The organism is Polaromonas sp., from assembly GCF_039930745.1.
Taxonomy (GTDB): domain Bacteria; phylum Pseudomonadota; class Gammaproteobacteria; order Burkholderiales; family Burkholderiaceae_C; genus Polaromonas.
The window spans coordinates 1-55,856 of record NZ_JBDTTH010000015.1 but is presented as its reverse complement, the minus strand read 5'-3'; the positions used below and the strand labels follow the sequence as shown (position 1 = coordinate 55,856).

The 55,856-nt window shown below is 60.9% G+C and carries 54 protein-coding genes and 1 pseudogene (1 of these 55 running past the window's edge); 22 read left to right on the top strand and 33 right to left on the bottom strand.

What is annotated here, in order from left to right:
• The 4 genes from ABI660_RS07710 to ABI660_RS07695 form a co-directional block, all read right to left on the bottom strand.
• On the bottom strand, positions 1-69 hold the start of the coding sequence (locus tag ABI660_RS07710; RefSeq protein WP_348066553.1) for a VWA domain-containing protein. 1,683 nt of this gene lie to the left of the window's left edge; only the first 69 of its 1,752 coding nucleotides appear in the window; the start codon lies at positions 67-69; its stop codon lies beyond the left edge, outside the window.
• Between the two features lie 29 nt (positions 70-98).
• A complete protein-coding gene (locus ABI660_RS07705; RefSeq protein ID WP_348066551.1) occupies positions 99-1,091 on the bottom strand; it encodes a hypothetical protein in 993 nt (330 codons plus the stop codon).
• 5 nt (positions 1,092-1,096) lie between these two features.
• Complete coding sequence (locus ABI660_RS07700; protein WP_348066549.1) at positions 1,097-2,677, bottom strand: AAA family ATPase; 1,581 nt, start codon at positions 2,675-2,677, stop codon at positions 1,097-1,099.
• A gap of 513 nt (positions 2,678-3,190) precedes the next feature.
• On the bottom strand, positions 3,191-3,829 hold the full coding sequence (locus tag ABI660_RS07695) for a hypothetical protein (RefSeq protein WP_348066547.1): 639 nt from the start codon (positions 3,827-3,829) through the stop codon (positions 3,191-3,193).
• Between the two features lie 691 nt (positions 3,830-4,520).
• Here ABI660_RS07695 and ABI660_RS07690 point away from each other — a divergent pair.
• Positions 4,521-5,336 (top strand): annotated as a pseudogene (locus ABI660_RS07690) (IS3 family transposase); the annotation flags it as partial.
• A 100-nt stretch (positions 5,337-5,436) separates the two neighbouring features.
• Here the strand turns inward: ABI660_RS07690 and ABI660_RS07685 are convergent.
• Complete coding sequence (locus tag ABI660_RS07685; protein ID WP_348066545.1) at positions 5,437-6,225, bottom strand: reductive dehalogenase domain-containing protein; 789 nt, start codon at positions 6,223-6,225, stop codon at positions 5,437-5,439.
• A gap of 453 nt (positions 6,226-6,678) precedes the next feature.
• On the opposite strand from ABI660_RS07685, the gene ABI660_RS07680 reads away from it, so the two are divergent.
• Genes ABI660_RS07680 through ABI660_RS07670 form a run of 3 tightly spaced genes read left to right on the top strand, consistent with a single transcriptional unit; the run spans position 6,679 to position 10,171 of the window.
• A complete protein-coding gene (locus tag ABI660_RS07680) occupies positions 6,679-7,890 on the top strand; it encodes a cytochrome P450 (RefSeq protein ID WP_348066543.1) in 1,212 nt (403 codons plus the stop codon).
• Positions 7,890-9,530: a radical SAM protein gene (locus ABI660_RS07675; protein WP_348066542.1), complete on the top strand. Its 1,641-nt coding sequence runs from the start codon at positions 7,890-7,892 to the stop codon at positions 9,528-9,530. Before ABI660_RS07680 ends, ABI660_RS07675 begins: the two co-directional genes overlap by 1 nt.
• Complete coding sequence (locus ABI660_RS07670) at positions 9,527-10,171, top strand: phosphatase PAP2 family protein (RefSeq protein WP_348066540.1); 645 nt, start codon at positions 9,527-9,529, stop codon at positions 10,169-10,171. The genes ABI660_RS07675 and ABI660_RS07670 overlap by 4 nt, the downstream gene beginning before the upstream one ends.
• On the opposite strand, the gene ABI660_RS07665 is transcribed toward ABI660_RS07670, so the two are convergent.
• From ABI660_RS07665 to ABI660_RS07615, 11 genes are read right to left on the bottom strand one after another with little or no spacing between them, the layout of a single operon-like run.
• Positions 10,141-10,743, bottom strand: coding sequence for a nuclear transport factor 2 family protein (locus ABI660_RS07665; RefSeq protein WP_348066538.1), 603 nt, complete (start codon positions 10,741-10,743; stop codon positions 10,141-10,143). The genes ABI660_RS07670 and ABI660_RS07665 overlap by 31 nt on opposite strands.
• On the bottom strand, positions 10,743-11,690 hold the full coding sequence (locus tag ABI660_RS07660; protein WP_348066536.1) for a fatty acid desaturase: 948 nt from the start codon (positions 11,688-11,690) through the stop codon (positions 10,743-10,745). The genes ABI660_RS07665 and ABI660_RS07660 overlap by 1 nt, the downstream gene beginning before the upstream one ends.
• Positions 11,691-11,710: 20 nt before the next feature.
• A complete protein-coding gene (locus ABI660_RS07655) occupies positions 11,711-12,337 on the bottom strand; it encodes a nuclear transport factor 2 family protein (RefSeq protein WP_348066534.1) in 627 nt (208 codons plus the stop codon).
• A 40-nt stretch (positions 12,338-12,377) separates the two neighbouring features.
• On the bottom strand, positions 12,378-13,322 hold the full coding sequence (locus ABI660_RS07650) for a hypothetical protein (protein ID WP_348066532.1): 945 nt from the start codon (positions 13,320-13,322) through the stop codon (positions 12,378-12,380).
• A 3-nt stretch (positions 13,323-13,325) separates the two neighbouring features.
• Positions 13,326-14,150, bottom strand: a complete 825-nt coding sequence (locus tag ABI660_RS07645) for a fatty acid desaturase (protein WP_348066530.1) — start codon at positions 14,148-14,150, stop codon at positions 13,326-13,328.
• Positions 14,151-14,152: 2 nt separating this feature from the next.
• A complete protein-coding gene (locus tag ABI660_RS07640; RefSeq protein WP_348066528.1) occupies positions 14,153-16,909 on the bottom strand; it encodes an FG-GAP-like repeat-containing protein in 2,757 nt (918 codons plus the stop codon).
• Between the two features lie 12 nt (positions 16,910-16,921).
• A complete protein-coding gene (locus ABI660_RS07635) occupies positions 16,922-18,031 on the bottom strand; it encodes a hypothetical protein (RefSeq protein WP_348066526.1) in 1,110 nt (369 codons plus the stop codon).
• Entirely contained in the window at positions 18,028-19,467 is a 1,440-nt protein-coding gene (locus ABI660_RS07630; protein WP_348066524.1) for a GH3 auxin-responsive promoter family protein, read from the bottom strand. The genes ABI660_RS07635 and ABI660_RS07630 overlap by 4 nt, the downstream gene beginning before the upstream one ends.
• Positions 19,457-20,200 (bottom strand): hypothetical protein, encoded by a 744-nt coding sequence (locus ABI660_RS07625; protein ID WP_348066522.1) that lies wholly within the window; start codon positions 20,198-20,200, stop codon positions 19,457-19,459. The genes ABI660_RS07630 and ABI660_RS07625 overlap by 11 nt, the downstream gene beginning before the upstream one ends.
• Positions 20,163-20,825 carry a hypothetical protein gene (locus ABI660_RS07620; protein WP_348066520.1) on the bottom strand — a complete coding sequence of 221 codons (663 nt, stop codon included), beginning with the start codon at positions 20,823-20,825 and terminating at the stop codon, positions 20,163-20,165. The genes ABI660_RS07625 and ABI660_RS07620 overlap by 38 nt, the downstream gene beginning before the upstream one ends.
• On the bottom strand, positions 20,806-21,882 hold the full coding sequence (locus ABI660_RS07615; RefSeq protein ID WP_348066518.1) for a Rieske 2Fe-2S domain-containing protein: 1,077 nt from the start codon (positions 21,880-21,882) through the stop codon (positions 20,806-20,808). The genes ABI660_RS07620 and ABI660_RS07615 overlap by 20 nt, the downstream gene beginning before the upstream one ends.
• Before the next feature lie 263 nt (positions 21,883-22,145).
• Here ABI660_RS07615 and ABI660_RS07610 point away from each other — a divergent pair, with 263 nt between their 5' ends.
• A complete protein-coding gene (locus ABI660_RS07610; RefSeq protein WP_348066516.1) occupies positions 22,146-23,237 on the top strand; it encodes a 3'-5' exonuclease in 1,092 nt (363 codons plus the stop codon).
• Here ABI660_RS07610 and ABI660_RS07605 read toward each other — a convergent pair.
• A complete protein-coding gene (locus tag ABI660_RS07605; protein ID WP_348066514.1) occupies positions 23,234-23,839 on the bottom strand; it encodes a DUF938 domain-containing protein in 606 nt (201 codons plus the stop codon). The two genes, ABI660_RS07610 and ABI660_RS07605, sit on opposite strands and share 4 nt — an antisense overlap.
• Before the next feature lie 122 nt (positions 23,840-23,961).
• Between ABI660_RS07605 and ABI660_RS07600 the strand changes: the two genes are divergently transcribed.
• On the top strand, positions 23,962-24,453 hold the full coding sequence (locus ABI660_RS07600; protein WP_348066512.1) for a hypothetical protein: 492 nt from the start codon (positions 23,962-23,964) through the stop codon (positions 24,451-24,453).
• 11 nt (positions 24,454-24,464) lie between these two features.
• Here the strand turns inward: ABI660_RS07600 and rsmI are convergent, their stop codons facing one another.
• Positions 24,465-25,304 (bottom strand): 16S rRNA (cytidine(1402)-2'-O)-methyltransferase, encoded by an 840-nt coding sequence (gene rsmI / locus ABI660_RS07595; RefSeq protein WP_348066563.1) that lies wholly within the window; start codon positions 25,302-25,304, stop codon positions 24,465-24,467.
• 289 nt (positions 25,305-25,593) lie between these two features.
• On the opposite strand from rsmI, the gene ABI660_RS07590 reads away from it, so the two are divergent.
• The 3 genes from ABI660_RS07590 to ABI660_RS07580 all read left to right on the top strand — a co-directional run bounded on the left by ABI660_RS07590 (position 25,594) and on the right by ABI660_RS07580 (position 27,426).
• Positions 25,594-26,043 (top strand): YraN family protein, encoded by a 450-nt coding sequence (locus ABI660_RS07590; protein WP_348066510.1) that lies wholly within the window; start codon positions 25,594-25,596, stop codon positions 26,041-26,043.
• A 111-nt stretch (positions 26,044-26,154) separates the two neighbouring features.
• On the top strand, positions 26,155-26,751 hold the full coding sequence (locus ABI660_RS07585) for a phosphoheptose isomerase (RefSeq protein WP_348066508.1): 597 nt from the start codon (positions 26,155-26,157) through the stop codon (positions 26,749-26,751).
• A complete protein-coding gene (locus ABI660_RS07580; RefSeq protein WP_348066506.1) occupies positions 26,752-27,426 on the top strand; it encodes a BON domain-containing protein in 675 nt (224 codons plus the stop codon). It abuts the gene before it with no gap.
• Positions 27,427-27,720: 294 nt separating this feature from the next.
• Here the strand turns inward: ABI660_RS07580 and ABI660_RS07575 are convergent, their stop codons facing one another.
• Both ABI660_RS07575 and ABI660_RS07570 read right to left on the bottom strand, forming a co-directional pair.
• The gene (locus ABI660_RS07575) at positions 27,721-28,635 is read right to left on the bottom strand and encodes an NAD(P)-dependent oxidoreductase (protein ID WP_348066504.1); all 915 of its coding nucleotides are present in this window, start codon (positions 28,633-28,635) and stop codon (positions 27,721-27,723) included.
• 79 nt (positions 28,636-28,714) lie between these two features.
• On the bottom strand, positions 28,715-29,128 hold the full coding sequence (locus ABI660_RS07570) for a tautomerase family protein (protein WP_348066502.1): 414 nt from the start codon (positions 29,126-29,128) through the stop codon (positions 28,715-28,717).
• A gap of 92 nt (positions 29,129-29,220) precedes the next feature.
• On the opposite strand from ABI660_RS07570, the gene ABI660_RS07565 reads away from it, so the two are divergent.
• A complete protein-coding gene (locus ABI660_RS07565; protein ID WP_348066500.1) occupies positions 29,221-30,168 on the top strand; it encodes a LysR family transcriptional regulator in 948 nt (315 codons plus the stop codon).
• 15 nt (positions 30,169-30,183) lie between these two features.
• Here the strand turns inward: ABI660_RS07565 and ABI660_RS07560 are convergent, their stop codons facing one another.
• Positions 30,184-31,320: a PilT/PilU family type 4a pilus ATPase gene (locus tag ABI660_RS07560; protein WP_348066499.1), complete on the bottom strand. Its 1,137-nt coding sequence runs from the start codon at positions 31,318-31,320 to the stop codon at positions 30,184-30,186.
• Positions 31,321-31,470: 150 nt separating this feature from the next.
• Entirely contained in the window at positions 31,471-32,514 is a 1,044-nt protein-coding gene (locus tag ABI660_RS07555) for a type IV pilus twitching motility protein PilT (protein WP_077592542.1), read from the bottom strand.
• A gap of 33 nt (positions 32,515-32,547) precedes the next feature.
• Between ABI660_RS07555 and ABI660_RS07550 the strand changes: the two genes are divergently transcribed.
• Positions 32,548-33,264, top strand: coding sequence for a YggS family pyridoxal phosphate-dependent enzyme (locus ABI660_RS07550; RefSeq protein ID WP_348066497.1), 717 nt, complete (start codon positions 32,548-32,550; stop codon positions 33,262-33,264).
• A gap of 132 nt (positions 33,265-33,396) precedes the next feature.
• Here the strand turns inward: ABI660_RS07550 and ABI660_RS07545 are convergent, their stop codons facing one another.
• From ABI660_RS07545 to ABI660_RS07535, 3 genes are all read right to left on the bottom strand, one after another.
• Positions 33,397-33,969, bottom strand: a complete 573-nt coding sequence (locus tag ABI660_RS07545; protein ID WP_348066495.1) for a DUF3617 domain-containing protein — start codon at positions 33,967-33,969, stop codon at positions 33,397-33,399.
• Between the two features lie 45 nt (positions 33,970-34,014).
• Entirely contained in the window at positions 34,015-35,154 is a 1,140-nt protein-coding gene (locus ABI660_RS07540) for an ABC transporter substrate-binding protein (protein WP_348066493.1), read from the bottom strand.
• A 164-nt stretch (positions 35,155-35,318) separates the two neighbouring features.
• Positions 35,319-35,798 carry an Lrp/AsnC ligand binding domain-containing protein gene (locus ABI660_RS07535; RefSeq protein ID WP_348066491.1) on the bottom strand — a complete coding sequence of 160 codons (480 nt, stop codon included), beginning with the start codon at positions 35,796-35,798 and terminating at the stop codon, positions 35,319-35,321.
• A gap of 94 nt (positions 35,799-35,892) precedes the next feature.
• Between ABI660_RS07535 and ABI660_RS07530 the strand changes: the two genes are divergently transcribed.
• Complete coding sequence (locus ABI660_RS07530) at positions 35,893-38,982, top strand: L-glutamate gamma-semialdehyde dehydrogenase (protein WP_348066489.1); 3,090 nt, start codon at positions 35,893-35,895, stop codon at positions 38,980-38,982.
• Between the two features lie 282 nt (positions 38,983-39,264).
• Here ABI660_RS07530 and ABI660_RS07525 read toward each other — a convergent pair whose 3' ends face one another.
• From ABI660_RS07525 to ABI660_RS07505, 5 genes are all read right to left on the bottom strand, one after another.
• Positions 39,265-41,733 (bottom strand): EAL domain-containing protein, encoded by a 2,469-nt coding sequence (locus tag ABI660_RS07525; protein ID WP_348066487.1) that lies wholly within the window; start codon positions 41,731-41,733, stop codon positions 39,265-39,267.
• 49 nt (positions 41,734-41,782) lie between these two features.
• On the bottom strand, positions 41,783-42,169 hold the full coding sequence (locus ABI660_RS07520) for a hypothetical protein (RefSeq protein WP_348066485.1): 387 nt from the start codon (positions 42,167-42,169) through the stop codon (positions 41,783-41,785).
• 169 nt (positions 42,170-42,338) lie between these two features.
• A complete protein-coding gene (locus tag ABI660_RS07515) occupies positions 42,339-43,031 on the bottom strand; it encodes a Crp/Fnr family transcriptional regulator (RefSeq protein WP_348066483.1) in 693 nt (230 codons plus the stop codon).
• Between the two features lie 144 nt (positions 43,032-43,175).
• On the bottom strand, positions 43,176-43,892 hold the full coding sequence (locus ABI660_RS07510) for a Crp/Fnr family transcriptional regulator (RefSeq protein WP_348066481.1): 717 nt from the start codon (positions 43,890-43,892) through the stop codon (positions 43,176-43,178).
• A gap of 151 nt (positions 43,893-44,043) precedes the next feature.
• Complete coding sequence (locus tag ABI660_RS07505) at positions 44,044-44,487, bottom strand: response regulator (protein ID WP_348066480.1); 444 nt, start codon at positions 44,485-44,487, stop codon at positions 44,044-44,046.
• Between the two features lie 175 nt (positions 44,488-44,662).
• Between ABI660_RS07505 and ABI660_RS07500 the strand changes: the two genes are divergently transcribed.
• The 7 genes from ABI660_RS07500 to ABI660_RS07470 all read left to right on the top strand — a co-directional run bounded on the left by ABI660_RS07500 (position 44,663) and on the right by ABI660_RS07470 (position 51,485).
• Positions 44,663-45,106, top strand: coding sequence for a hypothetical protein (locus tag ABI660_RS07500; protein ID WP_348066478.1), 444 nt, complete (start codon positions 44,663-44,665; stop codon positions 45,104-45,106).
• Positions 45,107-45,191: 85 nt separating this feature from the next.
• Complete coding sequence (gene wecB / locus ABI660_RS07495) at positions 45,192-46,307, top strand: UDP-N-acetylglucosamine 2-epimerase (non-hydrolyzing) (protein WP_348066476.1); 1,116 nt, start codon at positions 45,192-45,194, stop codon at positions 46,305-46,307.
• An 80-nt stretch (positions 46,308-46,387) separates the two neighbouring features.
• Positions 46,388-47,719, top strand: a complete 1,332-nt coding sequence (locus tag ABI660_RS07490) for a glycosyltransferase family 2 protein (protein WP_348066475.1) — start codon at positions 46,388-46,390, stop codon at positions 47,717-47,719.
• Positions 47,719-48,768: a polymer-forming cytoskeletal protein gene (locus ABI660_RS07485; protein WP_348066473.1), complete on the top strand. Its 1,050-nt coding sequence runs from the start codon at positions 47,719-47,721 to the stop codon at positions 48,766-48,768. Before ABI660_RS07490 ends, ABI660_RS07485 begins: the two co-directional genes overlap by 1 nt.
• Positions 48,765-49,742, top strand: coding sequence for a hypothetical protein (locus ABI660_RS07480; protein WP_348066471.1), 978 nt, complete (start codon positions 48,765-48,767; stop codon positions 49,740-49,742). The genes ABI660_RS07485 and ABI660_RS07480 overlap by 4 nt, the downstream gene beginning before the upstream one ends.
• A 63-nt stretch (positions 49,743-49,805) precedes the next feature.
• Positions 49,806-50,636: a YaiO family outer membrane beta-barrel protein gene (locus tag ABI660_RS07475; protein ID WP_348066469.1), complete on the top strand. Its 831-nt coding sequence runs from the start codon at positions 49,806-49,808 to the stop codon at positions 50,634-50,636.
• A 9-nt stretch (positions 50,637-50,645) separates the two neighbouring features.
• The gene (locus ABI660_RS07470) at positions 50,646-51,485 is read left to right on the top strand and encodes a hypothetical protein (RefSeq protein WP_348066467.1); all 840 of its coding nucleotides are present in this window, start codon (positions 50,646-50,648) and stop codon (positions 51,483-51,485) included.
• A 33-nt stretch (positions 51,486-51,518) separates the two neighbouring features.
• Here ABI660_RS07470 and ABI660_RS07465 read toward each other — a convergent pair whose 3' ends face one another.
• The gene (locus tag ABI660_RS07465; RefSeq protein ID WP_348066465.1) at positions 51,519-51,980 is read right to left on the bottom strand and encodes a hypothetical protein; all 462 of its coding nucleotides are present in this window, start codon (positions 51,978-51,980) and stop codon (positions 51,519-51,521) included.
• A 96-nt stretch (positions 51,981-52,076) separates the two neighbouring features.
• Entirely contained in the window at positions 52,077-52,391 is a 315-nt protein-coding gene (locus ABI660_RS07460) for a hypothetical protein (RefSeq protein ID WP_348066463.1), read from the bottom strand.
• Here ABI660_RS07460 and ABI660_RS07455 point away from each other — a divergent pair.
• The 3 genes from ABI660_RS07455 (at position 52,390) to ABI660_RS07445 (ending at position 55,022) form a co-directional block, all read left to right on the top strand.
• Positions 52,390-52,560 (top strand): hypothetical protein, encoded by a 171-nt coding sequence (locus tag ABI660_RS07455; protein ID WP_348066461.1) that lies wholly within the window; start codon positions 52,390-52,392, stop codon positions 52,558-52,560. The genes ABI660_RS07460 and ABI660_RS07455 overlap by 2 nt on opposite strands.
• A gap of 11 nt (positions 52,561-52,571) precedes the next feature.
• On the top strand, positions 52,572-53,120 hold the full coding sequence (locus ABI660_RS07450; protein WP_348066460.1) for a polymer-forming cytoskeletal protein: 549 nt from the start codon (positions 52,572-52,574) through the stop codon (positions 53,118-53,120).
• Positions 53,121-53,189: 69 nt separating this feature from the next.
• Entirely contained in the window at positions 53,190-55,022 is a 1,833-nt protein-coding gene (locus ABI660_RS07445) for a carboxyl transferase domain-containing protein (protein WP_348066458.1), read from the top strand.
• Positions 55,023-55,046: 24 nt separating this feature from the next.
• Here the strand turns inward: ABI660_RS07445 and ABI660_RS07440 are convergent.
• On the bottom strand, positions 55,047-55,856 hold an 810-nt coding region (locus ABI660_RS07440), incomplete at its 5' end, for an FAD-linked oxidase C-terminal domain-containing protein (protein WP_348066456.1).

Sequence of the window (55,856 nt, the reverse complement as noted above, 5' to 3'; positions counted from 1 at the left end):
GCTTAGCCGTGTGTACTTGCTCCACACTTCCAGCGCCTGCGGCCATGCGTCCTGCCAGCGTTGCAGCAAGGTCGTGGATTCCTGGACGGGAGCTTGCATCATTGCAGCGGGTACACGCTGATCGCGTGCGAGTACAACGAGGCAACAGCAGCCGTGTCCTCGTTGCAGACGACCGCCAACCCCTCGGAAGGCAAATCAAGATTCACCGTGCGGCTAGCGAAGATCAGCTGGCTTCCTTTCAAGACCACGGATGACGCGTTGCCGCGGGCTGGACCGGCATCGAACTCCTGCGCCGTGGCCGGCAGCAGCAACGCACCCCAAGCGTCGGCCACCAGCAGGCTGAACCGCATGCCGCTCTTCACCCAGAACCCCTGCGCCGCTGCGCGCAACTGCGGCGGCTCGCTGAAGGTACCGCCAAATCCGATGAACGCGCCGACACGCCACGATTGCTTCGGGTCAGGCCCGGGAGACCACCACCAATTGCGATGAAACTGGTCGCGGACCGTGTTCCATCCGGTTTCGACGGATGCGTCCACTGCCGCGAGGGCCAGCGCTTCGGGCAGGGCATCGGCGGCGGCCAAGGCGCCGCCCCGGAAGTGCGCCGCGCCGCAACGCCAGGCCAGCAGGGTGCCGAGGTTTCGCAGCTCTTCGGGCGAGCCCGCACGCGGCCCGAGCGAACGCATGCGCTCCAGCCATTCCCCCGCGCGTACCCCGGGGGTGCGGGCAAGGTAGACCGCCGCATTGCTCAACGCGCCCAACACCGCCACGGGCGATTCGGCGACCAGGGGCGCCAGCAGCGGAAACAGTTCGCTCCAGACCCGGTTGACCAGAACGCAGCGGGAGCCCGGGCCCGCCAGGCCCTGCGCGCAAAGGGCGAGCGCGATGTCGTAGGCCGCCAGCACCACGGTCGACGTCCGCGCGGGCACCGCTTGCTCCACTGCGACAACGACCGCATCCACGCCGGTCTGGAGAAACGCCGCAAAATCGTCATCCTTGAAACCAGGGGTGCGACGCCGGGCTTCTGCCGCGCGCGCATTGAACTGGGAGCGATCCGCCGCGAAAACTCGTCCAAGGGAAGCAGAGACGGCCATGGTTGCTATTGCGTTCGCAGCCAGTGCAGGTAGTTGGTGTAGCGTTGATGCAGGTACTTCAAGTTCTGCAGATCGTCGTGCTGGGGGCCGTAGAGCTTCTTGCCTTTGGTGAGCTCACCGACCAGTCGCTCGATGGCCACCAGCCGCGTGCGCGTTTCCCGCTCCGTGACCCCGTCCAATCCGCGCGCGAACTCCTTGGCCAGCTTTCCCACCGGGTCAGTCCGGTCCAGGTCGAGCCGGTTGAATTCCTCGCACGACAGATCGAACAGTCGGCGTAGCCAGCTGAGACGATCGGTGCGGTATCCGGCATTCCCGGGTGCGTTGAAAAATGGCGCCTCCAGGTCCGGCTGCAGCTTGTCGTGCAGGACAAAGGGAAGGACCTGGCGGAGGTCGTCCAATTCCACGCTCTGGTTGCCACGGAAATACGCGAGGGCCTTGCCATAGACCAGCAAGGTCATGAGGTTGCGCACGGAGACACCGTTGCGCGTCTGGCACCCCAGGTCCTTGAGCCGGTCGCGGCCGTTGTCCGCGGCCACGATCTGGGCCCAGTCCAGGCCCGACAGGCGGGCCGTGTCCTTCGTCATGTACTCGAACTGGACACCGGCAGTTTCCAGAAGCTCGAACTGGCTGCAGAAGAACTCGAGCCTGCGCCTGACCTCGTCAGGAACGAGAATTGCCCGAATCTCTTCGCCGGCGCGATCGACCTCTTTTTCGGTGAAAACAATCTCCGGAGGCACCAGTTCCTCGGGCCGCACGTTCTCCTCGATCCTCAGCAGCAACTGGTCGAGGAATCGCGGATTGAAGGCGAACGCCTGCACGATCACGTCGATGCGGTCGCGCAGCGCTTCGATCACCTGGTAGGTGCCCCCACCCTGGTCGTCGTTGGCCGTCAGGTACCAGGCCGACTCCGGGCACTCGAATATGTGGTTGAGCACTTCGGCATAGTTGTCGCCCATTACGGTGAGCAAGGCGCTTTGCGTGCGCGTGGGGATGCGGTTGTACTCATCCACGATCTTGACACGCATTCCAAGCCACGACCGCCACGCAATGCGGATGCTGTCCATGCTTTGTGCGCTGACGAGGTCGGCCGGAAGCGGGTTGCCGAGCAGGTCGGCTATGGTCATCTGCGGGTGCCCATGCTGCATGGCCCGGCGCACTTCGCGCACCGGGTAACCCGCGATCACGCCCATCAGAATGGCGCTGGCGGTCTTGCCACGGCCCGGCCCACCGACGAAGAGACACTTCTTGCGTGTGGCAAACGTCAGCAGCGGCAGCAGGATGAAGCTGGAGTAGCTCTGTGCGGACGGAAGCGAAAGTGTTCGCCGACTATCGCCGACGGCATAGGTTTGCGCGGGGCCGTCGTTGTATTCGATGTCGTAGTGAGGGCTGATGATGGCGTGGTTGACGATCCAGAAGTAGGCCTGTCGCAGCTTCTCATCTAGCGCAACTTCCTGCTCCAGTGCGCCCGCGGCGGCGGCGATGGGGCCCTGATAAAGATCGGCTACATCGAACTGGCGCGGCCAAGCGGCAACGCCAGGGTTTGTGGGAGCGCGCGAGACGCGTTTAAAAAGGTCAAATGCGGACATGGATCGCATTCTGAACGATCTTTGCCCAGGTATGCCGCTTTGTTGAGATATTTGGATGTTGCCCAAAGAGGGCGCCGCAAAACGGTATGTCCCAAGCCCCCCACAGACTTTCCGGAGGCGGCACGCTTATGCTTCAAAAAGCGGCACAGTTATGCTTCGCGCGACATGAAGGAGAGGGCCTCGAATTTCTGGGCGAGGCAGTATTGTGTGTTCAGCGAGACGAAAGATGAGCATCGTGCCTTGGTAGTGCGCGCAATGAGGTGACATCGGCGGCGTATAAACCCCATATCTGCCTGGACTCGAACCAGGATCTCGGCACGATGAGCTGATCTCCGCGGTCGGCATGTATGCCGAAGCTCTTTCCGTTGAGCTACAAATGGGGAACGACGCCCGGATTTGAACCGAGACCTCTGGTGCTGTACGATCAAAGTACCACCTGTGATCGTTAGCCCGCTTCCGCAGCGAGCATGCGCACCAACGCTGCTTCCGTTGAGCTTCGTCGTTAAAACTGTCTTATTTCAGTGTTGTTCGCTTTCGTTTTACCGGAGGCGGCGGCCTGTTCTTATCCGCCTCTGCTGCCTTCTTTGCCTCTTCTGCGTTAAGTGCTTTCTGTGCCTCCCAGTACTCACGTAGTGCTGCAACGTCTCGTTGGGCGCCGATTTCGTTCACCCGGTCTATAAATCGCGCATATAGCGCTTGCTGAATCTTGCCGATGGCGCGAAGCTGCTCCACGGCGGTGTTGGGGTTGAGCAGCAGTACGTAGTGGAAGTCCCCGGATGGGCCCGGGACGCACCGTATGAAGTTCAGCTCGACAAGCTGTTTCATGCGCTTGCGCCAGGTGTCAACCGCCCGCTCTCCGGAAAATCCTGCTTCGCTCGCATACGTCGCCGGATTCTCGATTACAAGCATCGGGTGGTCTGGCGACCGCGCCCAAAGACAAAACAAAGTGTGGCCCGCAGGGCGTCCCTTCGTCTCGTCGTCAATGGCCTGCATGGCGATAGGGAGCGTCCTCGGTAGTGTGGTGTAGCCGTCATTTACCTTGCGCTGCCAGATCCAGACTGCGGGGAAGCCCTTGAAATGCAATTCCATTTGTTGCTGTGCCCGCTCGGCCATGTTCAGCCGTTTTACCTTTGCTTGCTTTGCCGTAGCCATCATTCGGTCCTCTCAATGTTTCGCTTGATTGAAGTGTCCTACAGCTGAATCAAAAGGTACACGAGTGATTGAGCCCGTCTGTCTACACCCAACTCACTGGGGTTTGCCGTCAATGGGGGCTTATGAATAATGTCAATATACCTCAACTCAGAGTATTGAGTTGAGATTTAATATGCATCATTTTGGACGCGAATGGCGTAAACAGGGGTTTTGCGAGAGGCGCGCGGTGCTCCATGAATTCTCTTGTGCTCCCCTGTGCTCCTCTGTGCTCCCATGTGCTCCAGGGGGTGATTGCAAAGAAGGGGTCTGAAACCCCAAGATTAGGCCGGTGCCTTCGGGGAGTGCTTAAGCGTCAAACCGATAGTCATTCGGTAATGAATTTAAGGCTTTCGAAACAGCTTGCTGTGAAATGCCGCATCGTTGGCTGATCTCGTTCTGCGTAAATCCAGCTGTTCGCAGGGTGACGATGAATTTCTTTACATCGCTCACCTTGTGCCGTGAGAGTTGGTAGGCATGATTTCTCAACTGTGCTTGTTCATCTGGGTAAAGCAACCTTTGCTTGATGACCGCCAGATAAAAGTCGTCTACCGCAGCATTGCCCGATGAGGCAAGTCGCTTGGAAATGCTCGTGCTTTGGTACGTGAGGCGACGGGCTTCGAGTTGAAATTTCCCCTCAGATCGCTTCGCACGTCTGTACTCTGCATTCCAGCTGGCGCGCAGTTCGTACTTCTACCATCGAGCCCGTGTAAAGGTGGCAGACAAGTACCTTGCGGTGCGGCAAACCCTCACCGACATCTTCGAGCTGAACCACCGCTGTTACGGCTACCGCAGGCTGCAGGCTTCGCTGACCAGGCAGTGCGTCACCCTCTCCGAGAAGGTCGTGCAGCGGTTGATGAAACAAGAAAGCCTGGTCGTTGCCAAGCCTAAGCGGCGTCGGTACGGCTCCTACCTGGGCGAAATCAGCCCGGCGCCTGAGAACCTCATCAATCGCGACTTCCACGCAGCGGCCCCGAACGAGAAGTGGCTCACCGACATCACAGAGTTCCAGATCCCGGCCGGCAAGGTGTACCTATCGCCCATCATCGACTGCTTCGATGGCCTGGTCATCAGCTGGACCATTGGGACGCATCCCGACGCTGAGCTCGTCAACACGATGCTGGATGCAGCCATCCAGACGGTGGCCGGCGGCAATGACCGACCCGTCGTCCATTCTGATCGTGGAGCACACTATCGCTGGCCCGGTTGGCTAGCGCGGATCGATCAGGCCAAGTTGATTCGCTCGATGTCGCGCAAGGGGTGTTCGCCTGACAACGCTGCATGCGAAGGCTTCCTCGGACGGCTGAAAACAGAACTGTTCTATCCTCGGGACTGGAAGACCACAACCATTGAGCAGTTCATTCAGGTCTTAGACTCCTACATCCGCTGGTACAACGAGAAGCGGATCAAGATCTCTCTTGGTTCTCTCAGCCCCATCGAATACCGAAAGAGCCTTGGACTTACGGCATAAACCAGTCCAAGTTTATATCCGCACCCCCTTATGAGGTTCTTTTGAATGGTGCGGGCTCGCAGCCGTCGGACGCAGCCAGCATTTTCGTTATCACGGACTGCTACTTTCTACAAGAGGCTTCGATGGACGGCGTGCCGCCATCTTTTCGACCAGATTCAATGCGACGCCAGGCCTGCTCCATGGACACGTGACAACACCAAATGCCGCAACCCATGGCTTCATTGAAATAGGGAAGGCACTTGTCAAAGTCGACATACCACTTTTGCGCGCCGCGGACCAGCTGTTTTGACGCGAAGATGGCATCTGGCGGGCAGGCGTCCACGCAGACACGGCAATTCACACAAAAGTCATCGGCGCCAAAGGTGTCCGATCGATCCGCCACCAGCGGAATATCGGTCAATACGCAGGCCAGCCGAAAGCTGGAACCAAATTGCCGGTTGATGATGGAGCCATGTTTACCAAGTTCGCCAAAGCCGCATGCCAACGCGGGTGGAATTAGAACCATGGGACCGGCCATGGGACCACCGTGCGGTTGAGCCTCGTGACCATGTTCGCGAATGAGAGAAGCAATGCCCTTGGCGATGCGACTTCCGCGACCGTACTGGCGCACCACCTCTGCCGCGGCATATGAAGCAGGAGCCGTCTTCATCGCATCAAATGAATGGGCTACGCCGATCATGATGATCCAACGCTGCGTGACCGTATGGCCCTCGAAAATCCACTCCTCCCGCATCGGCGTGATGCCAAACAGGTCAGCGCCTAGTTCTGTGGCGGCTTGCTGCAGCTTGGCGACCCATTCCCAATCCTGTAACGCCACGGTCTGCTGCGCCAGAGGCGCCAATGGGGTATCCAGAATCGCCTGGCGTTGCGCTCTGGCGCTGGCCAGCACGGGGTTGTCTGCGCTGCGCGCATAGAACCACCGTTGCAGGGGGCCGTGCGGCGTGCTGTTCGGGTCGTGCCAATAGATGGGGCGGGGGCGCTCGGCAGTTGCCTCACCCAGACCATTGATGGTATTGCCAGACACCGTGGGCCACAACGCCATTTGCGCAGGATCAGGGGTGAATGTGTGTTTCGCTTTCGACATGCTCTTGATTCTCCCTCCTTGAAGCAAATATCTCCCGTGCTCAGGGCTGCTTCACCATGGGACAAACCCATGGATACAGAATCAAGCTGCCCGTAGAATGCGCAAACCTTGGTTCTTCACGATAACACTTATTTTGCGGGTTCGCGACATGCATAAGGACACTATCTGAACGCCGACCTGTTCGGCCCGCTTGGAAACGCGCTGGCGTGGTTGCGCTCACCCTACGCGCTGCTGGATCGTTCGCTGGAGCGCGGAGAATTGACACTGCGTCTGCGCCTCCCCGTGATGGGCGATTGTCTGGTCACTGGCGATCCAACACTGGTTGCCGAGATCACGAAGAATCGCGATCTCATAGGTGGTCGCGGGACCGAGGCCTTGCGACCGGTCGTCGGCCAACACAGCCTGATAGCCATTGAAGGCGAGCGCCACCAGGCGCACCGCAAGGCCCTATTGCCGCATTTCTTCTACGGAGACCTGTCGCGCTACGACACACTCACGCGCAAATGGGCTTGCCAGGCATTGCAAGAGATATCGCAAGGCCAGACATTCGAGGGCAGTCGCTTGGTCAGCACCATCACGCTCAATGCCATGGTGGAAATCCTCTTTGGTGCATTGAACACCGAACAACACCAGGCAATGGTGTCGCACATCCAAACCTGGCTGGCATCGTTTCGCAATCCGGCCGTTCTGTTTTTGAAGCCCTTGCATGTGAATCTGGGCGCCTGGTCGGGCTGGGGCCGTTTTTTGATCAACCGAGAAAAGGTGCACACCTTTATCCGAGAGCAAATGACCCGCAAGGCAGCCCACGCCGTCGACGGTGGTGTATTGGGCGCGCTATTGCGTGCCCGCATGGCAGGCGACCATGCACTGACGGATGACGAAATCATCTCCGAGACCGTGACTTTTCTGCTATTCGGCCACGACACCAGCGCTGAGGCCATGGGCTGGGTCTTTCACCATCTGTGGAACCATGCCGACGCCCTGGCCGCGGTGCAGAACGAGGTCAGCACCCTGACCAACGCCCATGCAGAAGTACTGCCGGAAAACTTGCCGTTGCTGCAGTCGGCGATTCAGGAAAGTTTGCGGCTGTGTCCGGTCGTGGTTCACTTGACCAGGCACGCTACAGCCAACACGGCGGTCGGCGAGCACGTCGTGCACGCTGGCACCAGGGTCTTGCCATGCCAGTATTTGGCGCATCGCAATCCGGCAGTCTTTGAGCAAGCTACGCAATACCAACCGACACGGTTTCTCAACCCCAAGCCAGAATGGCGCCATGCCTATTTTCCGTTCGGTCTGGGTCAAAGGTTGTGCGCGGGCATGCCCATGGCCCAACGGCAAATGACTTTGATTGCGGCCACGCTGTTGACACATAGCCAAATGGAGACGGTAGAGCCGGAAAAAGTCAGACCGGTGCGAAAAATGGTTCTCATCGTGCCCTCGGGTGGGCCCACGCTGCGCAGGGTGCGATGATGCAAAAAGTATTGGTTGTGACTGGTGGCCTGCTCAATGAGAAGGAAACTTCTGTGCTGCGCGCCTTGCGCAAGCAGTCGCTGCAATGGCGCGCCGCACAGGCCGCTTGGCTGGATTTGAAAATCAAGCTGGTGATGGCCGAGCCCATGATCGCTGGTCAAGTCGAGCGCCTGCTCAGCAGGCGACGTCTGTCGCCTTTGGTTCGCGAATATTTCGCCAACACAGAAAATCTGTCAGCGCCGGAACTGACCGAGGTGGTGTTGCTGACCCTGTTGGCGCAAGAAGGCATGGCCTATGGCGCCGTCACTGTTGATGAGATATTTGCCAATACAGAACAGGCAAGATCCTTGTTGGCAGAATGCTGTTGTGTCTTTCTATCGGCGACGCTATTGCGCGATTTGAGCGAGGTAGAGCCACTGGTCAAACGCCTCAAGCGTGCGCACAATCGGGTGGTCATCGGCGGCGCTCTGGGTGGCACCTTGGTGCACGATTGGGCTGGCATGCCGGAAGTCGACATTTTGGCGGTAGGCTATGGCGAAATGCTGGTACCGACCTTGGTACGCTATATCCGCTCAGGCTTTGCGACACTGGTGGCACCGGTATCGGGTAGTGTGGAGACGCGCGCAAGCACCCATATCTTGCGCAGCGGCGTACCCAATGGCAGCGACCTGGACTTTCTACCCACCCCAGACTGGGCACAAGCCGAACGAGACCACGGTAGAAAATTCCCCATGGTCTATTACGAAAGCGTACGCGGCTGCCCGTACCGCTGCAACTTTTGCAATTATCCCTATTTGTTCGATGACACACGGTTTCGCTACAAAAGTGCAAAAAAAATCGCTGATGACTGGCAACGCTATCGCGAGGAAACTGGTGCGCAATATGTGACCTGCCTGGACTCGCTGTTCACCATGCCCAGGCGTCGGCTGGTTGAACTCTGCGGTGAACTGGTGAAACGCCAGCTTGGACTCAAATGGATCTGCTATGCCCGCGCCGACGATCTGGCCCACCCGGAGATTGCCGCCATGATGAAAGAGGCCGGCGCGCACCAAGTGCAGATTGGTGTGGAATCGGGCGACCAAGGGTTGCTCGACAACATGGACAAGCAGTGCACGGTGGAGGCCAATCACCAAGCATTGGTCAATTGTCGCGCTGTGGGATTAACCAGTGTGGTTTCACTGATTGTCGGCTTCCCGGGCGAAACGCGAAAGACCATGGACACCACCTTGGCGTTTCTGGCCGCCACGCCGCCCGATTTCTATTTTTTGGCCACCTTTAGCACACGTGTTGCCGGTGTTCCGATTCTCAGCAGTTTCAACCGTGACCGCTTCCATTTACGCACGGATAGCAACCCCCACACCGTAGCGCCCTATTGGGAGCATGCGACGATGTCGGCCGCAGACGTGGGCAACCATGTACGCCATCTGCATCAACGCATCATGGCCGAGAAAATTTCACTGAATGCGCCACTCTTCTACGCCGGTCTTTTGGGGTATAGACCAGAGCAGCGTAGCGACCTGCTGGATTTTCAGCACCGCGTCGCAACGCGGCACCCTGTGGTTACACAATCGATGAACCTCGCCAATGCCTGGCTGGACCGGCATTTGCGCCGCGACATGGCACGTTGGCGCGCGCAATGACGAAGAGCGCCCTTGCCACACCAGACAGGGCGAGCGCCCTGTTGTATGTGCGCCTGCTGGTGCAATTGAGCGTATTGTTTGTACTGGTCTATGGCGGCTGCAATTGGCTATCGGCACAACGTGAATCGACGTGGGGAATGTACACGCAGTGGGAACTGGCCATCCCATTTGTTCCGTCCATGGTCTTCGTTTACTTCTCCATTTCGGCGCTGTTCTGGCTTCCGATGTTCTGCCTGAGCCCAGCACAAATGCGCGCCTTAGCCCGAGTATTTGCGCTGGCCACCGTCATCGGCGGCATCTGTTTCTTGCTGATGCCGGGCCACTTGGGCCACACCCGCCCTACGACCGTTCCCGACTTTGCAGCAGTCTATGCAGCGATGTACCAATTGGACCTTAGCCACAACCTGGTGCCGTCCTTGCACATTGCGTACAGCAGCCTGATTGTGTGGGTTATCGCCAGTGCCTTGGCCGGCTGCGCACAGGGTCGACTTTGGACCCTGCTACTGCAGGTTTGGTTGGCGTTGATTGTGGCCTCCGTGTTGCTGGTGCATCAACATCATCTTCTGGACGTGCTGGCAGGCCTGGCGCTGGGCCGCTACTGCTACAACCGCTATCTGAATCTAACCCGCCAGCGCATGTAAAGAACACCGGTCAACAGTCCGCACACCAAGCCTATGCCAGAGGCAACGATGACACTAAAGCGCGCAGCGTTGAGCAAGGGGTTGTCAAACAGATTGAAGGAGAAATGCAGGCTGGCTATTCTCCACTCCCCATCCTGGCGCACCAGGGTAGCCGACCAAGGTGTCACGATGGCTAGCCGCATGCCGCCCTGGAACTCGTACGCATCGTCAGACGTTCCGTGGGCCATGGCCACGGCTCCATGGATGATGGGCGCCCCGTCCTGTATCACCCGAGTGTGCATGCCCGTCAGAGCTGGCCCGGCTGCACCCAGCATCCTGTTCACATAGGCATCCACTGCGGCCTTGCCGACCAGCGTCTCGCCGTTCTTGGACAGCATGACGACACCGTCGGTGGCGTGGCGCAATAGGCGCTGGATATCCCGGGTATTGGTGGCTTCTTCGATTTCACGCAACAAGGCATGGATACGCGCAACGTCGGGCGCCTGGTCTTCTGGCACGGCCGATGCGCCGGTACTGCCCAGGAAGGCTAGCAGTACCATGCAAACCCACGAACGGGCGAACGCCATGCCCATCAAACTGGTGTCTGGTACATGCTGTGGGGAACAGCCGTAGTATTCGGCAGACGCTCGGGCGAGGGCTCACGCGTCGGCACGGGCCCTCCCCACATGCGCGCATACTGCCGCCAAAAACCAACGGGCGCCACGCTGCGCCGGCCTTCTTCTGCCAAAGCTGTCCACGGCAACCACGGTTTTTGGTGGTGCACCAGGTCCCAATTGCCTTTGAGCAACAGCCACGACATCGGCGCGCTGACACGCAGATTCAAGGCCCCGTTGACGACGTCGCGCGGTGTGAAGGCATGGGTCACATACTGTCTTGTTGACCAGTTGAAAGCGAAACAGGCGTACATCAACAAGACGCTCTGCCATTTCAAACCCAACAACCCGAACATCGCAACCCAGAATCCTATCAGCAGCAACACTTCGACGCGAATACGACCCACTCCCTTTTTCTGAAAATCGTCGAACAGCACGGCCGTGGTCCGCGCCTTGCGAAAGGGTGCGGTCTTGAGCAGCGCCGGCCAAGTGGCCAGGATGACCATGCCCACCGGAATGATGGGCCAAAAAAAACCCGTGAGCAGTCCGTACCATTGGCCTAGTTTAAGGAACATGTTGTCGCCCGGGTAATACAGGTCAAACATCTCATGGTCTGTGCGGTTGCAGCAGTGGTGCACAGTGTGGGTCACCTTGATCATGGAAAAGGGTATTGGAAACAGAAAGGCAGTGACAACGCCCAGCCATTGGTTGCAACGGGCATTGGGATGCAAGTTGTCGTGCGTGGCTTCGTGAATCAGCGCGTAATTGGTGAGCAACACAAACGAAAAGGCGATGCCCAGCAGTAGCGTTACTTCCAGGTTTGCCCGTGATCCCAGCCATAGCAACGACAACGCCGCGGCATAGACGGTGACGATGATCGCCAGGTTCATCCATGGCCGGATCGCCACTTTGTCAGCGTTGTTCACGCGGAACTGCGGCACCGCATTCATTTCTTGCGTGTCAGCCGCAGCCCAAGCCAAGCCAGCAGCAGACCGGCCGCAAATGCCGCAGCGCCAGCAATCCAGATCAATCGCTCGGCACTGTTGAGCAGCGCGTTGTCAAACAGGTTGGTTGAAAAATGCAGTGCCGCCACTTTCCACTGCCCATCGGTCTTGGTGACCGTCGTACTCCAGGCCGCCTTCAACTGAAAACTTAATCCATCCGACAGCTCATAGGTATCGATGGTGGTTCCATACGCCACCGCACTGTCGGCGTAAAACACGGCGGGCCCACCCAAGGTCGCCTTGGTGCTGAATTTCTTCACGATAGGGGCTCCGCCCTTTAGCATTCGGTTGTAGTACGCGCGAATTTGCTCGGGGCCACGTGACACTTCGGCGTTTTGCCAGGTCACCACCGCGTCCGGCTGCATCTGTTTGATGGCAGCCTCCACGTCCAGATTGCTGATGGCTTTTTCCATCTGGTCCAGCAGCGTTCGCAATTGCAGCCGGTCTTCGACCCTGCCCACACTGGGATCGAGCACTGGCGCCGTCGCAGCCCAGGTCCACCCACAGGACACCAGCAGCGCACCCAGCAAAAAGTTGCGGGTCAGTTTCCCAATGCCAATTTGCCGCATAGTGCTCTCCTGTTGGAAGATGGTGAACTATAGCGAACGATCACTGCCGTCGCAAAAAACCGAAAAAGCGATACAACAACGGGGCTACCAATGGGCTGCGAAAGAAATGGTCACATCCCCACACAGGATAGCAGGGACCGTGCTCCAACATGGAATTGCGGCACAGCACCATGCCATCGTTGGGACCCAACTGGCTGATCGCCTGATAGCGGCTAATCAAGGAAGTCTGTATGTGGGCACCCAAGGGTACAGCGGAAAAATTGAACACTTGCATGCTCTTGGGCAGTTGAATGGGCACTTGCCAATACGGGTGGTCGGTGCGCATTTCTCGCAGCAACTCCGGGCCATTGCCAAACAGGCGGCAAATAGACCAGTATTTGAGGCGACGCCATGCTGTTGCGGTGTCGTAGTCGGCGATTTCACAGCCGCCGGCAATGCCACAGGCGTTCACCCAGCCACTCAACCGGTCAATGACCGGATGGTCCGGATGACGTTGCAGGAAGAGTCGAAAATCCGCGGTGCCCTTGCTGACCGTAAAAATCCATAGGTTGCGAGCCGTTTCGCGACTGAGCGCCTCGGCAATGATCTGCGCATTCACCGTGCTGGATGCAACACTGCGAATGGGCAGCGTTTCAACGGCAAAGCCACAGTGGCGCGCAATATCGGCCACCAACTTGGCGTCGGCACCGGTTTCCGGAAAGTGGCCATGGAACAAAGCGGGAATGATCAGGACCTTGGCATCCAATGGCGGATGTGATGTGTGAATCGGCTCGGCGTTCACGGCATCAATAAATGGGCGGTGCCCTGCCGATGCATGCAGCGCCTGGTACAACACCATGGTCGCGTAATCAAGGCCCTGCGCACGCGCCAAGTGGCACAGCTCTTGTTCGGTGGGCAAACGGCCAGCCAGTTCGGCAACGGTTGGCGCGACGTGAGTGGCCAATTGAATGTCATCAACCGGAGCGGATATGTACAGCTTGCCCATGAATCAACGCACGCCGGCGCGTGACCAACCAAAATGCAACAGGTAGACAACAATCGAGGCATGCGTCAGGTCATTGCCAGGCAGTCGCTGCGCAAGCGTGGCATGCAAGGCCGGCAGTTGGCTCCAATGCAGTGCGGGCTTGTAGTGGTGTGCACTGTGAAAACCATTGTTGAAAAACATCCAGTTCCCCCATTTTCCGGTGAAGTTTCGGGACTCTCCCAGTACGGAGCTTGGATCGCAACCATCGTGTTGCAACAAATTTACGCCCACCAACAGCGCCAGGCCCAGCAGCCAGGGCACAACGTTGTAGGCCAAAAATATCTGCCAGTCATGCAGGCACGCCAACGCCACGACGATGGCCAAAACAAGCTTTTCCAGTATCAGGCTGGCACGCATGGACTTCGGTAAACGCGGGGCATCTGCGCGTTGGCGCTGAATCATCATGTTGCCACTTGCCACGACGACGTAGCGCAACAAACGCCACCATCCCAGCCCCTGGCCTGCGAGTCGTGGACTGATCCAATCGTCTTCGGCACCTGCTTGCACATGGTGGTTCAGGTTATGCGGAACGATGACGCCGCTGGCACTGTGTCCACGCGCAAGACTCAAGGCCAGGTTGAAGCAAATATTCCACCTGCGATCCGTGAACACGGGCTGGTGCATGTGGTTGTGGTTGATGATGCTGGCAATGAAACAGGCCAGACTGGCGCACGCAATCCACGGCACAGCCAGGCCCGGTGTTGGCAGCCACGCGTGCGGCAACCCCAACAGCAGCAACGCCACCGTGACAAAAGCCAGGCTACGAACATCGGCACGGTGCTTGAGCATGCTCACTTCTTCTGTCCGACCGCGGCAAGCGTGTCTTGCGCGGCAATTTTCAGAGCATGGTATCGCCCAGGCTCCAGCGTCAGTTTTTGTGGCGTGGGGGCACCGCACCAATGAATCGAAAGGTTGACGACGCCACGGTAATCACTCAGGCCAAACAACAGGCGTCTATCACCTTGTGCCGAAAAACCGTTGGCAGCCAATACTTCACGCCATTGCTTATGCAGCGTCCCCTGGGCGGTGTATTCAATATCCACACGGGTGCCAATGGCGTCGCGGTTGCAGCTCTGGCCATCACCTGCCAGTGACAGGCCAATCCAGGATTTTGGCGCCGCGCCTGCAATGGACTGGTTGCGGTAAATGGATACCGGCGCGAACTGGTGGGTCACCAGCACGTCCAGTCTGCCACGGTTGTCGAGATCGACCAGCGCAATGCCACGCGAATTTCCCAGCTTGTCCCAGCCCACGCGTTGGGCGACGTCGACAAAGTAGCGCCCACGGTTCAGCTCCACCCGGTTGCGCTCAAACGGAAAAATACAGCGGCCGCGTAGGTCGGCCCAGCGGTCCGCATAGCCATGTACGTCGGGCCGCGTCAAGGCAATTTTGTCGTTCCAGTACCAGTAGTCAGGGCAGTCGGGGTAGATCTTGTCGTAGGCGTTGTCGACCATGCCATTGGCTTGCAAGATATCGACCCGACCATCCAGGTCCAGATCGCCGGCAGCCGCGCCCCAGCCAAAACGCTTTTCGTTGAGCACGTTTTTTTGCATGGCTTGGTCGACCCAACTGGACGCTGTGTCACCTTTGCCGTTGTTCATCCACAGCAGGCTGCCTTCGGCCTGCAATTTTTCATGAACATTGGACACGTAAATACCGGGTCGACCGCTGCCATCAAAATCGGCTACCGACACGTTCATGCCTTTGTAGGTGTCTCGGCCAATCTCTCCGGCGACGTTACCCTTGACCATGGCAAACGTGCCGTCGCGTTGGTTGATCAACAATTGGTCTGGTCCAAAGTCGTTGGCCGCATACAGGTCCGGCCAGCCATCCCCATTGAGGTCAGCCGCGCCTATGGCCGTGGTCCAGCGCTTTTCACCGCCCAGCCCCAAGGCCTGTGCATCGGCCTTTTCGAATCGCCCACCTTGGTTGCGAAACAGGACCATGCCGCCGCCGTTGTTGGCGCTGTGCCAATTGCGGTGCATGAAATTGAACATCCGTCGGTCCCCGGGGTACTCGGGCTGCGGCAGTTTGAAAATATTGAACGGTGTTGGCTTGGCATAGTCCGGCAACAGGGGGTTCAATGCATTGCCAATCACCACATCGAGTTTGCCCGATTGCCCAAAGTCCGCCACATTTGCGGCAACGCTGATGCCGTAGTCACCAAGCCCCATCGCATCGCTGACATCGACAAAGGATAAACGCCCATCTTCGACCAGGCGGTTTCGCAGCAGGCGTACCTTGCCATAGCCCACCAGTATCAGCAAGTCCTGATCGCCGTCATTGTCGTAGTCAAAGAAGATGGCCCCCGACGGCAGGCCGTGAATCTCAGGGTGGTCAAAGATGCCATCCAATGCAGGTATGGCGACGCGCTCAAACTGGTAGCTGCCAAGGTTGCGGTGCAGCGCCGCCCGGTCGCGCCCGTCCTTGAGCGGATAGGTCAGAAAAATATCCTGTAAGCCATCGTTGTCGACGTCCGCCACCGCCACCGCATCGCCCACCGACAGCACCCATTTCGCAATATGGGCAATGCGCGGGTCTACCGAATGCAGCACCTGCCCCGGCCGGGAGCTGATGCCAGCCTGCTCGGCAATGATTTCCTTGAATTCAAAATCCGGCAAAAAATCGCTGTCTTTGGCCAATAGGCCGTGAACGCCCAGCCAGGTAGCAGCCCCCATGCAGCCGACCATCGCCCAGCGTCTGTAGCTGAATGCCAACCGAACGCGCAAGGCGCCGACCCCATCGCGAATGGCCTGGCCGTGCGTCCACAGCAATCGCAGGCTTGCGCACAAAAACGCCGCATAGAAAAGTGTCGACAAGGTCTCGCGCAAATGCAGGAGAAAATCGACTGCAACAATGCAAAACGCCAGCAGCACCTGGCCGCGCCGCGTGGCAGGTGAAGTCTGTGGGTCCGTCACCATGAAAAAGGTGAATAGATAAAAAGGTGGTGAGGTCAGAGTTCCCAGAAACCAGGTTTCCATCGGCATATGCCAACGCGTGAACCAAGCACGCACGCACAGGCTGATGGCGTAGAACAGCAGGAACGAGCCAATCAGGGCAAAGCGTTGGATCCGAAACACGAAAAATAGTGCCAGCGTGACGATGAAGGCCGCAATGGCGTAGGAGCCACCCCATTGGTAGGCGGGTGAGTCGCTGATCAAGCCGTCGGTCAGCAACAAGCTGGCGACCACACCAAACAAGGCTGGGTTGTACAGATGGCGACCACGCCAGGTGAACACATACTTGGACGAGATCGCAAAAAATGCCGGCATTGCTGCCAGCCATAGACCGTGCGCATAGTTGACCAGAATACTCAGCCCCAACCCAGTGATCAGCGCACTGAACGGGAACAACGGTGGTTCTTGAGGGCGAAAAATGCGGTGGAAAACCATGTCAAGTAGAACCGCCGCAGCAACCGTGGTGCAAACTTGCAGTGGACTGCGGTTAAAGCCCAGCACCGTCATGCCCAACAGCACATAGGTCAACAAAATGGCAGCCACCGGAAGCCGTGGGTCGCGCCAATCAGGTACACGCAGCCAAGTTTTCATTGCAGCTTCCGTTCAGGCAAGCGCCATGTCCACATACGGAACCCTGGCGTCCAAAGCCATGATTTCCGTTGCGGCCTGAGGATAGCGCACGACGTAGAGGCGACCCGCGGCTGCAATAGCGCGGTAGCCATCGAGAACCTCAAGCAACGGATCACGTTCATGCAGTCCTATGATCGCATAGTGCCAGGGTCCGGTGCGCAATGCACGATACGCATGGCGCAACAGGCCAGCAAACAATGCGCAGTCATCTTCTGCCACTGCAACGCAGGAGAAGTACAAATAGGGCACTCTGTCGCCGGGTGCTGGCAAAGGTTTCAACGGCGTGAGCGCACTCAACACGTTGTACAGCGGGCGCAGCGCACGCAGACCGGGCGAGTAGCGCTCAATATGCGTTTGACGAATGCCCACTTGGTCCCAGGCGGCCAATGCGGCCACGATCTTCGGGCCACGGCGGGCGATGAAGAAATTGGAAAACGACAGATTCCGAAGACGACCCCCGGCTAGAAAGTCGGCCACCGCATAGCACGGTGCCAATTGTCTGCGCGCCATCTGCTGATTCAAAAAGGTCACAATGTCGTCGCCTTGCGCGTCGCTGCCGCGGCTGAATTCAACGCCAGGGACCTGTAAGACCCGTTTTGGCAGATCGAGGTGGAGTGCTGGCGTCAAAATTGCGCCGCTGTCGGTGTAGTCCGGCAATCCTGCGCGCGCACCTACTAGATTGCGTGTGGCTGCGTCATTGCCGGCAAAGATGATCGAATAGTAGAAAGGCAACGGATCGACTTCATGCAAAGCTTGCAAAAAATGGTAGCCACGCGCCAGCAGCGTCCCGCGCCTGTACTCTGGCGCACCCCGCAGGTCACTCAGATAGCCGATCTGGCACGCCGCGCCATTGACGAAGGCCATGGTCTTCAGTCGTGCGCCCATCCCGATGATGCGTCCGCTGGACTGCTCGGTGCATTTGATCACCTGCGCAAGGCTGCCCTGCAAGCTGCAACCCGCGAAGTAGGACGGTTCGCGGCGAAAGCTCACGGCAATGTCACCTTCCATCCAGTCTGCAGCCATGCGCGCACGCAGTTGTGCGTCGTCATCGGGCGTTGCCAGCGCGAAGGCAAAGCGGCTCATGGCCGGTACCAATCATCGTCGGGGCCTAGCGCGGGCAGCTTGATATCGCCGAGACGCTGGCCACGTGCCAACCCGCGTGCAAACCAGCGCGCAAGTGGTTGGCGGATACCAACCGGTGTCAGAGCCACCAACTGCCCCAGATTGCGCGCGTAGGCATATTGGGGATTGGCACACAGCGCTTGCTCAATCTGGTGCGTCAATGCCACGGCCGTCTGCTCCGGCACCTCATCGACATCGAGCAACAATGCGTATCCTGGCGTATTGCCCGGTGCGCAAACCGGGCGCAGCATCGCGAAGCGCAAGGCCAGCGGCGCCAATGCCCGGGCCACGAATTCGTCAACCAGCTTTTCGCCACACAAGTCACTCGACGTGTCACCGCGGCCAATGAACTCAATCATCGGCGTACGCCCGGCAAAGCCCGGAATTCTGACGCGGTCACCCAGCACATAGCGGTACAGGCCAGACGCGGTGCTCATCACCAACGTATAGTCGGCATCTTTCTCGACTTCGTGCGCGCGCAGCGCGCGGCCGCTCGCGTCGAGAAACTCCCAGAAGCCTGACTCTATTGCCAGCACCGGAAATTCAAAGCCCACCAGCGGAATCGAGACCAGCCCCTCGGTCGCCAGTAAGCCCTTGCCTTGCACAACGACGCCCGGAAACAAGTCTTGCAATGCCTGGGCTTGCGGCCGCGCGCTGGCCTGATCCCAGCAACTGATGACTTTCAGCTGGGGCCACAATGTTCTGTAGTCCAGCCCGGACCCCGCCAGGCGCAGCAACTCAGATAAAAAGGTCGGGCTCCAAACGGAAATCATGGTCAATTCCTTGCAGGCCATGAGATGCTCAACCGTCGCAGCCACCCATTGCGTAAAGTCAGCAATCGCACCGACTGTGGGCGGCACCGCCAGCGCGTCCAGCACCAAGGGTGCCAGTTCGGCGCCAAAATAGGCGGCGTCACTGGCCAGGCCCACCGGTACGCCCCCAGGGGTCGTTCGAGGGACGCGGCAGGCCGGTGAAATGGCCCAGTAGAACTTTCCCTGCCCAAGGACTGGGTACGACACCAACAAATCATCCAACCAAGGCAACAAGCCTTTGCGGAACGATGCCAGACCATCTTCTGTATAGGGCACCAACTTGGCGCCCCCGGAGCTGCCACCGGTTTCCTCAAATACCAGAACCGGGGCACTGGTCAAGACCGTTCGCTCTCCTTTTGCGACACGGTCCATCCAGGGTGCCAGATCGTCCCACTTCGAAATTGGCACGTTCTGCGCGTACTGACGGTAGTCCTCAATAGTCGCGAATTGGTGCCGCAAACCCCAGGCCGACTGTGCGTTGTTCACCACCAGTGTGGCAAGTTGGCGTGCTTGAACGGCCGCGGGATCATCCAGCAGATAACGAAATCGCGCAGCGTGACCCGCTACCACTTGACTAATGGACATCCAGTTGCGTCAGCGGGTGGGCCAGACCTGCCACAAAAGCGCGCCGTGCCAGTGAGCGCAGATTGCCGGCTTCAAGTTTGGTCAGACAGGCCAGTTCATCCCCCTTGTTGTAGTGCGGATTGCGCTCCAGAAAAAACTGGATTTCGGGTCGTTGGCGCAATCCTTCACGAATCCCAGCCCACTGCGGCTTCAAATGTCCGTGGGGGGACTGAAACCGAATCAGGCCGGACGCGGCGTCGTAGGCATCGCGAAATTTATGCCGTGCAATGGTATCCAACCGGGATTGCATCGCGTGCGGTGTCGGGGCCGTGTAACTGGGATAGTAGTCACGCGCAAACAAACTCAGATAGCGATAGGTGCGATAGCCTTTGGATATCAAAAACCAGTACAGTGGGTCAATGGAAAATGTGGCTTTGACGCGCCCGGCAAACTCACAAAACGCCAGCGACAACGCCTGTTCACCCCAACTGGCCTGGTCAATGATGGTGTCACCGGAAAAAACTACCATCTGACGCGCTCCGTCCGATTCCAGGCGCAGTAGTTCCAGCGTGGAAAAGCCCTGCAGTCCAGTGTCGCCATGCAGTTCAATGACATGGCTTTTGCCAGCCATATCCTGCTCGAAAAGACGGTCATCGGTTTGCGCGTAATACGCACGGTAGAGTGCATACATCGCAGCCACGTCCCGCGCGTTGAGTTCACACCGCTTGCGGATTGTCGCTTTGAGTTTTGTCATGAAGCCAACGAGGCACGAACCAGAATAGATAGGCAATCAGCAGTAGATTGACCGTTGTGGTGACGCCCAGCACCAGCGTATGCTGGCCATTATCCGGCACAAAATAGATGGCATGGTTGCCCTGCGTATGGAAGTTTGCCCGCATGTACCAAGCGTAATACATTTCCGGCAAAAACATCAGACCTGTCACCATGGCGTGCAAACCCAGGCGGCGTGTCGACGTCGGCTGATGCTGCCTTTCCCGGCCATACATTGATAAGGCCATTGCGCCCATCACCACAAGACAGATCACATCGTGGGCGATACCATACAGCGGCGACCAATTGTTATAAACATATAGCATCAAGCCTTCAATCACGCCGCGCGCCGCCATGAGACCCAGCAGCCAGGCAAACGGCAGCCGACATGCGTTGACCGTTTTTCCGTCCATCAGTATCAATGCTGGCAACAGCAACCAGAACAGAATCGCAAGCGCCAGCCAAACGGCCTTTGATAAAGCGATTTCCCCACCGATCAAGCCGGTGTGATTTTGCATGAGGTAGAAGCCCACGGTCAGCCCCGCGAGCAGTAGCAACACAATGCACACGGCCAGTCGTAGCGCCGATTCAGAGGAAAATTTCAACATCGCGTTCTTTTGCTTCCTGGGGTACTGGTTCACCACGGGACAGCGCGTGACGCCAGGCAACAATGTGGGGGCCGAGCAGATCTGCAGGGGTGCTACAAAATTCAGCTTTCCCAAAGCGTTGAATGTTTTGCGCCTGCAGGCGCAACATTTTGACATCCTGCCGAATGATCAAACGTGACAAGGGCTCAAAGAATAAGCGAACCACGAAACCAATCTTCTTATAGCGAAAACTGATGACGGTCGTAACCTGGGTCGCATTCGAATGGATGGGCGTACAAGAAGAGGTGATGGTGTAGTGCAGGCCACCCGGGAATGCATAGTCCACCTGACTGGTGTTGGGCGCAATGAAGCGATCGGTATGGCGCATGTTGCCTCGGGCAGGCGCCAGCGCCCACCAAACCAGGCTCTTTTCCCGTGGCTCTTCAAAATATTCCGCCTCCACCCCGTCCGCCAATGTGCGCACCACGCACTTGACGGGTTTCGCCGTCGGGGAACGAAACCAGTAGCGGTGCACAAACGTTGCATGGGGACAATCTAGAAAATTCTCCAGACAGGCCTCGACGCCCCCTTCAAACCGGGTGTGCATGACAAAGCTGGTCCAGCCAGGCTCCTTGTAATGGGGAAATAGAGGTGCACCGGCCCGTGGTGCGGGTTGTATCGCATTGGGCAACCAGACCCAGACAAAGCCTTGCTTCTCTTCAACGACGTAGTGAGCAACCCGAACGTGTGCTACTACAGCAGTTGTCGGCAATGCAGGTATGCGTGCCAACTCACCTTGCGCTGTGTACTCCCACCCGTGGTACGCGCAGCGCAGGCGCCCGTCACACACCTTGCCGGCGGACAAGGGGGCGTTGCGGTGTGCGCAGCGGTCGTCGAGCGCAGCGGGTTGGCCTTGTTCATCCCGAAAAAACACCAGTGAGTGAGCGGCAATCCTTAAGCCCAGTGGCGAGCGCTTCAATTCGAAAGATCGGCAGGCGATATACCAGCCGGCTGGCGTAGCCGGGGTCGCAGCGTTTGATAGGCTCGTTGGCTGGTCGGGATGGAGCTCAGACAGCATGCAAATTCGACTTTCGGATGACTAGTATGTTAGAAATGTAGCGGTTTGCCGGTATACGTTAGCGATAGCCCCTTATTTGCTGTGCAGCAAATAAGGTTTGCCATCGGCGACAGCTTTGGCAGAGTCTCAGGCGATCAGGGACGATTGCGCGATTCGGCTACTCGCGGCACGGTTATGCTTCCAAAGGCGGCACGGTTATGGTTCCAGGGACACGGTCACTGATGCATGCCTCGCTACCACGCAACCGGCGAGAGAGAGAAACCATGAGTTTTCTGGGCCACATTCACCATGCAGCAACCGATGAAGCCCTGCGCTCCGCAAACGAAGAGGCCAGGGTGCCCACGTTGACCGGCCAGCTGGGATTCGGATTTGACGATGCCACGCCGGCATCGCCTGTGCCCGGTCCCTCGAAAATCCGCAAGGCTAAAGCCGCACCGGCAGTTTCTGCAGTGCTGGGACCAGAAGCCATGGCGCGCTTGCTAGACAGCCATGCTGACTACCGCGTGCTGCGGCGCCTGCCGGTGGTGTCGCAGTTTGCGCACCAGCCCGCGGGGCCTGTCACACGTGTGTTGATTCTGGACACTGAAACCACCGGCTTGGACCCTTCGCGCGACCGCATCATGGAGCTGGCCCTGCTGAGCGTCGATGTGGAAACCGCGACAGGGTTGCCAACCGGCAGCGTCGAGGTGTATGACGGGCTGGAAGACCCCGGCATGCCGATTCCCCAGGAAGTGCAGGCCCTCACCGGCATCAGCGATGCGATGGTCCGCGGCCACAAGCTGGACGAACAGCGTGTGCTGGCCATGCTCGCCGAGGCGGACCTGGTGATCGCCCACAATGCCGGCTTCGACCGCCCTTTCGTGGAGGCACGCCTGGCGCGGTTTGCGCAATTGTCCTGGGCCTGCTCCTTTGCCGATCTGGACTGGAAGAAGGAGGGCCGCAGTTCGGCCAAGCTCACCCATCTGGCGCTGGAACTGGGCTGGTTTTACGATGCCCACCGCGCCGAAATGGACTGTCACGCGTTGCTGGCGGTGCTGGTCAGCGCGCTTCCGCTGTCCGGGCAGACGGGTCTGGGGCAACTGCTTTCTGTCGCAGCCCGCCCCAGTTATCGGCTGCAGGCAACCGCCGCACCATTTGATGCCAAGGATCTGCTCAAAGCCCGGGGCTACCGCTGGGACGGAACCCACAAGGTGTGGCACACCCGTCTCAGTGACGAGGCCCAGCTTCAGGCCGAATGCGACTGGCTCAAAGGCACGGTTTATGCAAACCGTTCTGCACGCGTCCAGGTCGAATGCTTTGATGCGGGCAACCGGTATTCGCTGCGCCCAGGCAGGGTCGAGTCACGCCCGCTTTAACCGGCAGTGTCCTGACGGCGCTGCCAGGTGAAGCAGCGGTTGTTGGCTGGCATGGCGCAGTCTTCCAGCAGTTGCATGCTGGCCTGGGTTGCCAGACCATGGACCGCCTCAAAATCACGCAAACCGCTTTCGGCGTTGCCGGCGCGCAGCATGGCGTCAAAGCGGGCATTGCTCTCGCTGGTAAAACGGCCGCCATAGTTGAAGGGGCCATACACCGTCAGCAAGCCGCCCGGCGGCATGCGCCGTCCCAGTTCCATGAACAGGCGCTGCACCTCGGGCCAGCCCATGATGTGCAGGGTGTTGGCGCTGAAGACTGCATCGAACTTTACGGCTGGCCAGTCCTGACGCAGGTCAAGCGGCAAGGGCGCGGGGGTGTTTGGCAGTCCGGCTTCGTCGAGCCAGAGCTGTATTCCGGGCAGTCTGTCTGCGACGTCCGAGGTTTGCCAACGCAGCCAAGGCAGGGCGCGCGCGAAATGCACGGCGTGCTGGCCGGTGCCGCTGCCGATTTCGAGCACCGAACGCCGGTCCGCAAAACGATCGCGCAGGATCGCCAGGATGGATTCGCGGTTTCGCTCGGTGGCGGGGGCGTGGGGTTTGTCCATGACGCCCGATTGTCGTCGGCCCGGGAACTGTCGCGGAAGAGGCTTGTCGAATACACATGGCGGGTATGGCGCATCATGCAACCTACTGCGGCCAGCGGCTCGGAGACAACAAAGGAATTGCCATGCGAATAGCCAGGATTTTTCTCCTGCTGGCCATCAGCCTGTTCTGGCTCGGTGCCTGCGCGCTCCATCCTTTCAGTGCCGTCAGCCCTGGCATGACACGCGAAGAGGTGGTCGCGCGCGTAGGCCAGCCCGGCGCCGTCGTGTCCATCCCTCAGGGCACGCGTCTGCAGTATTCCGGGCAGCCCACCGGGCAGTTTGCTTTCATGGTGGATCTTGATGCAGGTGGACGTGTGTACAGCGCCCGACAGGTTCTCAACGCCCGGGATTTTGCGCGCATAGAACCCGGCAAATGGACGCGTGACGACGTGTTGCGCGAGTTCGGGCGCCCGGCGCTTGTCGATCAGGTGGCTTCCTGGCCGGGCGACATCCTGACTTACCGATGGTATGACCTGCAGGACCTTTTTTACTGGGTTTATCTGGACGGCAACCAGGTGGTGCAAAGAGCCCACCCCGGAATGGAATTCCGCAATGATCCGAACGACCGGGATTGAATGTCGGAGCCTCAGGCGTTTTTCAACAGCAGGGCAGCTTCGTAAAGCTCGTTGCGCGGTGCGCCGGTGATGTCGGCCGCGAGCTTGACCGCGGTTTTAAGCGGCAGCTCGGCGAGCAGCAACTGCAGCACGCGGTGGCCGTCGTCCGTGGCCCGGGCCTCTTCGCCCGGATGCAGCACCAGCGCAAATTCACCGCGCATGCGCTGGCTGCCCGCGTCCAGCCAGGCGGCCAGGTCTTGCGCAGCCACGGTAGCGATCTCTTCAAACTGTTTGGTCAGTTCGCGGCCGACGGTCACCCGCCGGCTGCCAAGCGGCGCCAGGGCGCGGGCGAGGGCTTCGATGCGATGCGGGGCTTCGAGGATGACCACGGCACGTGGGTCTGCCTGCAGCGCCAGCACGGCCTGGTCCCGCTCCAGCGCCTTCGAAGGCAGGAAACCGGCAAAAACAAAACCCGAGCCCCCGCCGATGCCCGCCACGCTTAATGCGGCAGTCACGCTGCTGGCGCCGGGCAAAGGCAGGATGGTCAACCCGGCTGCGCGCACGGCTGCCACCAGCCGGGCGCCGGGGTCGCTGACAGCGGGGGTGCCGGCGTCGCTGACATAGGCGACGCGTTCGCCGCGTTGCAGCCGTTCAATCACGAGCAGCGCCGCCTCTTCCTCGTTGTGTTCATGCACAGCGAGCAGGGGCTTGTCGATGCCGTACTGGCGCAGCATGGTCTGGGTATGGCGGGTATCTTCGCAGGCAATGGCGTGCACCAGCTGCAGCACATGCAGCGCCCGCAGGCTGATGTCCGACAGGTTGCCGATGGGCGTGGCCACCACATACAGCGCCGCTTCGGGATAATGCTGCATGCCTGCCGCCGCGCGCGCCGCGGGGAGTGCCAGGTCAAAGGAAGCGTTCAAGCTAGAAACCGCAGTTGGACGCGCCCGAGTGGGTCGTCATGGCGTGGGTTGGGTAGGCGCGAGAACGCAGCAGGCTCATGCCTGCAAGGACGAGTAACGCCCCCAGGCCGCGCCAGGGCGGATCAATCGGGTGCGTAGCGGGGCCGCTTGAGCGGCGAAGGTTGTTCCGGGAGGACAGGGTGATGAGCATGTGGATTTTATTCAAGGGGAGAGCGGTTAACTGCCGTTTCTAGCTCGTATGTGGTTTTCCAGGAAACAGGTTGCAAAAGAGCTGGCCGCCGACGGCGTTGGCGGGGAAACGCCCGGCCAGATTACCACCAAGCGCCTGGGCGACGCGGCCGAGTCGCTGGCGCTGGCGCATCTGGTGCGCGCCGGGATGAAGCTGGTCGAGGCCAATTATCGAACCCCGGGCCGTGGCGGCGGCGAGGTGGACCTGATCATGCGGGCACCCGACGGCACGCTGGCGTTTGTCGAGGTCCGCCAGCGCAAGGGCGACGGGCACGGTGGCGCGGCAGCCAGCGTCGGCGCTGTCAAGCAGCGGCGGATCATCTTTGCGGCGCGTCACTACCTGATGCGCTTCGCCAGCATGCCGCCCTGCCGCTTTGATGTCGTCACGGTGCAAGGCCGGATGGATGCGCCGGAGACTGTCGTGGTCGAATGGCTGCGCGGTGCTTTTGACACGGACTGAGATGCTTGTGGACAGCGGTTTCATCCCCATTTTGTAACCATGCATTGCGCCTGGCGGACCTGAAGGGGTTGCCGGACGCGAAACGAAAACTTGACCCGGTATCATTGACCCATGCTCGAACAACGCATTGAACAGCACTTTATCGACAGCGCCGACCTGAAGTACCAGGCCGCGCAAATCCTTTCCAAACCCATTGCCGCGGCCGTGCAGGCCATCCTGGCCAGTGTGACCAGCGGCGGTAAGGTGCTGGCCTGCGGCAATGGCGGCTCGGCGGCGGATGCCCAGCACTTTGCGGCCGAATTTGTCGGGCGTTTTGAGCGCGAGCGGCCCGAACTCGGCGCGATAGCGCTGACCACCGACAGCTCTATCCTCACGGCGATTGCCAATGACTACGATTTCAGCGTGATTTTTTCCAAACAGGTGCGGGCATTGGGCGGCGCCGGCGATGTGCTGCTCGCGCTGAGCACCAGCGGCAACTCGGCCAATGTACTGGCGGCCATCGAGGCGGCGCATGAGCGCGAGATGACCGTGGTGGCGCTGACCGGTAGGAACGGCGGAAAAATGGCTGCCGCGCTGCGCGAGACCGACGTGCACATCTGCGTGCCGCACGAGCGCACCGCACGCATTCAGGAAGTTCATCTGCTGGCCCTTCACTGTATTTGTGATGGCGTGGATGCCCAGTTACTTGGTGACCAGGAGAACATTTAAATGACAGTCAAAGCAAAGCGCAACCCTTCGGCCATTTTCGGTCGGCTGCTGCTGGCGGCCTGTGCCGCGGCGGCCCTGGGCGGCAGCCTCACCGCCTGTTTTCCGCTGGTGGCCGGGGGCGCGCTGGCCGGGGGGGCACTGGTTGCCACTGATCGCCGCACCTCGGGTGCGCAGCTTGAAGACGAAGGTATCGAGCTGCGTTCCATGAGCCGGCTGCGCGACCAGATCGGCAGCCGCGCCCGGGTCAGCGTGACCAGCTACAACCGCCAGGTGCTGCTGACCGGCGAGGTCCTGAACGAGCAGGACAAAAAGCTGGTTGAGCAGGTGATCTCGCGGGTGGAAAACGTGACCTCCGTGGTCAACGAGCTGGCCATCATCAACAGCCCGTCGCTGGTTCAGCGCTCCTCCGACGTGCTGATCACCGGCCAGGTCAAGGCATTGTTCATTGATGCCAAAGACCTGTATGCCAACGCCTTCAAGGTGACCACCGAGCGCGGCACTGTTTACCTGATGGGACGCGTGACGCAGCGAGAAGCCGACCGTGCCACCGACATCGTCCGCAGTGCGCGCGGTGTGCAGAAAGTGGTGCGCATTTTCGAGATCATCAGCGAAGACGAACTGCGCAGCCTGAGGCCGCAACAGTCCCAGCAGCCCGCCAACGCAGCTATCAAATAGTTCAGCGCCAACGCGCGGGGCCCTGTTTTTTCGCAGGGCCGTCCCAGGAACACGCGCCCCTCGAGGGGCTGGAGCCTGCGGCTCCAAAGCTGCTTGAGCAGCTTTGGACAGGCGACAGAGGCGAAGCGTCTCGCGAGCCGCGGCCTGCAAGGCCTCGGGCGCTACACGCAGTGAGCAACCGTGGGGGCTCTTCTCTTTTCAAGCAGGGGCCGCGGATCTGGCTTCGCCAGTCCGCAGGCGCAGCGGCCCCCTCGGGGGGCAGGGCGCTACACGCAGTGAGCAACCGTGGGGGCTTTATTTGATCCGTTTGATCAGGCTGGACGTGTCCCAGCGCTGCCCGCCCATCACCTGAACGTCCCCATAAAACTGGTCCACCAGCGCCGTCACCGGAAGCCGCGCGCCATTGCCCTTGGCTTCGTCCAGTACCAGGCCCAGGTCTTTGCGCATCCAGTCCACCGCAAAACCGAAGTCGAACTTGTCGGCCACCATGGTCTTGCCGCGGTTGTCGAGCTGCCAGCTTTGCGCAGCGCCCTTGCCGATGACGTCCAGCACCTGGTTCATGTCCAACCCGGCCTTCTGGCCGAAAGCAATGGCTTCGCTCAGGCCCTGTACCAGCCCGGCGATGCAGATCTGGTTAACCATCTTGGTCAGTTGGCCGGCGCCGCTGGTGCCCATCAGCGTGAAGGCTTTGGAAAACGCCATGCCTACCGGCCGGGCGGCCTCGAACGCCGCCGCATCGCCACCGCACATGACGGTGAGCGCACCGTTTTGCGCACCGGCCTGGCCGCCTGACACGGGCGCGTCGACAAACTGGAGCTTCAAGGCCTGCGCAGCCGCATACAGCTCGCGTGCCACGTTGGCCGAGGCCGTCGTGTGGTCCACAAAGATGGCACCAGGCTGCATGCCGGCAAAGGCACCGTCTTTGCCCTGCGTTACCCCGCGCAAGTCGTTGTCATTGCCAACGCAGCAGAACACAATGTCGGCACCCTGTGCCGCCTCACGGGGCGTTGGCGCATGTTTTGCCCCTTTGCTGTTTGCAAATTCATCGCACCACGCGATAGATTTGGAGGCGGTCCGGTTGTAGACGGTAATTTCGTGGCCCGCCAGCGCGAGATGCCCAGCCATCGGATAGCCCATGACGCCGAGGCCAAGAAAGGCCACTTTGCGGGAGGGAACGGATTCATAGGTTTTGGGGTTGGTCGATGACATGGGCGATACCTTTAAAGCTGTTGGTGTCAGAGTGAGAGCGGCAGTCCGGGAAACAGGTCACGTCACAACCGGGCTGGCTTCATTGACTGTATTGAGCGATTCCCAAGCCGAAAGACCAGTTCTCCCGGCTGGATTCCACGAGGTTAATTATCACGTCGGCGGCAGAAAAAGAGCTGACCCGGGAAATATCCGAGGCGACTCTGGCATACAGTGCTTTTTTCATTTCGAGGCTGCGGCCTGGCGCACAGGTAATCTGCACAAAAACAACGGCCCCCGAGTGGTTGACACCCAGGTATTCGGGTGTGCAAACCAGTTCTTCATGACCGTGGCGATGAATGACCTGGAACCGGTCAAGCTCCGGCACATTGAAGGTTTCGACCATGGCGCGATGGATGGTGTCAGACACTGCGGCCACTTCGGCGGAAGGGGTGGTTTGGGGTAGGCTGATTCGAACGAGGGGCATAAAAAACTCCTTGGCGGGGTTGAAGGTCAAGCGGCGGGATGCGCGCCTTGCCAATGTGCTGGAAATGATTCCTTTCGGAAACCCCTTGCTCTGCATGATGCTTGTGCTCAAAATGCACAAGCATGAAGAACCTCAGCCTTGATGACTTTGCCTTGTTTGTGCAGGTTGCCGCCTTGCAATCGCTGTCTGCCGTGGCGCGTGAGCGAAGTGTGGCGGCCAGCCATGTGTCCAGGGCGTTGGCCCGGATCGAAGAGGCGTGTAACCTGCGCCTGGCGCATCGCACCACTCACAACCTCTCTCTGACAGACGAAGGCGAGGTTTTCCTTGAATACGCCCAACATATGGTGGACGAGCATCGCCAATTGGAGGCCAGTCTCGGAAGCCGGAGCAAGGCGGTGAGCGGCACGGTTCACATCAGCGTGAGTCAGCTGCTTGCGCAATACGTGCTGACGAGCCGTTTTGCAGCGCTTCGAACTCTGCATCCAGACTTGCACATCAATCTGCATATCGACGACCGCATGGTCAGCATGGCGCACGAAGGCATCGACATTGCCGTACGCGCCGGCATTCCTCCTGCAGATACTTTGATCGCCCGTTCACTGGGAAAACATGGACGCGCCTTGTATGCCGCGCCTGGCTACCTGAGAAAGTACGGTGCTCCTCGTACGCCGGCTGATCTCGCATCGCACAGTCTGATCGGCAACACAGCTGTTCCAGCCCATAACCGCTGGGATTTTCTGGTCGATGGCGTGCGTACTGCGGTGGATGTACGAGGGCAGATAAGCGTGAACAGCAGCGCGGCGGTGGTATCCCTTGCCCTGGCCGGCGCCGGAATCGCGCGTATCAATGACGTGGTCGGGCGGGATCTGGTTCGGGACGGCCGCTTAAAACCGGTGCTCGCGCGTTACGGGGTACCGGGAGAGTACGCGATTTACGCCGCTATCCTGGCCGGGCGACACCGGGCCCCGAAGATTCGCGCCACCATGGACTACCTTCAAACCTGCTTTGCCGCTTTTATGCAGGCAGCCGCTGCAGGGGAAGTACCGGCGAAAGGTGGCGCGCCGGTCTAGGCGCCTGTCGGGCTCCTAGACAATGGACATGTGTTCCGTGCCCGCTGCCAGGTCTTGCGTTTTGGCGCGCTGGGAATTGAGCTTGATCTGCAGCCGCAGGTCGTTGACCGAATCGGCGTTGCGCAGCGCATCTTCGTAGGTGATCATGTTGCTTTCGAACGCATCGAACAGTGCCTGGTCGAAAGTCTGCATGCCCAGGTTGCGGCTTTTCTTCATGATCTCCTTGATTTCGGAGACTTCGCCCTTGAAGATCAGGTCAGAGATCAGAGGCGTGTTGAGCATCACTTCAACTGCGGCAATCCGTCCCTTGCTGTCCTGCTTGGGCACCAGGCGCTGGGAGATCATGGCTTTCATGTTGAGTGACAGGTCCATCAGCAGCTGGGCACGGCGCTCTTCCGGGAAGAAGTTGATGATGCGGTCCAGCGCCTGGTTCGCGCTGTTGGCGTGCAGCGTGCAAAGGCACAAATGACCGGTTTCTGCGAAAGCCACGGCATGTTCCATGGTTTCGCGGTCGCGTACCTCGCCCATCAAAATCACATCGGGTGCCTGCCGCAGCGTATTTTTCAGCGCGGCTTCCCAGCTGTCGGTGTCCAGGCCTACTTCGCGCTGGGTGATCACGCAGTTTTTGTGGGGGTGTACAAACTCCACCGGGTCTTCAATCGTGATGATGTGGCCGAATGAGTTTTCATTGCGCCAGTCCACCATGGCGGCCAGGGTGGTGGACTTGCCCGAGCCGGTAGCCCCCACCAGAATGCACAGCCCGCGCTTGGACATCACCACGTCCTTGAGCACCTGCGGCACGCCCAGGCCGTCGATGGTCGGCAGCACGGCCGGAATCACCCGCATCACCATGCCGACTTTGCCCTGCTGGATGAAGGCGTTGATACGGAAACGGCCGATGCCGGGTGGTGAAATGGCGAAGTTGCACTCCTTGGTGCGTTCGAACTCGGCGGCCTGCTTGTCGTTCATGATGGCGCGGGCCAGCGCCAGCGTATGGGCGGCGTTCAGCGGCTGCGGCGACACCTTGGTCACTTTGCCGTCAACCTTCATCGCAGGCGGAAAGTCGCCGGTGATGAACAGATCGCTGCCGTTGCGGCCGACCATCAGTTTGAGAAGGTCGTTGATGAATTTACTGGCCTGGTCGCGTTCCATTTGCGGCTCCTAAAAAATAATGCCCCCACGCTCCCCACTTCGTGTGGTTCGCTGCCCCCCGAGGGGGCCGCTGCGCCTGCGGCCCGGCGAAGCCGGTTCCGCGGCCCCTGCTTGACGGGGACGGGTCCATGTTGCGAGTGTGGGCCATGTTCAGCCCGGGAAGTTCTCGGGGATTTTGGCTTTGCCGCGCGCTTCGGCGGCAGAGATGACGTTGCGCTTGACGAGATCGGTCAGGTTCTGGTCCAGCGTCTGCATACCCACGCTGTTGCCGGTCTGGATCGACGAGTACATCTGCGCCACCTTGGCCTCGCGGATCAAATTGCGGATGGCGCTGGTGCCCAGCATGATCTCGTGCGCGGCCACACGGCCCTGGCCGTCCTTGGTCTTGCACAGGGTTTGCGAAATCACGGCCTGCAGCGACTCGGACAACATCGCGCGGATCATGTCTTTTTCCTCGGCCGGGAACACGTCGATGATCCGGTCAATGGTTTTGGCGGCGCTCGAAGTGTGCAGCGTGCCGAACACCAGGTGGCCGGTTTCAGCGGCGGTCATGGCCAGGCGAATGGTTTCGAGGTCGCGCATCTCGCCGACCAGGATGGCGTCCGGATCTTCCCGCAAGGCGGATTTCAGCGCCGCGCTGAAGCTCAGGGTGTGCGGGCCGACCTCGCGCTGGTTGATCAGGCATTTTTTTGATTCGTGCACAAATTCGATCGGGTCTTCCACCGTCAGGATGTGGCCGTATTCGGTCTCGTTCAGGTAGTTGACCATGGCGGCCAGCGTGGTGGACTTGCCCGAGCCGGTGGGGCCGGTGACCAGCACCATGCCGCGCGGCTTCATGGCCAGATCGCCGAAAATCTTCGGCGCGTTGAGCTGCTCCAGTGTCAGGATCTTCGAGGGAATGGTCCGGAACACGGCGCCGGCGCCGCGGTTCTGGTTGAAGGCGTTGACACGGAAACGCGCCAGGCCGTCAATCTCGAAGGAGAAGTCGATCTCCAGGAACTCTTCGTAGTTCTTGCGCTGGGTGTCGTTCATGATGTCGTACACCATGGCGTGGACCTGTTTGTGGTCCAGCGGATCGACATTGATGCGCCTGACATCGCCGTGCACCCGGATCATGGGCGGCAGGCCCGCAGACAGGTGCAGATCGGACGCCTTGTTCTTGACGCTAAAAGCCAGCAGTTGGGTAATGTCCATCCCGAGGGTCCCTCAAAAGTTTACAGTTGGATTATGACCATGATTGTGCGCAACCTCCAACATGTCCGTGACCGTATAACCACGGCCTGCGTGGCCGCCGGGCGCAACCCGGCCAGCGTGCGCCTGCTGGCCGTGTCCAAGACTTTTGGCGTCGATGCGGTGATCGACGCGATGTCCGACGGGCAACGCGCTTTCGGCGAGAACTACATACAGGAGGGGGTCGAGAAGATTCTTGCGGTTCGCGCCTGGGAAACCGACGGCCTTCCGGGGGCCATCCCTTCGCAGTGGCACTGCATAGGCCCGGTACAAAGCAACAAGACGCGCTTGGTGGCCGAGAGCTTTGACTGGGTGCAGTCGGTGGACCGCCTCAAGATTGCACAGCGCCTGAGCGAGCAGCGCCCTCCGGATTTGCCGCCGCTGCAGGTCTGCCTGCAGGTCAATATCGATGGTGGGCCGACGAAGTCGGGTGTGGCGCCGCAGGAGGCCCTGGCGCTGGCGGCCGAGGTCGCCCGGCTGCCCCGGCTGCAGCTGCGCGGCTTGATGTCGATTCCTGAGATCGCTCCTGATTTCATAGCTGCTTGTGCAGTCCACCAAAGGGCTGCAGACCTTTTTGATCAAATAAATCGCGCTGGTGTGCTGCCGCAGGCCATGGACACGCTGTCCATGGGCATGACCGCAGACCTGGAAGCTGCCATTCATGCCGGCAGCACCATGGTGCGGGTAGGGACGGCGATTTTTGGTGGCCGTTAGGCCCCCACGCTTGAGCGACCGTGAGGGCTCTTCTCTTTTCAAGCAGGGGCCGCGGATCTGGCTTTGCCAGTCCGCAGGCGCAGCGGCCCCCTCGGGGGGCAGGGAGCTACACGCAGTGAGCGACCGTGGGGGCTATTTCTTCGGCGGAGCCAGCGGTTTGATGTTGCCGCAGTCTGCCGACAGCCATTTGCCGCCGCCGTCCATGGTCATGGTTTCCGGTTTGCCTTGCACACTGGTTTTCATGGCCATCTTCATGGTGTAGGCCTCGGGGCTGACAAAGGTGACCTGGCCTTCACCGCTGGAGGGTGGCTGGGTGCAGACAAAAGACATCTTCATGGTGTTGCCCATGCGTGGGGTGGTGCTGGTCTTGCAATCGCCTTGTTGTGAGGGCAGCTCGTTGCGCTCTATGCTTTCCTTGGTCATGCAGATTTTCACGGCCATGCCGCCACCCGCACCCGCACCCATGGACATGCCCTGTTTGGCCATCATGTCCTGCATCATCTTGCGTTGATCGGGCGGCATGCTGGCGAGCTGTTTCTGCATGTCGGCCATGGCTTTTTCAACCTGGCCCGAGCCGGACTGCATCTTGTTGTTGATCTCCCACAGACCGGGCTTGAGGGTCTGTGCTGTCGCTGGCTGGGCGCCGAGGGCAAGCAGTGCCAGCGCGGCAATACTCCACAGGCGATAAGGTGTCAGGTCATTCATGGCGGGTCCTCCCCAAAAAAAACATCACTATAGGGTGAACAGGCCCTATCGCACAAACCGGCCGCCCCGGCCGATGATGGTCAGGTCGGTGTAGCGCGAGCCCTCGTGGTTCTTGGGCCCATAGTTGACCATGAAGCCGCCCAGGTTGACCTCGCGCATCGACTCCAGCCCGGTGACCAGGCTCTCGCGCGTCAGCGTCTTGCCGGCGCGGCGCAGACCCTCGACAAACACCTTGGCCGCCAGGAAGCCTTCCATGCTGGAGAAGTCGAAGTCCTTGTGGCCGGCCTCAGTCATGCGCTGCTGGTACTCGCGCACCACGGCAGACGAAGGGGTGTAGGGGAAAGGAACCACCTGGGAAATCGTGACGCCGGCCCCGGTGTCTCCGAGTTCGGCCGACAGCGCGGTAGAGCCCACAAAACTCACGTTGAAGAACTGGCCGCCATAAGCCTTGGCACGCGCCTGTTTGATCAGCGCCGCGCATGACTTGTAGGCACTGATCTGTATCACCGCCTCGGGCGAAGTTTTCAGTATTTCGGCCAGCGCTGCAGTGACGTCCACCGTGTTGCGCTCCACTGTTACGGTGGCTGCAGGCTTGAGGTTGCGTTTCGTCAGTGCCCGCGTGACGCCTTCGAGCCCGGCCTTGCCGTAGGAGTCGTTTTGGTAGAACACCGCGATCTTCTTGATGCCCAGGGTGCTCAGGTGCTGCACGATGCTTTCGGTTTCGTCAAAGTAGCTGGCACGCACATGAAACAGGTTGCGATTGAAGGGCTCGCGCAGGGCTTGCGCGCCGGTGAACGGGCCGATCAGGGGAATACCGGCCGCATTGATGGCCGGTACCGCCGCCAGCGTGGTCGGCGTGCCGACCGATCCCACCAGCGCAAACACCTTGTCTTCCTCGATCAGCGCCTTGACCGCGGCCGCCGCTTTCTCCGGCTCATACCCGTCGTCTCGCGACACCAGTTTGATGCTGCGGCCGTTGACGCCGCCAGCTGCATTGACCGCATTGAAATGCGCCAGCATGCCCAGCTGCATGCGTTTGCCCAGTTCCGCCGCCGGTCCGGTCTGGGCGGCAAACTGGCCCACCAGGATTTCCTTGTCCGTGACGCCAATGTCAGCAGCATGGCCGGAGGCCATCAACACAGTCGAAAGCAGGGCGCTGGCAGCCCATGGGCGGTAGACAGTCATCGTGATCCCCTGGTGTGGTTGACCGGCATGGACAGCATTGCTATGCAAAACAAAACCTATCCCTGGTTCAACTTAGTCCAAGAGATTGACTATGGCAACGTGGTTTGCCCCCGAACTGTTAACTTTTTACTGAAAAATGCGGCAGATTGCCGGCTCTTGCTGTTTCATGGGCCCAGCGCCAGCCGGGTGGTGCTTTTCACTTCTTCCATCACCGCATAGGTGCGGGTTTCGCGCACGCCCGGCAGTTGCCAGAGCGCAGTGCCGGCGAACTGGCGGTAGGCGGCCATGTCGGCCATGCGGGTCTTGAGCAGGTAGTCGAAGCCACCGGCAACCATGTGGCATTCCATGATTTCGGGGTACACCTGCACCGCTGCCTTGAAAGCTTCGAATACATGAGGCGTCGTGCGGTCCAGCAGCACTTCCACAAATACCGTCATGCCAGCGCCCAGCTTGAGCGGATTCAGCCGCGCCTCGTAACCGAGGATGTAACCGTCGCGCGTGAGCCGCTGCACGCGTGCCAGCACGGCCGTGGGCGACAGCGCCACGCTCTCGGCGAGTTTGAGGTTGGAGATGCGCCCGTCCTGCTGCAGCACGCTCAGGATTTTCAGGTCAATGCGGTCTATGTCTGCCGGGGCTTCGGTCATGTAGTGAATTATTCAGTATTCGTGGCTAATTTTGGCGTGAAATTTATCTTGAATCAAGACAACATGGCGTTATTCACCAAATTACGGAGTTTTTATGCCGCAGCAGCAGCGCCTGCCCTTTTCTTATCGGCCAGAGGCCGACATTGTGTCCAGCCATCTGAAAAAACTGGCTTCCGCGCTGGACTGGGCGGCTGCCGCGCCGCTGGCTCGCCCCTGGGTGCAGGCCGTGCGCGACAACCCGCCGCCGTTCTGGGCCATGGAAAGTCTGCTCAAGGAATACCCGATTTCCAGCGCCGAAGGCCTGGCCCTGATGCGCCTGGCCGAAGCCCTGCTGCGCGTGCCTGACGCAGAAACCGCGATTGCCCTGACGGCCGACCAGCTCGGCCGCGCCGACTTTGACGGTGCCAGCGACGGCGTGATGGCGCGCCTGTCGGCATCGGCCATCGCCATGTCGAAGAAGTTTCTGCCTGAGGATGGCCAGAACAGCATCATGAGCAAGCTGGGCGCACGCACCGTGGTGGCGGCCACCTTGCGTGCCGTTCAGCTGCTGGGCCGGCAGTTTGTGCTGGGCCAGAACATTGGTGAGGCGATGAAAGAAGCCGACCGCTCGCGAAAAGACATCCCCGGCCTGCGCTTCAGCTACGACATGCTGGGCGAGGGCGCCCGCACCGGCGCAGATGCCCTGCACTACCTGGCCAGTTACGAAGACGCTATTAAATCAATAGCTGTTCGCGCAGATGTGGAAAGGGCTTGTGAGCAAAACGACGGTATATCCATCAAGCTCAGCGCGCTGCACCCGCGGTATGAGGACGCGCAGCACGCCCGCGTGATGGCCGAGCTGGTGCCGCGCGTCTGGGGGCTGTGCGAGATGGCCGCGCGCGCCAACATCAACCTCACCATTGACGCCGAAGAGGTAGACAGGCTGGAGCTTTCTCTCGACGTATTTGAAGCGCTGGCTGCTCTGGTGGCGCAGCAGCACCCGCAGTGGAAGGGCTTCGGCCTGGCGCTGCAGGCCTACCAGACGCGCTCGCTGGAGCTGATTGAACACGTCATAGTCATCGCGCGAAAATACGGTCTGCGCCTGATGTGCCGCCTGGTCAAGGGCGCGTACTGGGATTCGGAGATCAAGCGCGCGCAAGAGATGGGCCTGCCGCACTACCCCGTGTTCACCCACAAGCACCACACCGATGTTTCTTATCTCGCCTGTGCCCAAGCCCTGCTGGCCGCGCCCGACGCGATATACCCGCAGTTCGCCGGGCACAACGCGGGCACGATTGCGGCGATTATTCAGATGGCTGCCTCGCAAGGCGGGGCGCCCTCACCCCAGCCCTCTCCCGGAGGGAGAGGGGGCCATTCAGGGGCGGTCTTACCCCCTCTCCCCTCGGGAGAGGGCGGGGGTGAGGGCTGTGCGCACCCGGCGACAGCCCAGTTTGAATTGCAGCGGCTGCACGGCATGGGAGAGGGCGTGTTCCGCGAGGTGTTGAAAAACCCGCAGATCAGTTGCCGCGTGTACGCGCCTGTAGGCGCGCACCGCGACCTGCTGGCCTACCTGGTGCGCCGGCTGTTGGAAAACGGCGCCAACTCCTCTTTTGTGCACCAGCTCGCCGACGAGTCGGTGGGCATGGACGTGTTGCTGACTTCGCCGCTGCGCATGGAGCCCGAGGCTTCGCTGCCCTTGCCGCCGGCCCTGTACGGCGCCGGCCGTCCCAACAGCGAGGGGCTGGACCTCACGGTTGAAAGCATGCGTGCGCCACTGCTGGCCGCGCTGGCGACCACCCAGGTGCCGGTGGTCCCGGAGTTTGATGCCAAATTGACCTCTGGCCCTTTGAGTACGGGCGTAAGCAGCTATCAAAAATGGAGCAAAGTAGATGTGGCCGAGCGCTCTGCCACGTTGCGCCGCGCCGCCGATGCCATGCAGCAGCACCTGCCCATGTTCTGCGCCCTGCTGGTCAAGGAAGCTTTCAAGACTTGGGGCGATGCCGTGTCCGAAGTGCGCGAGGCAATTGACTTTCTGCGCTACTACGCGGGCGAGGCCGAACGCATCATGCAGCCTTTAGCGCTGCCTGGGCCGACCGGCGAGACCAATACATTGCGCCTCACCGCGCGCGGGGTCTGGGTTTGCATCAGCCCCTGGAATTTTCCGCTGGCTATTTTCACCGGCCAGGTGGCCGCGGCGCTGGCCACCGGCAATGCCGTCATCGCCAAACCCGCGGAGCAAACACCCGGCGTGGCGCTAGCGGCCGTGCGCCTGCTGCATGCCGCAGGGGTGCCCGAAGGCGCGCTGCAACTGCTGCACGGCCCCGGTGAAACCGTGGGGGCCGCGCTGGTAGCGGCACCGGGTATCGCTGGCGTGGTCTTCACCGGTTCTACCCAGGTGGCCAAAATCATCAACCGCACGCTGGCCGCCAAAGACGGCCCGATTGTTCCGCTGATCGCCGAAACCGGTGGCATCAACGCCATGCTGGTCGACAGCAGTGCGCTGCCAGAGCAGGTGGTGGACGCCGTGGTGCAAAGCGCCTTTCGATCGGCCGGCCAGCGCTGCTCGGCGCTGCGCTTGCTGTGCGTGCACGAAGGCATCGCCGACACGGTGATTGAAATGATCCAGGGCGCCGTGCAAGAGCTCACCGTGGGCAACACCGCCGAACTCGCCACCGATGTGGGCCCGGTGATAGACCGCGAGGCCTTTGACAACATCCAGAAGCACCTGCAGCGTCTTGGATCAACATCAAAAGTTCTTGAAGCCCCGGAGGGCCGTGCGCAAGCAGCTCCTGATTTCATAGCAAATCTGGTTCCGCCAGCCGCCTTTGAAGTGGGCAGCATCAGTGAAGTGAAAGCCGAAATTTTCGGTCCGGTGCTGCAGATCGTGCGCTGGCGCGGCGACCCTGCCGCCGTCATCGCCGAGATCAATGCCCTAGGCTACGGCCTGACGCTGGGCATCCAGACCCGCATCGATTCGCGCGCCCAGGCGCTCGCTGCCGCCGCGCACGTCGGCAATGTCTATATCAACCGCAACATGATAGGCGCCGTGGTGGGCGTGCAGCCCTTTGGTGGTGAAGGCCTGAGCGGTACCGGCCCCAAAGCTGGCGGTCCCAACTACCTGGTCCGCTTTTGCGCCGAGCAAACGGTGACGGTCAACACCACGGCGGCGGGGGGTAATGCGTCGCTGTTGTCGGGTGCGGCTTGAACGGCCAGCTTCGGCCCTTTCGATAGAGGCAAGTTAGCCGCGTTGCGCGACTTTTGTGCGGGCCTGCTCGAACACTTGCGCGGGCGGCGCTGTGCCGGACAGCAGCATATTGAAAGACATCAGCCTCGGGAATGCGCCGGATGCGACGCAGAGCTGTTGTGCACGTGCCGCCTGAGGGGCTGTGGGCCATTCCAAGCGCAACTTTTCAATGAAAAGTGCCTTCTGCCCTTGTCTCATGGACGCAAGCAGCTATTAAATAAGTAGCAAAAACCGCTGCCTCCATCACGCAGCCTGGCCCGCCGGCGCCTTGTGCAGCGTGGCGATAAACACTTCCAGCTGGTCGATCGGCAGCGGCTTGCAGAACAGGTAGCCCTGAAAGCAATGGCAGCCGTGGCGCGCCAGGAAGTCGCGCTGGGCTTCGGTCTCCACACCCTCGGCCATCACGCCCAAGCCCAGGCTTTGCGCCAGGCCGATGATGGTGCGGGCAATGGCGGCATCGTTCGGGTCGGTCAGCACGTCCTTGACAAACGCGCGGTCGATCTTGAGCTGGTCCAGCGGCAGGTGTTTCAGGTAAGACAGCGCCGAGTAGCCGATGCCGAAGTCATCAATCGACAGCGTGACCCCGGCTTCCTTGAGCAGGCCCATCTTGGCGATGGTGACTTCCATGTCGTAGGCCAGCAGGCTCTCTGTCAGTTCCAGCTTGATCCGATGGGCGCTGATGCCGTACTGCGTGATTGCGCTCATGACCTGATCCACAAACTCGGGATGGCGGAACTGGCGTGCGCTGACATTGATGGCGATGCTGAACTTTTCAGTGTCGGGCCGCGAGCCCCAGAGGGCCAGTTGGGCGCTGGCGGTTTCCAGCACCCATTGGCCCAGCGGCAGGATCAGGCCGCTCTCTTCGGCTTGTGCAATGAAGTTGTCGGGAAACACGACACCGCGCTCGGGGTGGTGCCAGCGTACCAGGGCTTCCACACCCACCATCTGCCCCTTGGGGCCGACCTGTGGCTGGTAGTGCAGCACAAACTGCTGGTTGCGCAGGCCCAGCCGCAGTTCGGAAGTCAGCGCCGCGTTGGCCGTGGCCACCGCCTGCATGCCGGGGTCGAAAAAGCAGAGGGTGTTGCGGCCCGCGGCCTTGGCCTGGTACATCGCCAGGTCGGCCTGCTTGAGCAGTTCGCCCACATGCTGCTGGTGCTGGGTGATCAGCGTAATGCCGATGCTGCAGGTGCCGTCGTAAGGATGGCCGGCCAGGTCGCAGGGCTCACCCAGGGAAGTCAGTATTTTCCGGGCAACCACCTCGGCCCCGGCGCGGGCCAGTGCCGGGTCGTCGCCCAGGTCTTTCAGCAGGACCACAAACTCGTCGCCGCCCAGCCGGGCCACGGTGTCACGCAGCCGCACGCAGGTATTCAGGCGAGCGGCCACTTTTTGCAGCAGCAGGTCGCCTGTGGCATGGCCGCGCGTGTCGTTGAGCACCTTGAAATTGTCCAGGTCGATGAACATCAGCGCGCCGGTCCTGTCGGGGTTGTCATGGTCCCCCAGGGCCAGCCGCAGGTTGTCCGTGAGCAACTGGCGGTTGGGCAACTGCGTCAATACATCGTAAAAAGCCAGGTGCGCGATTTCCTCTTCGGCCGCCTTGCGTGCGGTGATGTCGCGTGCCACGGCCACCCAATGTGTGAGCCCGCGGTTGAAGTAATCCACCGGGACGATATCCAGCTCCAGCCAGAACTCCTCGCCGTTCTTCTTGTAGTTGATGAGCTCCGCGCGCACGGGGCTGGCCTGCTCCAGCGCCAGCCGGATGCGGTCCAGTTCGGTACGTTGCGTGCGCGGGCCCTGCAGCAGGCGCGGGCTTTGGCCCAGCGCTTCAGCCGGGCTGTAGCCGGTCCGCCGCTCAAAGGCGTCGTTGACAAACACAATACGCGGACCCGGTGCATCCACGGAGCCCGCCTCGGTGATCAGCACGATGTCGTTCAGGCGGGAAATGCTGGTTTGCAGCAACAGCTGCTGTTCCTGCGACTGGCGCCGCCCGGTGACGTCGCGAAGATAAACCGCCAATCCTTCTTCAAAGGGATAGGCGCGCAGTTCCAGCCATTTTCCCAAGGCTGGATGAAACTCTTCAAATTCGGCGCTTTGTCCGTTTGTCAGTGCGCCGCGGAGTTCTTTCTCCAGACGGCCCGCGTCATTGCAGGCCAGCTTTTCCCAGATCAGCTGGCCCAGGAGCTCACTGCTTTCGCGGCCAATGACTTGCCCGCTTTCCGCATTTGCGAACGTGATGCGCCCATCGCGGTTCAGGGTGACGAAGGCGTCCTGGATGCTGGCCAGCGTGGTGCCAAGGCGCATGGTCAGGCTGTGCGCCACCTGCTCGGCGTGTTTTTTCTCCGTCAGATCCTGTAGCACGCCGAAAATTTTCACCACGGCGCCTGTCGCACCGCGCGAGCCCGACCCCAGAGATCGGACCCACCGGGTCTGTCCCTCTGTGGTGAGAATTTGCACCTCCTCGTCAAACGGCTGGGCATGTTGCAGGCACGCTTGCAATGCCGCAGTCATACGGTCCCGTGAAGGAGGTGCAAAAAAGTCCAGCACTTCCTCAAACGCCGGCAACGCGCCGGCTTTCGTGCCGAACAGCAGCGCCAGGCCTGGCGTGCAGGTGAGCCGGCGCTGCGGCAGCTCCAGTGTCCAGGCGCCCGCGTCAGCGGCTTTTTCCAGCAGGGTCAGAAGAGGGTTGTCGGGTTCCGAAGCAGGAGCGGCATGCATGTCCGACGCTAACACGCGCCTGCTCTGCGCTGCCTGCGCCAAGAGCGCGTCAGCCTGTGGGACGTTGGCTGCGTTCCTGCTTGAGTGCCGCATGGAGCTGGTCCATGGCGCCGACGCAGTCGAGCACGACGGCCTGTACCAGGGTTGCGGCCAGTTCGATCGAGCGTGTGGGTGTGTGGGGCAGGACACCCAGCTGTTCGCCCACGGCGTGTTTCAACTGTGTTTGAACCGCGCAGAACAGGGCGTCCCAGTCTTCGGTGCCGATGTATGAGTTCTGCAGCGGGGTATTGGCCGTGTGCACAGGGCTCGGCATGGTCCCGATGGACTCGTACCCCCCGAGCTTGAGCGCAGCGACAGGCGTCCGCCAGGGACCGTTGCTGGAAGGCACCACGGAAGCACCCGGCAGCTGCGGGTTTGGGGAGATCGGTTGGATCATGTCGGAGCCTCGCTGTCATGGTGAGTTTCCGGACTTTTGGCGGCCCGGGAGACCCTGCTTGAATTGCGTGCGGGATGCAGAGTTTCTGTGTATCCATTTATAGGCAGCCCGGCATGTCTTGTCGGTACGGGAACGCACATAGACGGCGCTTTCGCCGAAAGACACTGCACTAGCCCAGCAATTGCGCGTAGGTCCGGCGGTCTGAGGCGTAGCAGCTGCAGGCGGCGGCTTCCAGTCCTGGGCGGTCCAGCACCTTGAGTTCGCCGCGGTGGTATTCGATCAGGCCCTTGCGCTGCAGCGTGCTGGCAGCAGCCGTGATGCCGACGCGCCGCATTCCCAGCATGTAGGCCAGGAACTCGTGGGTGATGTGAAAGCTGTCCGAGTGGGCGCGGTCCTGGCTCATCAGCAGCCAGCGCGCCAGGCGCTGGCCGGTCAGGTGAAAGCGCAGGCAGCCGGCAGAGGCGGCGTGCTGCGCCATCAGCACGTACAGATAGCGGTTCAGGCCGCGCTGCAGCGCCGGGCTGCGCGCCAGCTCACGCTTGAAGGCGACCGTGCCGATGCGCCAGGCGCCACCAGCGCCTTGCACCACCGCGCGCCATGGCCCGGTGGCGACACCCAGCGCCAGCTGCGCACCCAGCATACCTTCGCGCCCGATCATGCCCACCTCCACGCCCGGACTGCCGTCAACCGGCGTGACGAGCGAGATAAATCCCTGGGTGGGAAAGTACACGTGGCGGACCGGCTGGCCGGGCTCGCACAGGACTTCGGACAGCACCAGTTCGACGCGCTCGCAAGCGGCCAGCAGGCGCACGCGGTCGTGACGGGGAAGACATTCAAGAAGGTGGTTTTCGACGGCGGACAAGCAGCACTCCGGTGGGTTGCGGCCCCGTCACGGGGGCAATTTCAAGGCCGCGCCACTGTCAGATGCAGTTCCAGTCGGTGTCCCAGTATGCGCTAGATAATCTATCCACGCCAACTATCGGGCAACGCGCAGACGGGACAGTGGTCAGATGGCCAGCTTGTCGGGGAGCAGGCGGTCGTATTCTTTCTTGACCACGGCATAACATTCGCAAGTGCGTTTTTCCAGCCCGGGCCGGTCCAGCACCGTGATGCGGCCGCGCGAGTAGCGGATCAGCCCGAGGTTTTGCAGCTTGGTGGCACCCTCGGTCACGCCTTCGCGCCGCACGCCGAGCATGTTGGCAATCAGCTCCTGCGTCATTACCAGTTCGTTGCCTTGCAAGCGGTCCAGGCTCAGCAGCAGCCAGCGGCACAACTGCTGGTCCAGCGAGTGGTGGCGGTTGCAGACGGCGGTTTGTGCCATCTGCGTGATCAGGGCCTGGGTGTAACGCAGCAGCAGGTGCAACACCGGTGCACGCTTGAATTCTTCCTTGATGACCTGCGCCGGGAGCCGGAAGCCCTGGCCGGCACTTTGCACCACGCCCCGGCTGGGCGTCGATTCGCCGCCCATGAAAAGGGAGATGCCGACCACGCCTTCGTGGCCGACCACGGCGATTTCGGCCGAGGCGCCGTTTTCCATCACGTACAGCAGGGAGACGATGGCGGTGGTCGGGAAATACACATGGCTCAGGGTGCTGCCCGATTCATAGACCACCTGTCCCAGCGGCATATCGACCCATTCGAGCTGCGGCAACCAGCGCTGGAACTCGGCATCCGGCAAGGCCGCGAGCAACTGGTTTTTTCGTGGATCGGGGGAAACAGCCATCAACAAAGCTCCGAAGCGGTATCTGGCTTCGATTGGCGCCTCTGGCAGAGGTCCCTGGCCAGCTTGCCATATTAGGCTGTTCCGAATGCTTTGTATGTACGCTAGCGAACAAACCGATGAACGGCCTGCCCCGCTGAGCAAATGCCGGTGTTCAGGTGGAGGTGGCTTGATCGTGTTGCGCGACGGCTTCACGCTGCGCGTCCTGCACGTCTTCCTGGAGGATGTTGGCCGTCTGTTCGGTGCAGTAGGCCAGCAGTTCGTCGAGTTCGGTGGTCTTGTCAAACACCGCGTCGGCGCCGAGTTCGGCTGCACGCCGCCGGATTTCAGGGGTGGCGTAGTTGGTCAGCACCACCACCTTCTGGTAGGGCTCACGGTTGCGGCAGCCGGCCAGTATGCCCAGCCCGTTGCCCTCCTTGAGAAAGAGATCCACGATGGCCAGATGCCATGTGCCGTCATGCAGCATCAACCAGCGGCTGGCTTCGGCCTGGGTAACCGCGTGCGCCACGACCTTGACATGGGCAATCTCCTCCAGTGTCTCAATCAGGTTCTCCAAAATTATCTGGTTGTCTTCGGCGAGGTAGGTGATGAGTGCCATGGCTGTTGTCCGGTGAGGGGTTGGACCGCTTGCCGAGCGGTGAATGAAGCGGCTTCCTCCATGAAGCGCCGGGGAATTGAGAAAAATGCCGTCCACCGGCGTGCGGAGTTGTAGGACGGCCCAGCCAGCTTGCGCTGGTCTCTTCGCCGTCCCGGTGCCGTTGGCAAAAGCGGGGATGTTTGGCGGCGCCTATGTTCGGGAGCGAACAGAGGGGCGGGCGCTGTGTCCTACAGCAAAGGTAGTCGTTCCCTCAGGTGCGCGGCTCCTCCCGCTTTCTATATTGGGGCAGAACTTACACCAGTTACAGAAGGCGCTCTGCTTTTTCACTATGCAACAAGAACTTCAACAACTTAACGATTTCACGGACATCAGCGCGTTGCGACCCGCGCTTCATTCCCTGTGCTCGCGCTTTGGCTCGGTGGCGAGGCTGGACATCCTGGCGGCCAGCCAGGCAGGCAGGCGGCAGGCCCTTTGCTTTTTACGCATGAACTCCCCCGCCGAGGAGCGCGAACTCATGACTGAACTGGGCGTGGGGCGCTTTGGCGGTGACCTGGTCGTGATTGTTGATTTGCAAGCGGCTAACGCAGCGCACAGCCCTCACGCCGCTCTTGCCGCGTGATTGTCAAAGTCCGGGCATCCGGTTTTTTACCTCCTCGCCGGTGCCGCGGGGCTCAGCGCTGAATTTTGTTTAAAGAAACACCCCCATGAAAAACATACTTATCGTCTCCGGAACGCGGCCTGAAATCATCAAGCTGGCGCCCCTGTACCATGCACTGCGAGCGTCGGACTGGGCGCGCGTTCAGTGGCTGCATACGGGCCAGCACGGCGACATGGCCGACCAGATCTTCGAGTGTTTCGATGTGACGCCCGACATCCGGCTGGAGCGCGGGGGCAGCAGCCTGATCGAGTTCAGCATGGGGTGCCGGCAGCAGCTGGAAGCCGTGATGACCTCGGAGGACTGGGCGCTCGTCATCGTGCAGGGCGACACGGAAAGCGCCTTCCAGGGCGCGCTTGCGGGGTTCTATAACCGTGTGCCGGTGGCGCACGTGGAGGCCGGTTTGCGCACCTACAACCTCGGCCGCCCTTTCCCCGAAGAAGGCTTGCGCCAGATGATCAGCCGGCTCTCTCGCTTCCACTTTGCTCCCACCCAGCGATCAATGGCAGCGTTGCAGGCCGAAGGTATCGCAGACGAATTCATTCACCTGACCGGCAACACAGTCATTGACGCCCAGCAGTGGACCTGCGCGCACCGCGGCGTCAAACGCAGAGCGCAGGGCCGCGGCCATTTACTGGTGACGGTGCACCGCAGGGAGAACTGGGGCGACGATGTCGCGCAAATATGCCTGGCCATCGCCGATATTGCGCGCCAGCAGCCGGATCTGCAGGTGCTGTTTCCGGTGCACCTGAATCCGGTGATCCAGGGTCCGGTGCATGAGATCCTTGGCGATATTCCCAACGTCACGCTGACTGCGCCGCTGGACTACACGGGCATGCAGCAGGCCCTGGCCGACGCCTGGATGGTGCTCACCGATTCGGGTGGCCTGCAGGAAGAGGCGCCGACGTTTGGTGTGCCGGTGCTGGTGCTGCGCGACGAAACGGAACGCCCGGAAGCGGTCGATGCGGGTTGTGCCCTGCTCATCGGCGCCTCGCGCAGCGCGATTGTTAACGAAGTCACGCGGCTTTCCAGCGACAAGCAGGCCTACCTGCGAATGTCGCAGGCAGGCAACCCCTTCGGCGATGGCACCGCATCGGCGCAAATTGTCGAAGTGCTGGCGACCACCCTCGTTACCGGCTTCGCCCCTCTGGCGGTGGCAGCGTGATGGCCCCGACGATGACCGGTTCGCAGGCTGCAAGGGGCCACCGCCCGTGTGGCTTTCTGCTTCTGCTGGGCGTCTGTCTCATGGGTGCACTGCCGGCCTTTGCACAGACGGATGGCGCAGGTGGCCTGGTGCCATCGTTCAAGGATTACCCCGTGGCCGCCGTCATGGCCTCGGCGCTGTTCCTGATAGTCATCACCATGATGGCCTATGGTGTGCGGCACTTCATGTTCACCATGAACCGGCTGACCGGCGCGCAGCGCCATCCCTATATCGACATTGCGGTGGCGCGCTGGCCCATGATCACCGTGTACATTGCCGCGCACAACGAAGAAAAAGTCATCGCAGGTTGCATCGAAGCGCTGCTCAACACCGACTACCCCGCAGACCGCATCAAGATCATTCCGGTCAATGACCGTTCTGCAGATGCCACCGGCGAAATCATCGACAGCTATGTGGCGCGTTTTCCTTCGCGCATTTCGCCATTTCACCGCACCATAGGCAAGGCTGGAAAGTCCGCTGCGCTCAAGGACGCCCTGCATTTCGCAGAAGGTGACATCGCCATTATTTTTGATGCCGACTATGTGCCGGGCCGCGGCCTGCTCAAGCAGCTGGTGGCGCCATTTTTCGACCCTGAAGTGGGGGCGGTGATGGGCCGGGTGGTGCCCGTCAACAGTGGTGCCAATCTGCTGACGCGCATGCTCGATCTGGAGCGTTCAGCCGGCTACCAGGTAGACCAGCAGGCCCGCATGAACATGAACCTGATGCCGCAGTACGGCGGCACGGTCGGTGGCGTGCGCCTGTCTGCGGTTGAAGCCGTGGGCGGCTGGCATGACGACACACTGGCGGAAGACACCGACATCACCTTCCGCTTGATGCTCAACGGCTGGAAGACCGTCTATACCAATCGCTCCGAATGTTATGAGGAAGTCCCCGAGGACTGGGGCGTGCGCATCAAGCAGGTGACACGTTGGGCCAAGGGCCACAACCAGGTGATGGTCCGCTATTGGTGGCAGTTTGCCACCAGTTCCTACCTGACGCTGGGCCAGCGCCTGGACGGCCTGCTGCTGCTGTTTGTGTTTGTCATTCCGCTGGTCATGCTGGTGGGCTGGCTGCTGGCGCTGGGCCTGTATTTTCTCAACGCAGGCTCTCTGCTGTCGACACTGATTCCGATCTTTGCGTTGATGATTTACGGCACGCTGGGCAACTTTGCCGCTTTCTTTGAGATCGTGGTGGCCGTGCTGATCGACGGCAACCGCCGCCGGCTGAGGTTGCTGCCTTTCAACATGCTTGGCTTTCTGGTCAGCCTGTTTGCCATATCGGGCGCTGTCTGGAGTCTGCTCGCCGACAGGATTTTCAAACGGGACATGGTCTGGGACAAGACCGTTCGCTATCGCGCGAAAGCCGCTGAATAATGACTGAAAGCTACACCACCTACGCAGCGTTTGCCTTTGTCTGCCTGCTGCTGCTGACCTTGCCTTTTGTAGCGGCCTTCCGGGAATGGCTGCGGCCCACCGACATGGCCGCATTGCCTATTTCGGCCAATTACACCAGCGACATTGACCACTTTGCCAGACGCCTGCGCGCTGATGCCCAGGCCAAGCTGGGTCAGGGGGCGCCTACGGGTTACGAAGACTTCGACCTCCTGCCTGCACCGTCGGCACCGGCGGCCACGGCGGACTGGCGCGCGGCGAAAAAGCGGCTCATCGCGCGCGGTGACCTTGAGCTGAGGGAGCCGCTGTGCAGTGTCCAGCAGCTTTATGTCGAGGGCAACGTGCGTGCCGGGGCAGGCTCGGCCGTTCCGGCACTGTATGCCACAGGCGACATTCATCTGGGCGCGCAGAGCGAAATACAGGACTGGGCGCATGCCGAGGGCGTACTGCGCCTGGGGCACAGCAGTGTGGCCCTCAGGCGGGTGTCGGCGGGCGTTGCCATCGAGCTGGGCAACGAAGCCTGGTTTGAACGCATGTATGCGCCTACCTTGCGCTTTGGTTCTACCCGCAACAGCGAGTCTTTTGCGAAAAAAACCGGGCAAACTGCTGCCGCTTATTCAGATCTGCCGAATGCCATCGAGCAGACGCCCATGCTGTTCCTGATTCGCGGGGATTGCGCGCTGCCTCCGGCCAGCATTTTCAGGGGCTCGCTGGTGGTCACGGGATTTCTGACCGTTGGCGCGGGCACCACCGTGGTGGGTGACATCAAGGCACGCGAGGGCGTGAGCGTCGGGCCCGGAGCGAAGGTCGAAGGCGCGCTCACTTGTGAAAAACGGGTGTATGTGTTTCCGCGGGCGCATGTCCACGGCCCGGTCATCTCGGAAAGCGACATACTCGTCGGCGCCGGAGCGCTGATCGGGTTGCCAGAAGCCGAGACCACGGTCAGCGCGTGCAACATCATTGTCGAGGACGGCGTTGTGATGCACGGCATGATCTGGGCGCGCGAGATCGGTATGGTGAAGCAGGCATGAGCCCGTGGACATTTTTCAAAGCGCTGGCTTTGAGCGCCATGTTTGCCCAGGGGGCCGGGGCAGCGCCGCGTCTTGATCTTGCGGGCTATGTGGACAACGTGGGCGCGATCACGGTCCTGCATGGAGGGGATTCGACGGACCCCTATTTTGCGATGCAGGCCTTGTTGCTTGCACATGACAACGGCATGGATACCTCTTCACCGGCCGAGAAATTTGTCAACTGGCTGGTGCCCCGGCAAAAGCCGGACGGCACATTTGACCGCTTTTGCCGCGGGCCCGACAGAGCTTGGGTAGCCTGCAAAGCGGCAGACGCTGACGACTCCCTGCTGGCGCTGTGGATGAGGCTGCTGGAAACCATGCCGACTCAACTTGCCGCCAATCCTGTGTGGAAGAAAAGTCATGAGACCAGCAAGGCGTCACTCGAACACCTGTTCCAGCCGTCGCGCGGCGTTTATATGGTGTCTCCGCTGGTGCTGCACGGCCTGTTCATGGACAACCTTGAGGTCTGGTCGCTCAAGGCACACCGCAACGCTCCTGCCAGCAAGGCGGAGGCTGAAAAGCTCGCGCGGGGGATTCGTGCGACCTTCTGGAATCCCGTGGACAAGCGATTTTTGATTTCCACCCAACTGGAGCAGCGCGCGCATTCGGCGGCGTTCTATCCGGACCAGGTGGCGCAGCTCTTTCCGCTGCTGGTCGACTTCCCCCAGGTGCCAGTTGACCCAAAGACCTATTACCGCAACTGGATGGGCGAACACAGGGCCGAATGGCTGCGCCAGGGTGAAAAAGACTATCCCTGGGGGCTGATTGCCGTTCTCGCGATGCGGCAAGGTGACCGGGCCAGCGCTGGCTGCTGGATGCTGCAGGCCGTGCCGCTGCGGCATTCCTCTCGCTGGGCCGTCACGGACGAAGCCTCCTATCAGATCCTGCTTGCCAAGGCCGTGGCGCCCGCGGGGAGCGCGGCAAGCTGTTCATGAGTCGGGGCTGTTGCCAGATAACCCACTCACCTTCAAAAAACCAAGTTTTCAAATATCAACCTCATGCTTAAACATCATTTTGTGACCCTGTCTTTTCTTGCGGCTGGCATTGGACCGGTCTTGGCCCAGGCACAAGCGGGTTCAGAGTTGCCCGCCATGTCCGCGCCAGCGGCGCAGGCGGCGGCCGACGAACGCAGCAGCCTGGAGCTCAGCACGGGCGCGCAAAGCCTGACGAGCGGCTTTGGCAACTGGCACGACCTGAGCTTGAGAGGCACTCACAAGGTGGACAGACACGTGCTGCTGGGCGAGGTATCCGCACACCAGCGCTTCAATGAAAACGGCGCGTTTCTCAGCCTGGGCGATACCTACACCTTCAATGACGACTGGTTCGGGTCGGTTGCGCTGGGGATGGGCGACGGGGCTTTTTACCTGCCGCGCTACAGGGTGGATGCCACACTGAACCGCAAATTTCTGCCGGCCCGCAATCTGGTGGGCTCGGTGGGCGCCGGCTACTACAACGCGCCTGATGGACACACCGATCGCAGTCTGTCGCTCGGCCTGGCCTATTACTTCGAAGCGCCCTGGATTGTGGAAGGGGGCGTGCGCTTCAATCGCAGCAACCCGGGTTCGGTGGACACGCAGCAGCAGTTCGTCGCGCTGACCTGGGGCCGCCACAAGCAGGATCTCGTGACTGCACGTTACGGCTGGGGCAGCGAAGGTTACCTCGCGCTGGCGGCCAACCGGCAACTGGTCAACTTTGACAGCCGCGAGGCCAGCCTCAGCTGGCGGCACTGGCTGACGCCGCAGACGGGCGTGCTGGTGGGCGCCAACCGTTATACCAATCCGCTGTATCGCCGCACGGGCCTGAACGTCGGCATTTTTCACGCTTTCTGATCGCCCGCCATGAGTCCCAAAAAAAATTCCCTGTCTGAACAAGCCCTGGCGCATGACCGTCTGTTTCATGCGTCCTTTGCTGCGGCGCGGGAGGCGCGGGCGCGGCAGGTCAAGGTGCGCCCCCACCGGGCCATCACTCCGCTCAAGGTGACGCCGTGGTTGCTCTTGCAGGCGGTGGTCCTGCCGCTGGTGTTGTGCGCCCTGCTTTTCTGGTTCAAGCCCCTGCTGATGGATTTCTGGCGCAACTGCATTCTGTTCTGGTCCAGCGGGCTGAATCTGCCGTTTACCCTGTCGACCCGGCTCAATGAAGCGGGCCAATATGCGTTGCTGCTGTCCGGCGTGGGAGACGACAAACCCCTGCCGGGCAGGACCACGATGTGGGTGACTGCTGTCGTCACCCTGCTGACATTCGCCCTGTCTTTCGGAATAAAAGGACGGCAACTGCCGCTCAAGTACCCCTTGCGCATTGTGGCCGGGGTGCAGCTTATCGCCCTGGCTTATTTCTGGTGGTCGCCTGGCGAATTTCCTTACAGCATCGCGCGCCACAGCGAGGAACTCATGACCATTGGTTATGTGGTGATGCTGGCCACACCGGTCATGCTGGCCATGGGCTACTACATCCTCAACCAGAGCTTGTTGGTCAAGTTGTTCCATACCGCATTGATTCTGCTGTTTTTGGCCATCCTGGTGCCTCATCAGGTGCTGGCGCAGGCGTTCATCATGCAGCACCTGTCGGTATTGTTCATGCCGGTGCTGTACATCTGCTTTGGCGCGGTATTTGATGCGCTGGTGTTTGTGGCGCTGTATTCCTGGGCCGTCAGCAATGCACCGGAAGACGCGACAGTGTGACTGCTTCCCCTTCGCCCGGGGCCGGTTGCAGGGTCAATACCGGACGCTGCAGACCTCCAGCGCGTTGAGGCCCAGGTCGGTAATGACAAAACCGCCTTCGGGGTCTTTGGCCAGGAAGCCGTGTTTTTCCAGCGAGGCGACGGTTTTCAGGCCGTGGGCCCGTGTCTTGTAGGGTTGCGGCTGTTTGCGCTCAGTGGGCGGCAGGCCGACGATCTTGAAGCCGTAGCGGGCGTCTTCCAGGCACTCATACTGCTTGTAGGTCAGTATTTTGACCGGCAGGGCGCCGGTGACGGTGCCGCTCCACTCGAACTCTGGCGGCGCGTAGCTGACCCGGTAAGCGCTGTCGTCCAGGGTGCTGTGCGCGGTAGGGCGATAGGGGTCTACACCCGCCTCAGGCGCCGCGGATCCGGAGGCGCGGCGCCGTTTGACGCGATACACCCCCCAGCCGAGCAGGCCCAGCAGCGCCAGCAGCACGAACAAGACAACAAACTCCACAAACTCCCCTTTACTTCCGAACTCTGGCTCGAATGCCCTGCCCCAATTATCCGCATAAAGTCATCCGGGCCGGCGGGGGGCGCGTGCGGGCGCGTTTCAGGGCGGCGGGATCTCCAGTTCGAAGTGCGCGTCGCCCATGTAGCGCTCCGCGCCGAAGGTCGCCTGCGTGGCTGCCAGTTCGGCGGCTTCCCACTGATCGGCCAGCAGTTGCTCGGACGGATCCAGGTCCCACGGCCGCAGCTGGTCGCCATGGATTTGCAGTAGCCGCAGGTAGGCACGGTAAACGGGTGCTACGAGGCTGGCATCGCCGAGCGAGGTGTCGAGCGCTGTCCGAAACCGCTGAGCCGCCTGGTCACGCTCCGCCTCGGAGACATCTTCGCTGTGAAAAATCCTGACCGTGTAGTGGTGCATGCAGCAAGTCTACAAGCTCGCTGCGCTACGAAAAAAGGAGCGCGACAGCGTTCTGCAAATTGAAGGTTTTCCACCAGCGGCTGCGCATGTATCAGGTTATTTCGTTACTCATCTTGCATTAGCAGTGGAGACTTTTCAAAACAGCCTTCGTACCATCAACTCCTTTTGAAGGAAACCCAGATGGCACTGCAATCACCGTTCTTTGGCAAGCGCGACAACGAACCCACAGGCCTGCGTCATGGCAGTCCCAACCCCAACCCGTACGCGAACACACCTGCGGCAACGAATACCCCGAGCGTGGCGCCCGTTGCCGCTGCGCCGCAGCCTGCTTCCTCTGCCAGCGCGGCACCGCGTGAATCCGGCGGCAGCAAGCTGACGGTCGGCCCTAACATCAAGCTCAAGGGCGTCGAAATCACCGACTGCGACACCTTGGTGGTTGAAGGTCTGGTGGAAGCCACGATGGACTCCCGCGTGATGCAGATTGCCGAGCGCGGCGCCTTCAAGGGCTCGGCCGAAATCGACATCGCGGAGATTCACGGCGAGTTCGACGGCAACCTCACCGTGCGCCAGAAGCTGGTGATTTTCGCCACCGGCAAGGTCACCGGCAAGATCCGTTACGGCAAGCTCGTGATTGAAGAAGGCGGCCAGCTGGCGGGCGAGATTTTGTTCGGCGCCGTGGCCAATTCAAAATCCGCGCTGCTGGCGAAATCCGGTCTGCAAGTGGCCTGAGCCTCTGCCAACCTGGCCTTGTCGCTTAGTTGACGACGGTGGGCTGATGGGCGGGCGCAAAATGCGCCGATGCCCGCGGTCCACTCACCCCTTCAAGCCCAGGTCGTTCACTGGCAGGTTCAGCCCGGCGCGGCCCTCCTGCCGGGCGATCTGCTGGTCATTCTCGAAGCCATGAAAATGGAGCACGAGGTTCGGGCCGCATTCGAGGGACGTCTGGGCGAAGTATTTTTCGCTGTGGGCGAAACGGTAGAGGCGGGCGCATTGCTCGCCACCATCGAACCGGCACCCGGGATGGCCGTACCTGTAACCGCTGCCATCGGGCGGGCGGATTCTTCAACAAGCCCGGATGGCCAGCGCCCTGACCTGCAACGTGTGCTGGAGCGCCACGCACCCACGCTCGACAGCCAGCGGCCCGAAGCCGTGGCAAAACGCCACGCCCTGGGCTTGCGCACTACGCGCGAGAACATCGCCGATTTGTGCGACGAAGGCTCCTTCCTCGAGTACGGCGCGCTGGCCGTCGCAGCGCAGCGCAGTCGGCGCAGCGAAGAAGACCTGATCGCCAACACGCCGGCCGATGGGATGGTGACTGGCATTGGCAGCATCAACGGCGCATTGTTCGATCCTGAGGCCAGCCGGGCGGTGGTGATGGCCTACGACGCCACCGTGCTGGCCGGCACGCAGGGCATGCGCAACCACCAGAAAACCGATCGCCTGCTCGGCATCGCCTTGCAAAACAGATTGCCCGTGGTCCTGTTTGCCGAAGGCGGCGGCGGGCGCCCCGGAGACACCGACATGCCCATCGTGGCCGGCCTGCATGTCAACACTTTTGCCAGCTTCGCGCGGCTCAACGGCCAGGTGCCGGTGATCGGCGTGGCGGCGGGACGCTGTTTTGCGGGCAATGCGGCGCTGCTGGGTTGCTGCGACCTGATCATTGCCACCCAGGGCAGCAACATCGGCATGGGCGGGCCGGCCATGGTTGAAGGTGGGGGCTTGGGCGTGTTCAAGCCGGAGCAGATTGGTCCCACCGCCGTGCAGCATGGCAACGGCGTGATTGATGTGCTGGTGGATGACGAGGCCCAGGCTGTTGCGGTGGCACAGCATTACCTGTCATTTTTTCAGGGGACGGTCCAGGCGTTCACGGCGCCGGACACCCTGGCCCTGCGCCAGGTGGTGCCCGAAAACCGGCTGCGCGTCTACGACACGCTTGCGGCGATCAATGGCATTGCCGACAACGGCAGTGTGCTGGCGCTGCGTACTGGTTTTGGCAAAGGCATTCACACCGCGCTGGCACGCATCGAAGGGCGGCCGGTTGGCTTGCTGGCCAGCAACCCGCAGCACCTGGGCGGCGCCATCGATGCGGATGCCGCCGACAAGGCTGCGCGTTTCATGCAACTGTGCAACGCCCATGGCTTGCCGCTCATCAGCCTGGTAGATACGCCGGGCTTCATGGTCGGCCCGGAGATGGAGGCGCAGGCGCAAGTGCGTCATGTGAGCCGCATGTTCATTGCCGCTGCCCATTTGCGCGTACCGTTTTTCAGCGTGGTGCTGCGCAAGGGTTATGGCCTGGGCGCCATGGCCATGACGGCTGGCGGTTTTCATTCGCCGATGTTTACCATTGCGTGGCCCACCGGGGAATTCGGTGCCATGGGGCTGGAAGGCTCTGTGAAGCTGGGCTACCGCAAGGAGCTGGAGGCGCAGCCGGAAGGCGCGCCACGCGAGGCGCTGTACGAACAGCTGGTGGCCCGCCAGTATGACAACGGCAGCGCCCTCAACATGGCGGCCACATTGGAAATCGACGCCGTGATCGACCCGGCGCAGACACGCGACTGGCTGCTGCGCGGTTTGCAGTCGGCACGCCCGCGAGCGGCGGCCGACGATGCCCGCTTCATTGACAGCTGGTAGCGCGCCGGACAAGCTGGACAGCGGCTAGAACCTCGGCAGATCGGGGTGCGACATCTTGCCGCCGCGCACCAGCATTTTTCCGTACTCGGCGCAGCGCTGCAGCGTCGGGATCACCTTGCCGGGGTTGAGCAAACCCAGCGGGTCAAACGCGCGTTTGACGCCGAACATCTGCTCGTTCTCCGTCGCCGAAAACTGTACACACATGGAGTTGAGTTTTTCCATACCCACGCCATGCTCCCCGGTGACGGTACCGCCCATGGCCACGCTGGTTTCCAGGATGTCGGCGCCAAACAGCTCGCAGCGGTGCAACTGGTCGGCGTCGTTGGCGTCAAACAGAATCAGGGGGTGCAGGTTTCCGTCGCCGGCATGAAACACGTTGGCGCAGCGCAGGCCGTACTTGATCTCCATCTGCTGGATGGCCAGCAGGATGTCGGCCAGGCGCTTGCGCGGAATCGTCGAGTCCATGCACATGTAGTCGGGGCTGATGCGGCCCGAGGCCGGGAAGGCGTTCTTGCGGCCGCTCCAGAAACGCAGGCGTTCGGCTTCGTCCTGGCTCACCGCAATCGCGGTGGCGCCGCAGCTGCGCAGCACGGCGCTCATGCGGCCGATTTCTTCCTCGACTTCCTCCGGCGTGCCGTCGCTTTCGCAGAGCAAAATCGCCTCCGCTGTCAGGTCGTAACCGGCGTGTACAAAGTCTTCGACCGCGGCCGTCATGGGTTTGTCCATCATCTCCAGCCCGGCCGGAATGATGCCGGCGGCAATCACCGCCGCCACCGCATCGCCGGCCTTGCGCAGGTCGTCGAAGCTGGCCATGATGCAGCGCGCCAGCACCGG

Excerpts from the sequence above, each read along its gene's own strand:
- ABI660_RS07705 (WP_348066551.1), bottom strand. The coding sequence starts at position 1,091 with ATGGCCGTCTCTGCTTCCCTTGGACGAGTTTTCGCGGCGGATCGCTCC.
- ABI660_RS07700 (WP_348066549.1), bottom strand. The coding sequence starts at position 2,677 with ATGTCCGCATTTGACCTTTTTAAACGCGTCTCGCGCGCTCCCACAAAC.
- ABI660_RS07695 (WP_348066547.1), bottom strand. The coding sequence starts at position 3,829 with ATGGCTACGGCAAAGCAAGCAAAGGTAAAACGGCTGAACATGGCCGAG.
- ABI660_RS07675 (WP_348066542.1), top strand. The coding sequence starts at position 7,890 with ATGCAAAAAGTATTGGTTGTGACTGGTGGCCTGCTCAATGAGAAGGAA.
- ABI660_RS07670 (WP_348066540.1), top strand. The coding sequence starts at position 9,527 with ATGACGAAGAGCGCCCTTGCCACACCAGACAGGGCGAGCGCCCTGTTG.
- ABI660_RS07665 (WP_348066538.1), bottom strand. The coding sequence starts at position 10,743 with ATGGGCATGGCGTTCGCCCGTTCGTGGGTTTGCATGGTACTGCTAGCC.
- ABI660_RS07655 (WP_348066534.1), bottom strand. The coding sequence starts at position 12,337 with ATGCGGCAAATTGGCATTGGGAAACTGACCCGCAACTTTTTGCTGGGT.
- ABI660_RS07650 (WP_348066532.1), bottom strand. The coding sequence starts at position 13,322 with ATGGGCAAGCTGTACATATCCGCTCCGGTTGATGACATTCAATTGGCC.
- ABI660_RS07645 (WP_348066530.1), bottom strand. The coding sequence starts at position 14,150 with ATGCTCAAGCACCGTGCCGATGTTCGTAGCCTGGCTTTTGTCACGGTG.
- ABI660_RS07640 (WP_348066528.1), bottom strand. The coding sequence starts at position 16,909 with ATGAAAACTTGGCTGCGTGTACCTGATTGGCGCGACCCACGGCTTCCG.
- ABI660_RS07635 (WP_348066526.1), bottom strand. The coding sequence starts at position 18,031 with ATGAGCCGCTTTGCCTTCGCGCTGGCAACGCCCGATGACGACGCACAA.
- ABI660_RS07630 (WP_348066524.1), bottom strand. The coding sequence starts at position 19,467 with ATGTCCATTAGTCAAGTGGTAGCGGGTCACGCTGCGCGATTTCGTTAT.
- ABI660_RS07625 (WP_348066522.1), bottom strand. The coding sequence starts at position 20,200 with ATGACAAAACTCAAAGCGACAATCCGCAAGCGGTGTGAACTCAACGCG.
- ABI660_RS07620 (WP_348066520.1), bottom strand. The coding sequence starts at position 20,825 with ATGTTGAAATTTTCCTCTGAATCGGCGCTACGACTGGCCGTGTGCATT.
- ABI660_RS07615 (WP_348066518.1), bottom strand. The coding sequence starts at position 21,882 with ATGCTGTCTGAGCTCCATCCCGACCAGCCAACGAGCCTATCAAACGCT.
- ABI660_RS07610 (WP_348066516.1), top strand. The coding sequence starts at position 22,146 with ATGAGTTTTCTGGGCCACATTCACCATGCAGCAACCGATGAAGCCCTG.
- ABI660_RS07605 (WP_348066514.1), bottom strand. The coding sequence starts at position 23,839 with ATGGACAAACCCCACGCCCCCGCCACCGAGCGAAACCGCGAATCCATC.
- ABI660_RS07600 (WP_348066512.1), top strand. The coding sequence starts at position 23,962 with ATGCGAATAGCCAGGATTTTTCTCCTGCTGGCCATCAGCCTGTTCTGG.
- rsmI (WP_348066563.1), bottom strand. The coding sequence starts at position 25,304 with ATGCAGCATTATCCCGAAGCGGCGCTGTATGTGGTGGCCACGCCCATC.
- ABI660_RS07590 (WP_348066510.1), top strand. The coding sequence starts at position 25,594 with ATGTGGTTTTCCAGGAAACAGGTTGCAAAAGAGCTGGCCGCCGACGGC.
- ABI660_RS07585 (WP_348066508.1), top strand. The coding sequence starts at position 26,155 with ATGCTCGAACAACGCATTGAACAGCACTTTATCGACAGCGCCGACCTG.
- ABI660_RS07580 (WP_348066506.1), top strand. The coding sequence starts at position 26,752 with ATGACAGTCAAAGCAAAGCGCAACCCTTCGGCCATTTTCGGTCGGCTG.
- ABI660_RS07575 (WP_348066504.1), bottom strand. The coding sequence starts at position 28,635 with ATGTCATCGACCAACCCCAAAACCTATGAATCCGTTCCCTCCCGCAAA.
- ABI660_RS07565 (WP_348066500.1), top strand. The coding sequence starts at position 29,221 with ATGAAGAACCTCAGCCTTGATGACTTTGCCTTGTTTGTGCAGGTTGCC.
- ABI660_RS07560 (WP_348066499.1), bottom strand. The coding sequence starts at position 31,320 with ATGGAACGCGACCAGGCCAGTAAATTCATCAACGACCTTCTCAAACTG.
- ABI660_RS07555 (WP_077592542.1), bottom strand. The coding sequence starts at position 32,514 with ATGGACATTACCCAACTGCTGGCTTTTAGCGTCAAGAACAAGGCGTCC.
- ABI660_RS07550 (WP_348066497.1), top strand. The coding sequence starts at position 32,548 with ATGACCATGATTGTGCGCAACCTCCAACATGTCCGTGACCGTATAACC.
- ABI660_RS07545 (WP_348066495.1), bottom strand. The coding sequence starts at position 33,969 with ATGAATGACCTGACACCTTATCGCCTGTGGAGTATTGCCGCGCTGGCA.
- ABI660_RS07540 (WP_348066493.1), bottom strand. The coding sequence starts at position 35,154 with ATGACTGTCTACCGCCCATGGGCTGCCAGCGCCCTGCTTTCGACTGTG.
- ABI660_RS07535 (WP_348066491.1), bottom strand. The coding sequence starts at position 35,798 with ATGACCGAAGCCCCGGCAGACATAGACCGCATTGACCTGAAAATCCTG.
- ABI660_RS07530 (WP_348066489.1), top strand. The coding sequence starts at position 35,893 with ATGCCGCAGCAGCAGCGCCTGCCCTTTTCTTATCGGCCAGAGGCCGAC.
- ABI660_RS07525 (WP_348066487.1), bottom strand. The coding sequence starts at position 41,733 with ATGCATGCCGCTCCTGCTTCGGAACCCGACAACCCTCTTCTGACCCTG.
- ABI660_RS07520 (WP_348066485.1), bottom strand. The coding sequence starts at position 42,169 with ATGATCCAACCGATCTCCCCAAACCCGCAGCTGCCGGGTGCTTCCGTG.
- ABI660_RS07510 (WP_348066481.1), bottom strand. The coding sequence starts at position 43,892 with ATGGCTGTTTCCCCCGATCCACGAAAAAACCAGTTGCTCGCGGCCTTG.
- ABI660_RS07505 (WP_348066480.1), bottom strand. The coding sequence starts at position 44,487 with ATGGCACTCATCACCTACCTCGCCGAAGACAACCAGATAATTTTGGAG.
- ABI660_RS07500 (WP_348066478.1), top strand. The coding sequence starts at position 44,663 with ATGTTTGGCGGCGCCTATGTTCGGGAGCGAACAGAGGGGCGGGCGCTG.
- wecB (WP_348066476.1), top strand. The coding sequence starts at position 45,192 with ATGAAAAACATACTTATCGTCTCCGGAACGCGGCCTGAAATCATCAAG.
- ABI660_RS07490 (WP_348066475.1), top strand. The coding sequence starts at position 46,388 with ATGGGTGCACTGCCGGCCTTTGCACAGACGGATGGCGCAGGTGGCCTG.
- ABI660_RS07485 (WP_348066473.1), top strand. The coding sequence starts at position 47,719 with ATGACTGAAAGCTACACCACCTACGCAGCGTTTGCCTTTGTCTGCCTG.
- ABI660_RS07480 (WP_348066471.1), top strand. The coding sequence starts at position 48,765 with ATGAGCCCGTGGACATTTTTCAAAGCGCTGGCTTTGAGCGCCATGTTT.
- ABI660_RS07475 (WP_348066469.1), top strand. The coding sequence starts at position 49,806 with ATGCTTAAACATCATTTTGTGACCCTGTCTTTTCTTGCGGCTGGCATT.
- ABI660_RS07470 (WP_348066467.1), top strand. The coding sequence starts at position 50,646 with ATGAGTCCCAAAAAAAATTCCCTGTCTGAACAAGCCCTGGCGCATGAC.
- ABI660_RS07455 (WP_348066461.1), top strand. The coding sequence starts at position 52,390 with ATGCAGCAAGTCTACAAGCTCGCTGCGCTACGAAAAAAGGAGCGCGAC.
- ABI660_RS07460 (WP_348066463.1), bottom strand. The coding sequence starts at position 52,391 with ATGCACCACTACACGGTCAGGATTTTTCACAGCGAAGATGTCTCCGAG.
- ABI660_RS07450 (WP_348066460.1), top strand. The coding sequence starts at position 52,572 with ATGGCACTGCAATCACCGTTCTTTGGCAAGCGCGACAACGAACCCACA.
- ABI660_RS07445 (WP_348066458.1), top strand. The coding sequence starts at position 53,190 with ATGCCCGCGGTCCACTCACCCCTTCAAGCCCAGGTCGTTCACTGGCAG.